A 57,671-nucleotide genomic window follows, 5' to 3' on the forward strand; every position below is an offset into this window, starting at 1 on the left:
GCTTAATACTATTAGTGCTGTGGTTCGACGTGATCCCACTAAAGCGCGAGAACTGATCCAACATCTATCTCAGTTCTTTCGCAGTAACCTAAAACAAAATATTGAGGCGGTGACACTCAATGATGAATTGGCTCATGTAAATGCTTACCTGACGATAGAAAAAGCCCGCTTTACTGACCGTTTAGAAGTGGCAATCGATATTGATTCAAGTTTATTGCAACGAAAACTGCCAACCTTTACTTTACAGCCATTAGTGGAGAATGCGATCAAACATGGCATCTCCAATCTACTTGAAGGTGGCGTAGTGCGCATCTACAGCCAACATGAAGAACAAGGCCAGCGCATTGTGGTGGAAGATAACGCTGGCAGTTATATCGAGCCCAATCAGGCACATGCTGGCCTAGGAATGCAAATTGTCGCCAAGCGACTGACCAATAAATTTGGCCACGTAAGCGACCTAAAAATTGATGTAAAAACTAACCAGTACACACGAATGAGCTTCCTCATTCCTAATGATGATCGTTAAGGATTAACCATGCTATCTGCACTTGTGATAGATGATGAATTGTTTGCTCGAGAAGAGTTGACAGAACTACTGGAAGAAACTGGAAAAATAAAGGTCATCGACCAAGCTAGCAATGCGATTGAAGGGCTGAAAAAAATCAATCAACTCAAACCGGATGTGGTTTTCCTCGATATTCAAATGCCGCAAGTGACGGGTATTGAACTGCTAGGAATGTTAGACCCTGACACCATGCCCTACGTAGTCTTTGTTACCGCGTACGATGAGTTCGCCATTCAAGCATTTGAAGATAACGCCTTCGATTATCTTCTTAAGCCGGTCGATATTCAACGATTGGAAAAAACCGTGCAGCGCCTGGTGAAATCAGGTCACCAAAGCCAACAACAAGTCAGCGCTATCGCACCACAAAACCTTGACCAAGTCCCCTGCATCGGCTTAAACCGCATTATGATCATTGCCACCCACGAGATTGAATTTGCTCATAGCGACATCAGTGGTGTACACGTACAAACACCACAACAATCCGCCACCAGCCAATTAACGCTTAAAGTTCTGGAAGAGAAGACGCCTTTGGTGCGCTGCCATCGCCAATACTTAGTTAACGTGAAAGCGATCAAAGAGATCAAATTACTCGAAAATGGACTGGCTGAAATATTAACGCATAGCCAACACCCCATCCCCGTAAGTCGACGCTACTTAAAGCCTCTTAAAGAGCGTTTAGGTTTTCATTAACCAGTAAAAAGACCATTGTGAGCAAAAAGATCATCATGATCCAAAAGCTTCCATATCTATCAGTTGTACGCGTATCTTGCGATCAAAAAGAGCCACATTGCGTGGCTCTTTTTATGACGACATTGTTCCGTTAGCACTCAAGCATGCGCTTCATCGCTTCAGAGGCTTGACGCCACTTTTCACTGCTTTGCAGTTCATTCAAAGAAAAACTCTGCTTCTTCATTAACCCCATCGCTTGCGGGGTTTCCATGATCGGCAAGTTATCCAATACTTCTATTTGTTGGTCGCGATTATTACACAACAATAGCATGTCACATCCCGCCACCAATGCTTGATGAGAGCGCTCAGCAGGCCCGCCCATAATGGCAGCCCCTTCCATATTAAGGTCGTCAGAGAAGACTATCCCTTTAAAGCCCAGTTGCTCACGCAGCACCTGTTTTAGCCAAAACGACGAACCACTCGCAGGCTGATCGTTATAGTTTGAGTAAATAACATGTGCTGGCATCATTGCATCGAGTGTGCCCGCTTCAATTTGCGCTTTAAAGATCGCCATATCCTTTTCAAGAATGCTATCGCGATCGTCGTACGGCGTTTCTAAATGTGAATCCGCCAGTACACCACCATGCCCAGGGAAATGCTTACCGGTCGTCGCCATACCAACAGCCTTCATACCACGCATAAATGCACTGCTGTAGCGCAAGATGCTATCAACATCATCGCCAAAAGCACGATCGCCAATCGCGCGACAATCGTGACCTTTATCCAACACAGGGGCAAAGCTTAAATCGATATCATGAGCAATCAATTCCGCCGCCATCAGCCAGCCACCCAATTCCGCCATTTGTTCGCCCTGAGCTTGCTCACCAAATAACTTCGCGGCAGGAATGCGAGAAAAACCTTCACGAAAACGCTGTACGCGCCCACCCTCTTGATCCACACCGATCAGAATTGGTCGTTTTGCCGCTTTACGGATGGCGGTATTGAGAGCCAACAACTGTTGATTGTCATGATAATTGCGAGAAAATAAAATCACGCCCCCAACCGTGGGGTGCTGCAAAATTTCTTTATCTTCTGCGGTTAACTCATACCCAGCTACATCCAGCCATAACGGACCCATAATTTCTCCTGATTGCGGTCGATTTTCGCTATGCTTTCGAGGTTATTCTGATTGTTCTCGGTTTACAATGGATATGTCACCCTATTGGTAAAAATTGGATATGAATACAAAACAACGCTTTATTGGTGTGATGTCAGGCACCAGCATGGACGGTGTCGACACCGCTCTAGTCGAAATCGAAGGCAACCAAATACAGTTGCTAGCGGCTCATGATTTTCCGATGCCCGAATCACTCAAACAACGGCTGTTGAATATTTGTATTGGTCAGCCAACCAGTTTGGCGGAAATTGGCGAACTCGACCACTTACTCGGCCATCTCTTCGCGGACGCGGTCAATGCGTTATTAACCCAAGCCAATTGTTCCGCCGATAGCATTACTGCCATCGGTAATCATGGCCAAACGGTCTACCACAGGCCAGAAGGTGATGCGCCATTTACCATGCAATTGGGCGACGCAAATATTATTGCGGTTAAAACGGGCATCGATACCGTTGCAGACTTTCGCCGTAAAGACATGGCGCTAGGAGGCCAAGGAGCACCACTCGTACCGGCATTTCATCAATGCCTATTCCAATCAACCGATTCAAGCGTGGTGGTATTAAACATCGGCGGTATCGCTAATATTTCCGTCTTGCGCCCAGACCAAGCGGTGATTGGTTACGATACTGGCCCGGGAAACATGCTAATGGATGCATGGACTCAAAAACATCGCGGGCATAAATACGATGATGGAGCCCAATTTGCGCGACAAGGTGTGGTCAATCAAACACTATTAAACGAATTACTCAGTGAAGCTTACTTTGCTCGCCAAGCACCAAAAAGCACGGGTAGAGAGCTATTTAACTTACCTTGGTTGGAACAAAAGCTGATTGGCCATCAACTGCCTGAGCAGGATGTACAGCGCACTTTGTGTGAATATACCGCGGTTACCATCGCCAACGATGTCGCTCGCTATACCTTAGGTGAACATCCAGAACTTTTAGTATGTGGCGGCGGAGTTCGCAATCCACTACTGATGCAACGCTTGGCAGAGCTACTACCTAATTGGGCTGTAGGTTCAACCCAAGATAAAGGTGTCGACAGTGACAACATGGAAGCCATTGCCTTCGCATGGCTTGCGCAGCGACGCATGCATAATTTGCCGAGTAACCTACCAGAGGTGACCGGAGCAAGTAGTTTGGCGTCACTGGGAGTGCTCTACTACGCCTAAAACTCTATGGTGACAAATACGCAAAAGGCTTGGATAACCAAGCCTTTTTACATCCACCTAGCTAAACATTAGTAGCTATTTTGGTGTTCACTCCAGCCTCGTTGCCACTCCATACGAAACTGCTGTGCATCCTCTGAACCTTCGCACACACCTTCATAATATTGGCCCGACAAGCCAATTTGATACGCAAAGTCAGGATTGCAGTATTCTTCCACACCGCTTAGATACCCTTGGTCATAATCGGCTTGATTCGCTTGACCGAGTTTCGCCAGATCCGAATAAGAGCGTTGAGTATTACCACTCACGCCATCTTGATAACCGACCTGATACCAATCACCCGATTGTACCAGTTGCTCAACAGAACTTGCACACCCAGCCAAAAGGGTAAGCATTGCCACTACTACAAGCTTTCTCATTGTTTTTCCTTGTTGTTCTTACCTACCTCTAGTGTAACCACTAAACACCATGATTGACCACTTACGGTAAATAAGTGGCGAAAAATAAAACCACTTAATAGCAGCAAACACCACTTAACTCACTATACGACCACTCAACTTAAAAGCGAATGTTTCTCGCCTTAAGGACGATTATTATCGACCATGAATCCAATACACAAGGACAGAAATTATGTTGTGGTTTTTAACCTGTGTCGCTGCACTGATTGGCGGTTACTTTATTTACGGCGCTTTCGTTGAGAAAATTTTTGGTATCAACGAGAAGCGTAAAACTCCTGCGCACACCAAAACTGATGGCGTTGACTACGTACCAATGTCGACACCAAAAGTGTATCTCGTTCAATTGCTCAATATTGCAGGCGTTGGTCCTATTTTCGGTCCAATCATGGGCGCACTCTATGGTCCGGCCGCAATGCTATGGATTGTCATCGGTTGTATCTTTGCCGGTGCCGTACATGATTACTTCTCAGGTATGCTTTCGATCCGCAACGATGGTGCTTCTGTCCCAACAATTACAGGTCGTTACCTAGGCAATGGCGCCAAACATTTTATGAACATTTTTGCCATTGTACTGCTGCTTCTTGTCGGTGTTGTGTTTGTTTCTGCTCCTGCAGGAATGATCACTAACCTTATCAACGAGCAAACCAGCCTTGATGTCAGCATGACGACCATGGTAGTGATTATTTTTGCTTACTACATTCTTGCGACGATCGTTCCAGTAGATAAAATCATTGGCCGCTTCTACCCACTATTTGGCGCGCTACTGATCTTTATGTCGGTGGGTCTTATCAGCGCGGTAGCATTCTCGAGCGAGCATCATATTTTGGGCGGCTTTGAGGTGAGTGATATGTTCACCAACTTGAACCCGAATGACATGCCGATTTGGCCTGCTCTGTTTATCACCATCGCTTGTGGTGCTATTTCAGGCTTCCACGCCACTCAGTCACCACTGATGGCACGTTGTATGGAAAATGAAAAGAATGGTCGCTTTGTTTTCTATGGCGCGATGATCGGCGAAGGTATCATTGCTCTAATTTGGTGTGCGATTGCGCTTTCGTTCTTCGGTTCACTAGAAGCACTGCAAGAAGCAGTTGCGAACGGTGGCCCAGGTAACGTGGTTTACAGCGCATCATTTGGTCTTCTAGGCGTATTTGGTGGCATCATCGCTTTCCTAGGCGTGGTTATTCTACCAATCACATCAGGTGATACTGCATTCCGTTCAAGCCGCTTAATCTTGGCTGAATACTTCAACATGGAACAGAAAACCTTGCGTAACCGACTATTGATGGCCGTTCCCCTATTTGTCATCGGTGGTGTATTAACGCAAGTAGACTTCGGTATCATTTGGCGTTACTTCGGCTTTGCCAACCAAGCGACAGCAGTAATGATGCTTTGGACCGCTTCTGCGTACCTATTGCGTCATAACAAGCTGCATTGGATCACAACCATTCCAGCGGTATTCATGACTGCGGTATGTGTCACCTTTATTCTCAACAATAGCACCTTAGGTTTTGGCCTACCGATGCAAGTATCGACCATCTCTGGCGTTATCTTTGCACTCGCAGCGATGGCATATGTGATTAAAATCTCTAAAGGTAAAGGCGATACAGACTTGGTTAATGGTGAGGAAACCGCAGAACAAACTGCGACACCAGTCGAAAGCAAAACGGCTTAACGCTAAGTAATATTTAATAATAACGACACTTGGCTTATCGATAAAAAAAGGCTCCCTCGGGAGCCTTTTTATTGTCTGTTATCTATCAGCATTCAACGGATGAACACTAATCAATTTGTTTAATTTGCAGCTCTTTTGGCACTTCAAAAAACATATTTTCTTCGCGGCCAAGCACCTCTTCAACTGAACGTGTACCAACTAATTCTTTGATACGCTCAAGGATCTTGTTAACCAACTCTTCAGGTGCAGAAGCACCCGCGGTCACACCGACTTTTTTCTTGCCATCAAACCATGCGCTATCAATATCTTCCGGACAATCGGTAAGATAACCTGGCGTACCTAATTTTTCGGCTAACTCTTTCAAGCGAGTTGAATTGGATGAATTTTTCGAGCCCACTACTATCACCACATCCACATCACCGGCCATTTCACGCACCGCATCTTGGCGGTTTTGTGTTGCGTAGCAAATATCATCTTTACGTGGCCCTTGGATCTCAGGGAACACGCGACGCAGCTCGTTGATCACATCGGCAGTTTCATCGACTGATAACGTTGTTTGGCTGACATAGTGCAACTCACTTGGGTCTTTCACCAAGCTCAACAGCCTTTCTACATCTTGTGGCGTTTCAACTAAGTACATGCCGCCTTCGAAGCTTGAATACTGCCCCATAGTGCCTTCCACTTCAGGATGACCTGCGTGACCAATCAGCACCACTTCCATATGCTTGCGACTGGCTCGAGCCACTTCCATATGGACCTTGGTAACCAAAGGACATGTCGCATCAAACACCGTTAATGCGCGCTCTTTCGCTTCTTGACGCACAGCTTGGGAGACACCATGAGCGGAAAAAATAACGATATTGTCATCAGGTACTTCACTGAGCTCTTCCACAAAGATCGCACCACGCTGTTTTAAGCCTTCCACCACAAAGCGATTATGGACCACTTCATGTCGGACATAGATTGGTGGCTGATAAAGTTCTAATGCGCGCTCTACGATGCTAATAGCACGATCAACACCAGCACAAAAACCACGTGGGTTGGCTAACAGGATTTTCATTTCATTGCTCATGGAATTGTTATCTTCTTGGGGCGTTATTCTACTGACAAAATTTCGACTTCAAAAGTCACATCTTGTCCTACTAAAGGGTGATTAAAGTCAACCGTGACCGAATCGCCGGCAATCTCAGTAATAATACCGGGGATCTCCATGCCATCACGACCGCTAAACGCCATAATCGTACCCACTTCAACTTCCGCATTACCGACAAATTTTGCGCGATCCATATAATGAATGTTATCTGGATTTGGCATACCAAAAGCATCAGCAGCGGGTAAATCTATTGCTTTTTTATCGCCGGTTTGTAAGCCAAATAGGCACTGCTCAAAATTCTCACTTAAGCTGCCATCACCAATCACTAACTTAGCGGGTTTACCCATACTATAAGTGCTGTCAGCAACAGAACCGTCTTTCATTTTTATCGTGAAATGCAGCGTTACTGCGGATTGTTGAGCGATTGTTATCACGTTACTGCTTCCTTGTCGTTATTATTATCTTGAGATAATCAATTTCACCAGTTCAATATGGCGAGATCACTGACGGTATGGTTTCAACTCGCCTTGCTTCCTCACCGCGCAATCAGTGCGCTAAAGAGACCAGTACAGAGTCAATCACACCACAACTTAAGCTATCAAGGTATATTAAAAAGCGCTGTCGAATCAACAGACAGCGCTTAGGGTTATTCAAATATTTTGCGATTTAAGCTTTAACTTCTTCTTTCTTACGAAAACCATCAAGAATAATCATCGCCGCGCCAATACAAATCGTACTATCGGCTAAATTAAACGCAGGCCAGTGGTAATCACCCCAGAAGAAATCAAGATAATCGACGACAAACCCATGCACGATACGATCGAAAACATTACCGACCGCCCCGCCAATGATCATGGCATACGCGATGTTATTCCACTTTTCTTTCGCTGGCAGTTTGCTCATCCAATAAGTCAGCATCGCGGTCACAACAAAAGCAATCGCGGTAAAGAACCAGCGCTGCCAACCGGCTTGATCGCTTAAAAAGCTAAAGGCGGCACCATAGTTGTGTACATAGAGAAAATTAAAGAAAGGCAGAACCTCAACTCGATTTGCCCAGCCATAACCCATGTTGTCCATAACAAATAGCTTGATGGCAATGTCCGCGACAAAAATCACCACGGCAAGCCAAAGCCAACGTACACCTGATTGTTTCAGAGAAAAGTTACTCATTTTCTTTTCAATCTCACTTCACTTACCGCTAAAGACTCATTCGGTAAAGTACTTGATAAAAATAACCCCAGTAGATACTGGGGCTATAAATTTTTAATAAAGTTCAATCGCTAAAGCGAGATTAAGCAAACTTACGAACTTCGCCTTCACCATCGACGTTGGTTACACAACGACCACACACCGTTTCGTGTCCAGCAATTGTGCCTACGTCCGCAGTGTGGTGCCAACAACGGTCACACTTCTCGCCTTCTGAAGCCGCAACTTCTACCCACAGACCTTCAATATCCGTTGGCTTAGCCGCATCAGTTTTCTCTGCTAGAGGTTTAACTGCCGCTTTTGACGTTAGCAATACGAAACGTAGTTCGTCTTCAAGTTTATTGATCTTCGCAGCCAGTGCTTCATCAGCAAATAGAGTGATCTCAGCTTGTAGTGCGCCACCAATCACTTTCTCGCTACGTGCCGCTTCTAGAAGCTTGTTCACGCCGCCACGAACCGCTTGGATTTCTGTCCAGAATTCGTTGTTCAGCTCTTCGTTTTCAGCTAGACCAAATAGACCATCGAACCATTCGCCAGTGAAGACGAACTTATCGCGTTGACCTGGCATTTCGTTCCAGATTTCATCTGCAGTGAACGACATGATAGGCGCCATCCAACGAACCAGAGCTTCTACGATGTAGTAAAGCGCAGTTTGACAGCTACGTTGAGCGTGGCCACCACGTTTTGCGGTGTACTGACGGTCTTTAATTACGTCTAGGTAGAATGAACCCATTTCGATTGAACAGAATTGCATTAGACGCTGAGTTACACCATGTGTGTTGTACTCTTCGTATGCTTTCACAATCTCTTCTTGAGCAGCCAGTGCACGACCTACCGCCCAACGATCCAATGCGACCATTTCTTCAGCTGGTACTAAATCAGTTTCTGGGTTGAAACCGTTTAAGTTTGCTAGGAAGAAACGCGCCGTGTTACGGATACGACGGTACGCATCTGCAGAACGTTTTAGGATTTCATCTGAAACTGCAACTTCACCGGTGTAGTCCGTTGAAGCAACCCATAGACGAAGAATATCCGCGCCTAGTTTGTTGGTTACATCTTTTGGAGCCACAACGTTACCGATAGATTTAGACATCTTACGGCCGTGACCATCAACCACGAAACCATGCGTCAGTACTTGTTTGTACGGCGCTACGTCTTTCATCGCGATAGATGAGATCAATGAAGATTGGAACCAACCACGGTGTTGGTCAGAACCTTCAAGGTACAAATCCGCACTATGACCGTTGAATTCTTCACGCGCATCAACAACAGAGTAGTGAGTCACACCTGAGTCAAACCATACGTCTAGCGTATCAAGCACTTTCTCGTAGTTTGCAGCATCTTCAGCACCCATCAACTCAGCAGCATCAACATCCCACCAAGCTTGAATGCCTTTCTCTTCAACTAGTTTTGCTACTTTCTCAATTAGCTCTAGTGAATTAGGGTGCAGTTCCGCCGTTTCTTTGTGAACGAATAGCGCAATTGGCACGCCCCAAGTGCGTTGACGAGAGATACACCATTCAGGACGACCTTCAATCATACCTTCAATGCGACCTTGGCCCCATTCAGGCATCCACTGAACACCTTTGATTGACTCTAGTGCTTTTGCACGTAGGCCAGCTTGATCCATTGAGATGAACCACTGTGGTGTTGCACGGAAGATGATTGGAGTCTTATGACGCCAGCAGTGTGGGTAGCTGTGCTCGTAAGCGTGGTGATGCAGTAACGCGCCTTTTTCTTTAAGCACTTCAAGCACTGAATCGTTCGCTTTGAAAACGTGTTGACCAGCAAATAGCGGAGTATCTGGCAGGTAAACGCCGTTTGAACCTACAGGGTTCGCTACTTCTAGACCGTACTTTTGACCAACCACGAAGTCTTCTTGACCGTGGCCAGGTGCAGTGTGAACCACACCAGTACCTGATTCCGTTGTTACGTGATCGCCAAGGATCGCCGGAACAGTGAAGTCATAGAATGGGTGGTTGAATTGTAGCAGCTCTAGATCCGCACCTTTAACAAAGCCAAGGTTGTGGAAATGCTCAATACCAGCACGATCCATTGCATCTTTCGCCAGCTCAGAAGCCACGATGATACGTTGCGCAGGCTGTTCGCCATTCGCTTCAACTTGAATCAATGCATATTCTAGGTCGTCACGTAGACATACTGCGCAGTTTGCTGGCAGAGTCCATGGTGTGGTTGTCCAGATAACGATTGAAAGCTCGCCTTCACCAGCGTGACCATCAGCAAGTGCAAACTTAGCCAATACCGCAGCTTCATCCGTCGCTGCAAATTTCACGTCGATAGATGGTGACACTTTATCTTTGTATTCAACTTCTGCTTCAGCCAGAGCTGAACCACAGTCTGTACACCAGTGGACAGGTTTGAAACCTTTCAATAGGTGGCCTTTATCGGCAATCTTACCTAGTGCGCGGATGATGTTAGCTTCAGTAACAAAATCCATAGTGCGGTACGGTTTGTCCCACTCGCCCATGATACCAAGACGTTTGAAGCTCTCTTTTTGACCTTCAACTTGACCCGCTGCGTATTCGCGACATTTTTCACGGAATTCTGCTGCCGTTACTTTTTGGCCTGGCTTGCCGACTTTTTTCTCTACCATCAATTCGATTGGTAGGCCGTGACAGTCCCAACCTGGAACGTACGGAGCGTCAAAACCCGAAAGCGTTTTGGATTTAATAATAATGTCTTTAAGAATCTTGTTTAGCGCATGGCCAATGTGAATATCACCGTTGGCGTATGGAGGGCCATCGTGTAATACGAAAGATTTTTTGCCTTTCTTCGCTTTACGGATTTCACCGTAAAGATCTTCTTTATACCAACGCTCAAGCATTTCTGGCTCACGATTGGCCAGATTACCGCGCATTGGGAACCCTGTATCTGGTAGGTTCAGGGTATCTTTATACTCACTCATCGATTCTTAATTCCGTTGTATTGGGCGAAAGTTAGACATTATGGTTAACGGTGGAATAAACCGATTAACGCTTAAACTGACGCAGCCACACCCTTGCTGCCTCAGCATCCAATTCAATTTGCTGTTTTAAAGCATCGAATGATTCAAATTTATGCTCATCACGAAGCTTTTGCAAAAGTACTATTTCTAGTTGCTTGCCATATAAATTGGCCTGGAAGTCAAATAAGTGTACTTCCAGTTGTTGACGAACGCCATTGACCGTCGGTCTTTGACCAATGTTCGCCACCCCTCCTATCACTTGTTCACCAAGCCCTAGCGCCTGTACTACATACACACCTGAGACTGGTGATACACAGCGTTTTAGAGGGATATTTGCCGTAGGAAAACCTATGGTTCTCCCAAGCTTGCGACCGTGTGAAACACGACCACTAATACTATAATCACGCCCTAACATATGCGCCACAGCGGGTAAATCATCTTGCGCAAGAGCATTACGAATTGCGGTGCTGCTAACACGTAGCTGCTGCAAACAAAAACTTTGCGTACTCACGACTTCAAAGCCGTAACGTTTTCCGGCTTGTTGTAACATCGCAAAGTCACCTTTGCGGCCACGGCCAAAACAAAAATCATCACCAATAACGAGAAACTTAACACCCAATCGCTTGACCAACAAGTCGGTAATAAACTCATCCGCCGTTAAGCTGGCGAAATAAGTGTTAAAACTGACACAGAGCAAACGATCAATCTTTAACTTGCTCAGCTGAACAAATTTGTCTCTCAATCGAGTTAAACGCGCCGGTGCTTTATCTTTGGCAAACAACTCCAAAGGCTGAGGTTCAAACGTCATCACCATGGAAGGCAAATTCAACGCCTTGGCTTGCTGGGATACTTGTTCAAGTACCGCCTGATGACCAAGATGAACGCCATCAAAGTTTCCGATGGTAAGCACACACCCTTGATGGTGTGGCTGGATATTGTGAATGCCTCGAATCAATTCCATTGGAAGTTGCTTACTGCCTTTTCAATTTGCACGACGTGAAACCGACGGATTATATACTAATCCTGATACCCAAGTAACCTCAACATGCTTCGTTCAGCGAGAATAACTTGCTTTGCAGCCAAGGCGGCGACTTGTCACTCTCGTGGTTCTAAAGCAAAAGTCGCCAACCTTGTATGCAAGACCACTCCGAAGACTAATCTGTCACCGCTTTAAGATCTTTAAGACGCACGCCTAACACCAGCAGACTAACAAGATAAACGCCCGCTCCGAGGCCAATCAAAAGTGATAGAGCCATCACGCGTTCGACAAAACTCCACGCAAGCCAAACATTGATCTCTTCCAATTGCCACATAATCGCCGCCACCATAGCACCACCAGCAATCACTAAGCGCGCGATAAATAGTAAGGTTCTCTTACTCATCTGGTAGACACCTTGTAGGTGCAAGCCTCTATATAGCAGCGCCATATTGACCAAAGCAGAGAGCGCTGTCGCCATCGCCAGTCCTACATAACCATAGAAATAAGCAAAAATAGCGTTGAACACCATGTTGGTTGTCATCGCGATAATGCCGTACTTCACTGGTGTTTTCGTGTCTTGGCGCGAGTAATAGCCCGGCGCAAGAACCTTGATCAACATAAAGTTCAACAAACCTGACGCATAGGCAAAGAGTGACAGTGAGGCTTGCTGAACGTCATGAGGGGAAAACTCACCGCGCATAAACAGTACCATTAACATCGGTTTCGCCAGCACCATTAAACCCAGCATGGCAGGCAAACCTAGCAAGATAACCATTCGCACGCCCCAATCCATGGTACTGGCAAAGCCTTCACTGTGCGCATCAACGTGCTTGCGAGATAGAGCAGGCAAGATAACGGTGGCAATCGCAATCCCGAACAAACCTAAAGGAAATTCAAGTAAACGATCTGAATAATAAAGCCAGCTGATGGAACCCGTTTGCAGAAAACTGGCAATAAAGGTATCGAGCAGCAAGTTAATTTGGCTAACAGACACACCGAATAACGCAGGGATCATCAGAGTGCGAATTTTTACTACCCCAGGATCACGCCAGCCCCATTGCGGTTTTACCATCACTCCCGCTTTGATCAGGAATGGTATTTGAAAAAGAAATTGCACCAAGCCGCCAAGAAAGACGCCAATCGCTAAACCAATTTCAGGCTGTGACATCTGCGGCGCAATAAACCACGCCGAGAAAATAATCATCACATTGAGAAAAACAGGGGTAAAAGAGGAGACGGCAAATTTTCCGAGAGTATTGAGTATCGCTCCGGAAAGCGCAACAAAGGTGATAAACCATAAATAAGGGAAGGTAATTTTGAGCATAAAGCTCGCCAACTCAAATTTTTCTGCCGCAGGACCACCATTAAGCCAATCTAAAAACCAGCCAAAACCAAACAGTGCCGTTACCACACCTGAACCTAAGACGCCCAGTAAGGTAACAATAGAAACAATAACCCCCAACGTCCCCGCCGCACGAGCAATCAATTGGCGCGTCTTATCCATGTCTCCTTGAGCGTAGTTTTCCGTTAGTACCGGGACAAAGGCTTGTGAAAAAGCCCCTTCAGCAAACAAGCGACGTAAAAAGTTCGGGATTTTATTGGCAAAGAAAAAAACATCCGCGCTGGCGCCCGCGCCCATTAAATTGGCAACAACCACATCACGGACTAAACCAAGCACACGAGAAATTAAAGTCATCGCGCTGACGATCATGCCAGACTTGAGTAGACGTTTACTCACAAACACCTCAAAAATATGCAATACTTGCTTAATCTGACCGAATAGATGAAGGAAAGTCGGATTCAAGGCAGATAAGTATTAGCATTGAAAAAAAAATACTGATAGAATCCCCGCCATCTTAACCGTGATGACCCGTTGAATCCAAAACTTGTTTTGGCCCAGACTGGTTTTTGCACAAATCAATTGACATTTCGGCGCAAATAAGGGATATTCCCTGCCCTTAAATTGTCACCGAACTAAAGTTTTTGGGAGTTAGACCCTTGGCAAATAGTAAATCTGCTAAGAAGCGCGCTATCCAAGCTGAGAAACGTCGCCAGCACAACGCTAGCCGTCGTTCTATGATGCGCACTTACATGAAGAAAACTGTTGCTGCTATCGAAGCAGGCGACAAAGAAGCTGCAACTGCTGCATTTGCATCAGTTACACCAATCCTAGACCGCATGGCGACTAAAGGCCTTATTCATAAGAATAAAGCTGCTCGTCACAAGTCTCGTTTTGTTGCTGCGATCAAAGCTCTTTAATTAGAACTCTGATTCCCAGTAAAGAAAAACCGGCTCACGCCGGTTTTTTTATATCTAAAATTTGCCCATTGGGACTATTTCAGCGATCCCCTCCTCAAGGGCTGCAATAAATATTATGCAACAGCTCTATCATGGCCTTCACTTCTTTACTGCTTAACGTGTAATAAACGGTTTGCGCCTCTTTACGAGTATTCACTAAGCCATCACGACGCAACCAAGCCAAATGCTGAGAGAGTGCGGATTGGCTCAATGCTAATTTATTGCATAACTCACCAACCGACATTTCCTGATTATGCAACAAGCAGAGGATCTGTAGACGCCGTTCGTTCGCCATGGCTTTTAACAACACGACCGCTTGGGTAGAGTTTTTTTCCATCTCTTGCACATTCATCAGGTACTACTCCTTGGAACAGCAAAACTTCTCACAAGAGGTTTTGAGTAAATTGGGCAAAATTATCAATTAGATGTCTCAATGATGTTAATCGATTTAGTTTGGCGAGTAAAAGCGATCAATTAAATAGAGTGCTAAAATTCGCATCACATACATTTTTTACCGCAGGATGCTGGATCATTCTCTCAGCAAATATGACGTAGTACTCTTCTTTTAACTCATCGATATGCCCAATCAACTGCAATGCAATGTCATCACCCACTTCATTCATATATAAAGAAGGGGCAAGAAAAATCACATCTTTATGATATCGAGCAAAAGCTTTCATCAATGCCACATCATCAAACTCCCCCAACACATTCGGCTGAATACCTTGACGATCAAACCATTCAATTACTTTGCGCCCCATCGCTGTACGACTGCCGGGGATCAAAAGCTTACGTTGCTCTAAAATCGCTGGAAAGGAAACATTGTCGACATTACCTGAACAAAAAAAGCTCATACGGCTTTCACCTAGCTTTTTACTAAAAAGTCCAGGACTTTGCCCCGAATCGACAGGGCAATCGGACAAAATCATATCCAATTTGTGCTGCGCCAATTGTTCTAACAGCATTTCATGGGTCGATTCAAAGCAGCGTAAATGAATACTGTTGTCACTCGGGACAGTAGTCATCAAAATTTTACTGACTAAGCGCTTCGACAACGCATCAGCCACGCCGACATCGAACAATAGATTTGAACGTTGACTGTAATTGACAATATCCAGCATCTCATAGCTAAGGCCATACATGCGATCGGCATATTTAAACACTAGCTGTCCAAGTTCAGTCGGTTCAACACTGCGGCCATTACGTTTCGTCAACTTGCCATCCAAACGCTCTTCGAGTGCTTTTATTTGCCCAGTGACGGTTTGTGGCGTGAGAAAGAGCGCATCCGCAGCTTTAGTCACAGAGCCTTGCTTGCAGACCATCCAGAAATAGTACAAATGATTGTAATTTAGGTGAGACATAGTGAGAATTCTTCATCCAACGGTAACGACTAGTTTATAACAAAGCGCTTAGATGACAATGATAACTCGGCAAAACCGAGATATTTACCCTTTAATACATGTTTTTACCGAAATGAATTTGTCATTTATTACAGCGAGCAGTCATAAAAGATCAGAAAAAATGACCAAACACTGACTTTTCTGACATTTTTGTGATTGAATTCAACTAAACAGGCAGGCAATTAAATTCCCTTTAATTCAATAACTTAAATTAAATATAAAACCATTCATACAGACATATTTGCTTACTAAAGGAAAAAAAAACAACGGTTACATCCAACTGTAATATTACTGAAATATTTCCTCCTTACTATCGCCCTCAGATTCAACTTACAGACCAAATCAAACAGTTTACGGTCCAACGGAGAAAAAAATTATGAACCAAGCTACTACTACAGCAGCACCAATCTCGAGCACTGCTCGCTGGTTACGCTGGGCTAACTTGGCATTCATGTTGTACTTACTACTGCTAGCAGTATCAATGGTAGGTACAGGTTTTAAATGGTCAGTCGGTGATCAAGCGAGAGTTCTTTTTGAATTTGCCTCGCACCCGGTCGCTGGCTTAATGATTGGTCTAGTTGCAACTGCACTTATTCAATCATCAAGTACCGTTACTTCTATTATCGTCGGCCTTGTCGCTGGTGGTTTACCTGTAGAGACAGCAATCCCGATGGTCATGGGTGCCAACATTGGTACGACTGTGACAAACACTCTTGTGTCTCTTGGCCACATGCGTTGTAAAGAAGAATTTAAACGTGCATTTGCTAGTGCAACGATTCACGACTTCTTTAACCTGCTTGCGGTAGCTATTTTCTTACCACTTGAGATGATGTTCGGTATTCTGGATAAGATTTCTCATTGGTTAGTATCACCATTGCTAGCGACTGGTGATATGAGCATGGGCGGTTTTGACTTTATCAAGCCAATCACAAAACCGGTGATCAGCGCTATCCAAGGCCCTCTAGGCTCATTTGGTAACACGGTTGGCGGTGTACTGCTGATTGTTCTAGGTATCGCGACTATCTTCGTAGCTATCACTGTAATGGGTAAGCTAATGAAAGGCCTAATGGTTGGCCGCGCTCGTGATATCTTGAAGAACGCAATTGGTCGTGGCCCTATCCACGGTATCGTTTCAGGTTCAATCGTAACGGTTCTTGTGCAATCTTCTTCTACAACAACTAGCCTAATGGTTCCACTTGTTGGTACTGGCGTGTTGAAAGTTCGTGATGTTTACCCGTTCACTCTTGGTGCGAACATCGGTACGTGTATTACAGCGCTACTTGCAGCAACAGCAGTATCTGGTGAGTTCGCCGTATTCGCTCTGCAAATCGCTCTAGTACACCTAGTGTTCAACCTGCTGGCTACAGTATTCATCTTTGGTAACCCGTTCCTACGTGAGATTCCAGTGAAGTGTGCTGAGTTCCTTGCGGAAATGGCAATCAAAAACAAAGCAGTTGTTGCAGCATACTTACTATTCGTATTCATCGTGCTGCCAGGTGCAATCCTAGCGCTGACTGTATAATAAAACGAACAACACCTTTGCTTGCTAAGCCCTCGACGAAAGTCGGGGGCTTTTTTGTTCTTTGAAGAAAAAAGAATCGAGAGCGCTGCGCTTTGAGAGGCTAGAAGAGAGTCGAGAATCTAGAGATGAGAATCGAGAAAAAAGAAGGAACGCTTCGCTGCGATAAGCGAGAAGCGAGAGACTGAAAAGAGCGTCAGGATCTAGAATCGGGAAAGGCAACTGGATCGGTAATTGGTGGCTTTATCATCTCCAACACACCAAGGGCTAGACGCCCTATCATGTGCTAACGAACTGTAGGGAATGCTACCAGTACACTTAATCGTGGTAAAAAATCGGCTACCTATATCAAGAGATGCAGCCAAGTTAATAATCTGTCGTTTGATTTCGTTCTACAAACCAATGGTAATCCCCGTCATCATTCTCAAATGACACTGTCGAGTCCCCATCCCGATTCCCAACTCTCTACCTCTCGACTATCCAATTCTCGCTTCTCAATTCTGCTCCCCCCTTCTGCAAGGCAAAAAAAAGACTGACACTCGGTCAGTCTTCTCTCTTATCGCTCTTGGGGGTTAAACCGAGAACGGGAATTTAATTGCTTCGTGTGACTCGTAGCCTTCGACCCAAAAATCATCCAAAGTTACCCATGTTTCTAGGTCTTCCAGTGACTTAATTTCTGGGTTGATGTGGAAGGTCGCGGGCGCAAGTGGTTCACGCTTTAGCTGCACATCACGCATCAGCTCTAACTGATCTTCGTAGATATGCGCGTTAACAATCTTGTGGTAAGCGACACCCGCTTTCTTGCCGGTGATTTGCGCCATGATCGCGAGGAAGACGTAAACCTGAACCATATTGAAGTTCAAGCCAAGAGGTACATCACATGAACGCTGCGTACTGTTTAGATACAGGGTATCGCCAAGCAGTGAAAAATGGTGGCTGTACATACAAGGACGCAAGCAACCCATGTGGAACTCACCCGGATTATAGAAATTAAGAATTTCACCACGGTCATCCACACCGCGCGTTAGATCATCAACGATTTTACGCAATTGGTCGATATGGCCACCATCTGGCTTCGCCCACGCACGGCCTTGAACACCATATACGCGGCCCATATCATCTTCACCTTTGCGGTATGCGTTATTGATCCAAGCATCGTTTAAGTTGGCATTGGCATCCCATGTTTTGGTGCCTAGCTTACGAAAATCTTCTGCATTGTCGTAGCCACGAATGTAGCCAAGTAGCTCTGCGACCGCTGATTTCCAAAAGCTCTTACGCGTCGTTACTAGCGGGAATTGGTTGTTAGCCACATCGTAGGTCAAATCGGCATTAATCACCGTAAGGCAGCGCTTACCGGTACGTTCGTTTGCAACCCACTCACCATGGTCAACAATTCGCTGACAGAGATCTAAATACTGTTTCACACCAATTCCTTACTTCGCTTTTTGTTGGGGTAATTCGTCTTTGTAGTAGCCACGCTTGTATGCCCATACCATCATCGAAATACCAATAATGATCATCGGCGATGATAGGATTTGTCCCATCGAGATAAATCCACCAAACAAGCCTAGCTGCGCATCGGGCTCACGTACATATTCGACTAAGAAACGGAATGTACCATAACCGGCTAAGAAGAGACCTGATACAGATCCAAGTGGACGTGGCTTTTTAATAAACCAGTTCAAAATAAAGAACAGCACGATCCCTTCTAGTGCCATCTCATATAACTGAGAAGGATGGCGTGGCAGAGGGCCACCATTCGGGAAGACAATTGCCCAAGGCACATCAGTCACTCGACCCCAAAGCTCACTGTTCATGAAGTTACCCATGCGTCCCATGCCTAAACCAAATGGCACTAATGGCGCAATAAAATCAGCCACACCAAAGAACGTACGGCCATTTTTACGTGCATACCAGAACATTGCGGTAATCACGCCAAGTAAGCCGCCATGGAATGACATACCACCGGTCCACACTTTGAATAGGTAAAGTGGGTCTTGCAGAAATAAATCAAAATTATAAAACAGCACGTAGCCAATACGGCCACCAATCACCACGCCCAAGAAGCCAGCAAACAGCAAATCAGACACTTGTTCACGCGTCCAACCACTACCAGGCTTATCCGCACGACGATTCGCTAACCATAAAGCAAAAGCAAAACCGATCAGGTACATCAAGCCGTACCAACGAATAGAAAGTGGGCCGATGGAAACTAAAACAGGATCGATATTAGGAAATTCAAAGTATCCCTGAGACATAAACAGATAACTCTTGTAATGATTGATTTAGATGAGATTACGTTATAGCAGCATAGTTCCCGCTACAAACATCAAAAATAGTGCAAAGATTTTTTTCAGTACTGTTGTTGGCAGTGAAGTGGCCAATTTAGCTCCAACACGCGTAGTCAACATTGACGTTGAAGCAATCGCAGCCAATGCTGGCAAATAGACATAACCCACGCTGTACTGCGGTAAGTTTTCTGCGCTATAGCCATTGAGGATAAAGCCTATCATGCCTGAGATGGCAAGAACACAGCCGCACACAGAGGAAGATCCAACAGCTTTACGCATTTCAACGCCATGACGATTAAGAAATGGGACAGATAATGAGCCGCCACCTATTCCTGCCAAGCTGGAAACAAGGCCAATACCAGAGCCATACAGCGTGGTTAAACTACTGGATGGCATCTTTCTTTGAGTAGTGCTTTTCATCGTTAGAAGCATCTGTAGCGCCAAGCAAAGCACAATGACACCAAACACCTTAGGTAAATAGTGTGAGGGAATCCACTCAGCGATATTTGCGCCAATAAAACCGCCAACAACCACCCCAGGCATTAGCCATTTAATGACAAACATATCGACATTACCCAGCTTTAAATGATTTAAAGCCGACGATCCGGAAGTAACAATGATTGTTGCGAGGGAGGTTGCCAGTGCAATATTCATTGTAATCGCCGCATCAATCCCCGCTTGCGGCAATAAAATTAACAGTGCAGGTACGACAATTAAGCCACCACCGATACCAAGTAAACCCGCCATCACACCGACAAATGATCCGAGCAATAGCATTAGGATCAGCAATTCTACATTCACTTGGAGCCCTTATTTATTACCGGCGCGGATAAAGCCGGAGAAGCCTTTCTGCTCAAAGAAGTTTTCCATCATAGTATAAATATCTTTACCATATGGCTGCATCAAGGCTTTGTCAGCTAACTGTTTTAATTCTTCTATTTGAGTATGACGCAGCAGATACTTCACTTTAGCAACGTTGGAAGTATTCATGCTTAAACTGCGGTAGCCTAATCCCACCATCAGTAACGCCCCAATCGGGTCACCGGCCAACTCGCCACAAATACACACTGGCAGCTTCAGTTGACCACACGTGTGATGAATATGATTCAACGCCATGATCACCGCTGGGTGCATCGATTCATACACATCTGATACACGTGAATTATTCCGATCCACCGCAAGAAGATATTGGGTTAAATCGTTGGTTCCCACCGACACAAAATCAACTTTATCGGCAATTAATGGCAGCAAGTAAAGCATCGATGGCACTTCAATCATGATGCCAATGCTTGGCCTTACGATCCGTTCATCAAGCGTCGATAGCTCTTGAAATGCCTGTTCAATAAACACAATCGCGTCATCGAGTTCTTGAGCTCCAGACACCATCGGCAGCAAAATACTCAAATTTTGAGTATCAGCGCTAGCCTTCATCATGGCACGAATTTGCATCAAAAAGATATCCGGGTGATCAAGGGTAAAACGAATACCACGCCAGCCTAAAAATGGATTATCTTCTTCAATCGGCAAATAAGGCAACGCTTTATCACCACCAATATCAAGTGTACGCATCACGACTCGTTTATCGGGATAGGTACTTAATACAGTTTGATATTGTTGGGTTTGTTCTTCTTCTGATGGAAAACGATGTTGCAGCAGAAAACTGATTTCAGTTCGATACAGCCCCACGCCATCAACACCTTGATTGACCGCAATATTGGCATCGGCGCTTAAACCAGCATTGAGCAAAATTTCGATACGCTCGCCATCGGCGGTGGCAGCCGCTTCCTCAATACGTTGATTAACCACGTTGGCTAATTCACGCTCTTCATTGGCCAGTGCACGATATTCTTTGAGTAGCTGTCGACTTGGTGAAACTAAAATTTTCCCGCTGTAGCCGTCAACAATCCCTTTTTTACCATTAATACTATCAAGGTTGAGATTAACACCCATTACCGCTGGAATACCCAAAGCGCGCGATAGGATCGCCGCATGAGAGTTAGCCGCGCCCTCTAACGATATTACTGCTAATAACTTATCTTTCGGGATCGACGCTATCAGTGAAGCGGTCAGTTCGCGCACCACCAAAATAACCGGTTGTTCAAAGTAATATTGCTCTTGCTCAGCATTGTGGAGGAAAAATAACAAACGCTGACCAAGCTCACGCACATCTTGCGCGCGCTCTTTCAAATAACCATCGCTCATTCGAGCAAAGCGGTTCGAGTACGTTTCCACCACTTGTCGTACAGCCCAATCGGCGCGATCGCCTTCTTGAATTTGCGCTTTGAGATCACGACGCAACATCGGATCATTGAGCAAGTGAGTGAACAAATCAAAAATAGCTAAGGTTTCTTTATTGATTTCGTTATCGAGCTTTTTGCGCATGCGGCGAAAATCACTCAATGCCTCTTCAATCGCCAACATGAGCCTCTCTTGTTCTCGCTCAATATCAAGCGTCGAAGCAGGACGCACGTCACTTAACTGTGGTTGGGAGTCATCCCACCAGAAAGAGCCTATCGCAACACCAGACGAGGCGGGAATCCCCTTAATCGCCTGTTGTTTTTTCTCTAACCGCCACTGGCCTTGAGTTTGTGCATGAGCAATGATCACAGCTAGCTGCGCCGCTAGCGTAACCAGGAAGGACTCTTCCATTTCGTCAAATTGGCGAGGCGCTTTTTGCTGAACAACCAACACTCCCAGAACTTGCTTACGATAGATGATCGGTGTGCCAAGAAAGCTCTGGTAGACCTTTTCGCCCAGCTGAGAAAAGTATTTGTAATTGGGGTGTTTCGACGCTTCAGCAAGGTTTAATGGCTCGGCACTGCGTTTGACCAGCCCAACTAAACCTTCTTTAAAATGGATGTGTATTTTGTTGCCTTTGAAACGCAAACCTTGAGTTGCCATCAACTCAAGGCGCTGCATTTCTTCATTGGCAAGGTAGATGGTGCAACACTCGGTATTCATCGCGAGACACGTTTGTTGAACCAATAGCTGCAACGCGCTATGCACGTTTTCTACTTTGGAAACTTGTTCAACTATGTCCCTTAGTTGAGAAAGCATCGCTACCCTCTTCGCGGTTTACGCTTACCTTTTGCTCGACGTTCTTTAAACGGCATAGCCATGGAAGCAAACTCTTTCATCGCACGACGATAAACATCGCGTTTAAAAGAGACGACTTGACGTACTGGGTACCAATAACTCACCCAACGCCAACCATCAAACTCAGGGGAATTGCCACGTTGCATGTTGATTTTTGATTCATCACAATCCAAACGTAGCAGAAACCATTTCTGTTTTTGGCCGATACAAACAGGCTTTGAATCCCACCGAACCAATCGTTTGGGTAACTTATATCTTAACCAATGACGACTAGTTGCAACGATTTTTACGTCTTGCTTGGTGAGACCAACCTCTTCATACAATTCACGATACATGGCTTGCTCTGGATTCTCACCATCATCGATTCCCCCTTGGGGAAATTGCCATGAGTGTTGTCCGTATCGTTTAGCCCAGAAGACCTGACCATGGTTGTTACAGATTACAATTCCCACATTTAAGCGGTAACCATCGCCATCTATCACTGGCCAACCTCAAATAAAATCTTTAATTACAGCAATTTTTCCACATATCCCCAAGCGGAGCAAACTTACTAGTGTGACTAACTCAGAAATTATCACCGAATATCGCTAAACTGGATAACTAATCATCAGATATGCGGTTATTCACACATTAGTGAGACATAGCCCACATTTATTCACCTTTTCTGTGTATAACTATGTGAAAAAGCAATCAACAAGTGGAAAGCTCAAAAACACACTTAGTTTGCGCAACAATAAACATCAAATAACACCTGAAACTTAACCAATAAAAACAACAAGTTAAACCAAAAGTAAGAATCCAAACGGCTATTAAAAATCAAGCGGTTAATATTAAATTACAGATCGGTCAAAGATCAACCAGCAGGGTGTTTATCCACACATGAGTGAAAAAGAAATCCAATACCCTTGGAAAATCAAGCGTTATATCCGCATAAAAACCTGTTAATTCATACATGTGTCACTAAGATCAATAATTTTTGTCATTTGCTTGTGGATAAGCGATGAATGATGATCTTTTCAGCAAGTCGACGAGATTGGCAGCAAGTCGCTATTTTTTTAGATCTCGCTACAATATCTCTAACTCAATCTCGATATGACACGATGAAGCCAGAACCAAAATCCGAACAAGAGCTGCTAACACGAGCACGTGACATTGCAGGACTCACTTTTGCCGAGCTCGCCCACGAAGCGAATATTCCAATCCCCGCCGATCTTCGCCGAGATAAAGGCTGGGTCGGACAGCTACTGGAATGGCATTTAGGAGCCACAGCGGGCAGTAAACCACAACAAGATTTTGAATCGCTCGGCATCGAACTCAAAACAATCCCGATTGGCTATCATGGTAAACCATTAGAAACCACGTTTGTCTGCGTCGCACCGTTAACAGGTGTCCATGGATTAACGTGGCAACAAAGTCATGTTCGCAATAAGCTATCACGCGTACTGTGGGTGCCCGTTGAAGGAGAACGTGAAATCCCACTGGCTGAACGTCGCGTTGGCTCACCTTTAATTTGGTCACCAAGCCAAGAAGAAGAGTTGCAACTGCAAACCGACTGGGAGGAGTTAATGGAATTGATCGTGTTAGGTCAAGTGGAAAAAATCACCGCGAAACATGGTGAAGTATTGCAGCTCCGCCCAAAAGCGGCCAACAGCAGAGCGCTCACTGATGCCTATGGTGCCAGTGGCAAAGCCATCAAAACCCTACCTCGTGGATTTTATTTACGCACCCAGTTTACCGCTAAAATTCTCAGTAATTACTACGCCTAAAGCCATACTTCGCCGATAACAGTGCCAGTTAGTCACGACGCTTAATGCGTCATTAATGACATTTCAATATCGTGATACATAGGACCATCGCTGGCACCAAATTCATCGTAAGCATTATGTAAGCGTAAATAAGCGCGTTCGACGCCTAACCGCAATAACTCATCTTTTACTTGATCCAAAGACTCGAAATGAATCGGTTCATTATCAATCATGACGGGTTCAACCTTATGCTTATACTCAACCGCAAGTAGATAGCACGAGAGATCAGAACAACTGATGACAAACACTTTCGGTGGCTGATAACTTGCTTGATGAAAACCATGAATCCACTTATCTAATTGCTTACGATGCATAACGCCCCCTACGGTATTGATTAACGGCAGTGAGTACACTTTTGCAGCTTCGCTCTCTTCCGTGAAATAAACACTCCCTTAACAAGTATAGAAACAGAATTGTCATTTTGTGCTTTAGCTCTTTGGAACGACATAAAAGCTGACTTATATTGACCTAGAGGGCTGAGTGTCTCCACTTACCCAGACTAACGACTGTCATAAAAAACCGTCATTTAAGACAAGGAAGGCTCATGATCTATCACAAACTGCCGCATTCTAATTTGGAAATCAGCAAGATTTGCTTAGGTACGATGACATTCGGCGAGCAAAACAGCCAAGCGGACGCCTTTAACCAGCTTGATTACGCGTTTGAACGAGGCGTCAATTTTATTGATACCGCTGAGATGTATCCGGTACCACCCAAAGAAAAAACCCAAGGGGCGACCGAACAATGCATTGGCAATTGGCTGGAAAAATCAGGCAAGCGTGAAAAAGTGGTGATTGCCACTAAAGTCGCCGGGCCACGCAATGTGCCCTATATTCGTGATGATATGAAGTTAGACCGACGTCATATTCATCAAGCCATTGACGATAGCCTGACACGATTAAAAACCGATTATGTCGACTTGTACCAACTGCACTGGCCACAGCGTCAAACCAATACGTTTGGCCAACTTAATTACCCTTATCCAAACGAGCAACAAGAAGTCAGTTTAATCGAAACCTTAGAAGCTCTTGCCGAATTGGTTCGCGATGGAAAAGTGCGTTATATCGGTGTTTCCAATGAAACACCGTGGGGTGTGATGAACCTACTTAAGTTGGCAGAAAAACATGACCTACCAAGAATCGTTTCAATTCAAAATCCCTACAACCTCTTAAATCGTAGTTTTGAAGTTGGCTTGGCAGAGATAAGCCATCTAGAAGGGGTCGAACTATTGGCTTATTCACCACTCGCCTTTGGTTGTTTAAGTGGAAAATATCTCAATGGTCAACGGCCTGAAGGTGCTCGTTGTTCTGTGTTTGAACGCTTTGTTCGTTACTTTACGCCACAAGGCATTGCCGCAACTCAAGCGTACGTTGAACTTGCCCACGATCTCGGATTAGCTCCTGCGCAAATGGCTCTAGCGTTTGTCAACCAGCGTCCATTTGTTGCCGCTAACATCATAGGGGCGACAACAATGGAACAGCTGAAAATGAATATTGATAGTGTTTCTATCACGTTAAGTGATGCGATACTTACGGACATTCAAGCAATTGGGACCACTTACTCCAATCCTTGCCCTTAATGAAATCTGGGGTGAACCAAGCTTATAGGCTCACCCCTTTCATTACGTCGTTATTCGAGCAGTTAAGACTCGACGAAGGTGACGGATTCGGCGCTCGGCCGTAATTTGTGGCGCTTCGCTTCGGCCGATTGGGCGACCATCAAGGTCTAGGCCTATATCGCGCAATAGGTGCTCGTTATGCCAAGGAATATCATAGGCACTGCGACGTACTTTACGTTTCCATGCTCGATCTTCACGACGTAAATCGGCCTTCACGAGCACGGTGGCAAGTTTTAGATAAATTGAATGACTCATGGTTTTTCTCCAGTTTTTCGATTTTGCTGGGAAAAAGGCCACAAATTAAAAATAGAAAATTTGACTATTTAATCAGCTGCCTTGTTTCCACAGCCAATTAATATTGGTGTACGGATTATTGTTTTGCGTGTTTCGATTTTCGATCGCAACAAATGCTGGCCATAGTTGAGAAACCATTCAGTTTCCCCATGGGATCGATAAAGGCGCAAACGGTTTGAATGACAGTGAACTGTTTCATTGTGCGCCTCCTAGCAAAGTAATAATCCAATATATTTTGAGGGTATGAGCTTAAAGCTCATGGTTAAATTTTATGCAGATAAGAATAATATTCAACCACCAATTGTTAAAAAAATGAAAAACAATTTTTTAACCTAAAATTAAGTCCTCAGATGGGAAAAGAATAAGATATTTCTCTTGGAAATAACTCTCGTTCCACAGATTTGTTTTGTACATAAAAAAACCAGCTCTAATGAACTGGCTTTATTTTCAGTTAGTTAACTAGACGCCGTTTAGTAAAAACCACTCAAATGGAGTCACGACTGATCCTAGTAGACCGTGTCAATGACAACCCCTTTCTCAACTAGCCATTCAACATGGTCACCACTATTGAGCATGACAGCAACATCGATAGGCTGTTCAGGATCAAAAGCAAATTGCCAAACAAAAGAGATTTCCCACTGATTTTCACTGTGACTGCGCAATTCAAGCAAATCACCATCAATCAGCCATGTCTCTTCACCCTGACGCAGTGAAATACTCTCTACATCAAGATCCGCTGGTAAAGAACTGCTGGTCTCAAGGACGAGTGCGCCATGTAATGCTTGTTCTTGCATTTCACCAATGGTTGGCATTTTATTGAGCCAAAGGTTACTTTCTAATTGAATCTTAGCCTGATTAAAAACGATTTGATTATCTTGATCCCAACCAACTTGTGGTGCGGAGCAGCCTGCTAGCAATGCAAGACCTAACGAGATTGCGGCTATTCTTTTCATTTTTTCACCTTCATTTTGTTGATGACCACAGCGATGATTTTGGCGTCAATTGACTAAGCGATCAGCGCTCGTTCAACCACTGCTTGAGTATTTGAATGTCATTCTGATACTCGTTCTTTATTTCTTCAACCCAATCATCAATATTTTGCCACCATGTAGGGTGTTCAGGAGACTGTGCTTTTTGCGCCACTTTTTGAATATGTTTCAAACCAATAGAGCCCGCAGCCCCTTTAATTTTATGCGCTTCAGAAACAATGCCGTCTTGATCTTTTGCCGTCATATTAGAATCGAGTAATTCAATATAGTCGGGCATCATCTCTTCAAACATCGCGACACTATCAAACACCGGCTTGGTCCCTACAATGCCAATATAAGAATCAAGCATATCGAGATCCAACAAACGCTGATAGACGCCATCATTGACTGGTGACTTTTCGATGACCGGCTTCGGTAATGGCGCTTGGTCTTCAAATTCAGGGGTCATCATCGCGATCACATCTTGTACCGCAGAAACTGAGAGAGGCTTGCTGATCGCCTCATCCATACCTTTCTCATAATATTCTTCTTTATTTTTCAGAACATTCGCAGTGAGAGCCACCAGCGGAGGCACGATATCATAATGATCACGATAGTAAGCTGCGACATCAAAACCGGTCATATCCGGCAACTGAATATCCAGAAAAACTAAGTCATATAACTTAGGATCAAAAGTATCGATCGCTTCTTGTCCCGTCATAGCAACGGTCACACTATGCCCCATACTCTCTAACAATGAACGAGCAACGGTAATGTTGAGTTCAATATCTTCGACCATAAAGATATTCAACTTATGCTGAGCTGGGAGCAAAGCCGGCACTTTAATTTCATCGCAGCTCGCTAATGGTACGCGAACAGTGACAGTAAAGGTGCTACCAAAGCCCTCTTCACTGCTGACCGCAATATCACCATCCATCTTTTTAATCAGCTGCTTAGATACCGCAAGTCCAATCCCGGTTCCCACCGCATGCAAATTGTCTTTACCTGATTTAACTTGATAATACATGGCAAAGATTTTAGACAATTCTTCCTCTGGAATACCCACGCCCGAGTCTTCGACTTCTAAGGTCAGTAAGGCAAATTGGTCATCGCAATCGGCGCTGACTGACAATACCACCCCACCTTCTTTGGTAAACTTCATCGCATTACTGATCAAGTTCCACAGCACTTGACGAAGACGAGTCGCATCCACATTGATCGCGACAGGTAAGTCGCTCAATCTTTCTAAATCGAAACGTAAGCCTTTCTGTTCAGCCATTAGCGCCGCAATACTTTCAAGTTCAACGATAAATTCGTCAAAATTAAGCGGAGCTGGGTAGAGCTCAAGTTTACGACGGTCAAACTTATCCATATCGATAATATCGTTAAAGATACTGCCCAACGTGACCGCACTGACGTTAATCGTCTGCATATGTTTACGTTGCACATCCGTCATTGGGGTATCGAGTAACATACGACTCAAACCGACAATGCCGTTTAGCGGCGTACGTAATTCATGGCTAATGGTGGAAATAAAAGTGGTTTTATCGCGACTGGCTTTCTCTAAAGACTCTTGATGGCGCTTGCGCTCAGTGATATCACGGCCAAAACCAACCAAACCAAGGTGGTGCCCCTCTCTGTTGTAGAATGGAACTTTACGCAGTTCGAAGTAATTTTTGTGCCCATCAGGGTATTCCAACCATTGCTCATAAGTAATGGCTTGGTTATTGGCAAATACCGCTTCATCGGTTTCTACAATGTGCTGCGCATCTTCCTTGCTATAGACATCCCATGGCGTCAAACCCACCAGCTGAGACTCTTTTTTCCCCGTGAGCTCTTCTAGGGCTCGGTTACAACCAGAGAACACCCCTTCGGCGTTACGGTAATAGATGAGATCGGGCGAAGCATCGATAAATGAGCGCAACAACGCCGTTCGTTCTGCCAATTCAACTTGGGTGCGCTCACGTTGATAAACCTCGTTCTCGAGATCTTTCATCGCTTCTTCACGCGCTTCTTCGGCTTTTTTCCGCTCTTCGATTTCTTGATTCAACTGCGTAATGTTGTGCTGAAGCTGGTTGTGTAATTCCTGATCTCGCGAACGCATATCTTTTAGTTTGGAAACCATTTTCGATAAACGCTGGCGTGACTCTTCCAATTGGTCGACAACCACAGAAAGAAAATAAACCGCCCAAGGGGTGATAATCAAACCAAAGAAAACCGAACGGACAATATCGATATCATCGACGTGACCACTCAGCACTAAGGTAATACCTACCTGAACAACGACAGCTAATGCGACTAGCGCTAAGGCCAGTAAAATAGAGAAACGCAAGATACCCAGTTTGACTAACAAATCGACATAATACTGGGCAAGGTTTTTGATGGTGTTCATTCAGCGCTCCGGCGACAATCTTAGTTAGATCTTACCTGTTTTGCCCGAAATCGGCTAAAGATTCCATGGGTTGGCTGAGCTTAATTTTCGGATGTGTGATGCACACAAGTTTGATTGCGGCCATTTGCTTTGGCTTGATAGAGTGCGCTATCGGCAAGCGCCACCATCGCCTCCGCGTCATCATAATTATGAGGCTTGAGTGAGATGACTCCAATGCTTACGGTAATGTGGGTTGTTACCCGTGAGCTTTGGTGAGGAATCGCCAACCTTGCTACTTCAGCGTGAATTCTCTCAGCCAGTAATTGAGCGCCATCAGCCATGGTGTTGGGCAGAATAAATCCAAACTCTTCACCACCGTAACGGGCAACACAATCGCTGGAGCGAGAAGCAACGCGACGGAAAGCTTGCGCGACAGCAATTAGCGCCTCATCGCCTTTTTGATGGCCGTAATGATCGTTGTATCCCTTGAAGTCATCAATATCACACATCATCACGGTTAAAGGTTGTTTCTCACGTACATGCAGATGCCACAAGGTATCTAATTGCTCATCAAAGCGACGGCGATTAGAGATCTGAGTTAAACCATCAATAAAACTCAAGCGCTCAAGTTCTTGGTTAGCCGCTTCGAGTTTTTGTTCTGCTAGGTATCGCTCAGAGACATCGCGAGCCATCACCAAGACCCCGTTGGTTCCGGAGGCTGGATCGCGGAATGGGGATTTCACCACATCATACCAAGTGATCTCACCATTACTGTGGATTACTTGATCAATGTAGCGCAGAGATACTCCTTCATTCAGTACCTTACGATCGCTATCAGATAAGCGTTCATAAACTTCATTTGGAATCACATCTTGTAAGCGTTTACCAATCAAATCATCGACATCCGAGATGCCCATGCCTTTAACAAACGGCTCATTGCAAGCTTGGTAAACCATATTTTCGTTGAAGATACCAATCGAATCAGGACTCGACTCCAAGATGTTTTGTAAAATCGTATCACGCTGCGCTAGGGCGACTTCAGTATCTTTGCGCCTTTCCATTTCATCACGCAGACTTTGCTGCATATTGTGCCAATCGGTCACATCGTGACTGATGCCAAGCATGCCTAACGGCTCACCTTGGGTCGACATTAATAAGCTTTGATGCGTTTCTAATAAACAGCTTCGCCCCTGAGGGTCAACCGTCCAACGGCGCGTGGAAGCACGCCCTTTCATCACACCTTCAATGGCACTATAGCCTTCTTCAGCACGCTCCGCCCAAAAGCGGTCAAAGGCGCGGTTACTCACTACAGAGTCATCTTGTTTTTTAATAAAGATCAGTTCAGACAAACTATCAAAGGCACTTTTCACCACAGACAACGACTGCATCTCAGCCAACACTTCCACCGTACTGGATTTGTACGGGGTGACATATAAGAGCCACACCGAACGGCCGCGATATCGCGTTTGTCGTCCGGTGACTTCCACTTTAATCGTTTTACTGGCAGAAACCGCCCAATCAATTTGATAGCCAGCAAAACCGCTACCAGAGAATTGTTGGATAAGATTGTTGATAAATGAGGAGGGTAAAACTTCGGGCAACAAAAAAGAACGACCAACACGACGCACTCCCAACACTTGCGTAGCAAAAGCGTTGGAGAGCAATAACGCCCCCGACTTGGCATCAACCAATAGCAAAGGTGTGGGTGCATCTTGAATCAGTTTTTTCAGCTGCTGATTAAAACGAAAATAGAGACAAGCAATCATCGCGAAGACCACAACCACGATCAGCACTTCAAATCCATGGAGATGAAATGCGTTAGGGAGTTGTGCAAGGGTCTGCTCTATCATAGTGCTCTATATTAGGTGATCAAATTGAACGCGCTAAAAGATACCAGTTTATGTGCACTTAGTCTCGGTTAATCAAGGCTTAACGTAGATGAAAGGTTGTTCTATCAATGAACCTTGAGCACCGTCGCGATTTAGTGCACGACCAATTTCAGTCATTGCCAACCAACGGTTTTCACACCATAGCGGTGAAAGCAATGTCGGACGACGAGCTGCTGATGAGACGCGATGATAGACCACTTCAGGCGGCGTCATACGGATCATTTCACTGGCAATCGATACGTACTCTTCTAATTCAGGCGCTTCCAAACGGCCTGCTCGCCACGCCTTCGCCATGGTACTGCCTTCAACGATATGCAAACCATGCAGCTTAATACCGTCTGTCCCCACCGCTAACACTTTCTCTAGCGTTTGCACATTGTCATCACGGGTTTCTTTTGGCAAGCCAACAATCAGATGGGTACACACTTTAATACCCAAAGCTCGGGCACGCTGAGTAATTTCGGCATAACATTCAAAATCATGACCGCGATTGATGTGTTTTAGTGTTTGGTTATTAGCGGTTTGTAAGCCAAGTTCAAGCCAGATTTCATAGCCTTGCTCAACATAGCCAGACAAAAGATCTAACACTGCATCGGGCACACAGTCAGGACGAGTTCCAACACAAAGACCCACGATATCGGCAGCCTTCAATGCCTCTTCATACATATTCCTGAGGACTTGAACTTCACCATAGGTACTGGTGTAGGCTTGAAAATAAGCGAGGTATTTTTTGGCGCGAACAATTTCACCCGCGCGATCAGTTAATTGCTCAACAATGCTTTTGACTTGCGTTTGCTCATCGACAAAAGAGGCAACATTGCAAAAGGTGCACCCTCCTCGACCAATCGTACCATCACGATTTGGGCAGCTAAATCCGCCATGAAGAGTAAGCTTATGGACTTTTTCACCATAGCGACGCTGAAGATCTTGGCCGATGGTATTAACTAATTCGTGTAATTGCATTCTTATTTAAATCGTAATGATTATCATTATATTTAGTGTAATTTGATTACACCTTTGAAACCTTTTTTTAGCACCTGAGATCTAACCACATTTATTATTTTGATCCCTATCACAAATCAATAAACATGCAAAAACACGTGCTTCACACTAGAAATTAGTCAAAAAACAAACATAAAATCTACTTATTATGCGAAAAAACTGCGCAACAGAGCGGAGTTTTGATTGATTTTTAGGCCTAGTAAATTGTAGGATACTTACAGGTTTTACTTGCTCGGCGTAAGCCAATTAAAAAACTAACTGCAAGAAAATCGGTGATAGACAGATCCCACCTATATAAATCACTACTTTAGTGATGCAGTAAAATGGATATCACCAAGGATTGTCTTTCTCGCAACATTTTTCCTGTGAGAAGAAGAAGGGAATCAAACTTGAACAACCTCGTTCAGGTGCGAATCAAATTATAAAAGGAAGTGACGTGCGATTAAGTTCGCTTAATCGAAGTGCGTCCAAATTAGATTGGAAGGATGTATCTATGGTAGATAGAGAGCAGAGCGCACGAGGTCTGTATACTCCTGAACTGGAGCACGACGCTTGTGGTATCGGTTTTGTCGCTCACCTAAAAAACCGTAAATCTCACGAAGTTGTTACTCAAGCTCTTGATATGCTGGCACGTATGGAACACCGTGGCGGCCAAGGCTGCGATCCATGCAGTGGCGATGGCGCAGGTATTCTACTTCAGAAGCCTCATGAATTTCTTTTAGAAGAAGCGGTCAAGCTTGGTATCAAGCTACCTTCTTTTGAAAAGTACGGTGTCGGTGTGGTTCTCTTCCCGAGAGATCAGCACAAGCGCGAGCAATGTCGTGACATTTTAGAGCGTAACGCTAAGCGTTTAGATCTCGAAGTGATTGGCTACCGTGTATTGCCTACCGACAACTCAATGATTGGTGCTGACCCTCTTAGCACTGAACCTCAATTTGAACACGTGTTTGTTACCGGTGGCCCAGGTGTGACACCTGAAGAGCTAGAACGTAAGCTTTACGTTTTACGTAACTACACCGTACGGGTTTGTTTAGAAAGCGTCTCGAACATTGGTGATGATTTTTACATCAACTCCATGTCGTACAAAACACTTGTCTATAAAGGCCAGTTAACCACCGAACAAGTACCGCAGTACTTCTTGGATTTACAAAATCCAACCATGGTAACGGCATTAGCGCTGGTTCACTCGCGCTTCTCAACCAACACCTTCCCTCGCTGGCGCCTAGCGCAGCCTTTCCGCTACATTGCCCACAACGGTGAAATCAACACTGTTCGCGGTAACTTGAACTGGATGAAGGCGCGTGAAGCGATCATCGAATCGGATCTGTTTACCCAAGCAGAAATCGACATGCTACTGCCTATCTGTCAGGAAGGCAGCTCAGATTCATCTAACTTTGATATGGCACTTGAGCTCCTAGTTCTTTCTGGTCGTAGCCTGCCACATGCCTTGATGATGATGATCCCTGAAGCATGGCAAGAAAACAAAAACATGGACCCAACTCGTCGTGCGTTCTATCAGTACCACGCCAACGTAATGGAACCATGGGATGGCCCTGCATCAGTGTGCTTCACTGATGGGGTACAAGTTGGTGCAACGCTTGACCGTAATGGTCTACGTCCTTCTCGCTACACAGTGACTAAAGATGATTTCCTTGTAATGGCATCTGAGTCTGGCGTGGTGGATATTGCACCTGAGAACGTCGAGTTCCGTGGTCGCCTGCAACCAGGTCGTATCTTCGTTGCTGACCTTGAACAAGGCCGTATCATTTCTGATGAAGAAGTGAAAGATGGCATTGCCTCATCGCAGCCTTATGAAAAATGGGTTGAAGAAAACCTACTCAGCCTGAAGAAACTGCCTGACGCGAGCAACGAATTTAGCCAACCATCACCAGAGAAATTGCTGCACAAGCAGCAATCGTTCGGTGTGAGCTCTGAAGAAGTAAATGAAATCATTCTGCCTCTTGCAAAAACAGGCTACGAGCCGCTTTCTGCAATGGGTGCCGACTGGCCTCTAGCCATTTTGTCGCACCAATCTCAGCACCTTTCTAACTACTTTAAGCAGTTGTTTGCTCAAGTAACCAACCCGCCAATCGACCCGATTCGTGAGCGTATGGTAATGTCTCTGAATACTTACCTAGGTAAAGATCAGAACCTACTTGCGGAAACTCCACAGCACTGTCAGAAAGTTGAGCTTGAGTCACCAGTCTTGTCTAACTCTGAGTTAGAGAAACTGCGCGCCATTGATAATGAGCACTTACAAGCAAAAACTCTTGATATCGTATTCCAAGCCAATGAAGACGAAGGCAAGCTTGAGCGCGCACTGAAACGTATTTGTCAGTACGCTGAAGATGCCGTTGTCGATGGTTACTCAATCATCTTGCTAACGGACCGAGCGGTTAACTCTAACCACGCCGCAATTCCTGCGATGCTGGCTGTCGGCGCGGTTCACCACCACCTGATCCGTAAAGGTTTACGTGCGAAGTGTGACATCGTGGTTGAAACCGGTGACGCACGCGAAACACATCACTTTGCAACACTGATTGGTTACGGCGCAAACGCAGTTAACCCATATCTTGTGATTGAAACCATTGTTGAACTGCAACGTACGAAGAAACTCGATCCAAGCATTTCAGCCAAAGAGTACTTCGCTAACTACCGCAAAGGGGTTAACGGCGGCCTGCTGAAAATCTTCTCGAAAATGGGTATTTCAACCCTACAGTCTTACCACGGCGCACAGATCTTTGAAGCACTTGGTATCAGTAAATCTGTGGTTGATAAGTACTTCACCGGTACAGTAACGCGTATTGAAGGTCTGACTATCGATGACATCGCCAAAGAAGTATTGGTTCGTCACCGCGTAGGTTACCCAATGCGTGAAATCCCAGTACAAGTTCTCGATGTCGGTGGCGTTTACCAGTGGAAACAGCGTGGTGAAAAACACCTGTTTAACCCTGAGACCATTTCACTACTGCAAGAATCGACGCGTAACAAAGACTACGCTCAATTTAAGCAATACGCGAAAGCGGTTGATGATCAAGGCGACAACGCAGCCACACTGCGTAGCCAACTGGATTTCATCAAAAATCCAGCCGGTTCAATTCCATTAGAAGAAGTAGAACCGATTGAGAACATCCTAAAACGCTTTGCAACTGGTGCAATGTCATTTGGTTCGATCTCTCATGAAGCTCACTCGACACTCGCAGTGGCAATGAACCGCATCGGCGCGAAGTCGAACTCTGGCGAAGGTGGTGAAGACCCGGTTCGTTTTGAGAAAAAAGATAACGGTGACTGGGAACGTTCAGCAATCAAACAGGTAGCATCGGGCCGTTTTGGCGTGACCTCTTACTACCTAACCAATGCCGATGAGCTGCAAATTAAAATGGCTCAAGGCGCGAAACCAGGCGAAGGTGGTCAGCTACCGGGTGATAAAGTCGACGATTGGATCGGTGCAACGCGTCACTCGACTCCAGGAGTTGGTCTTATTTCACCACCGCCACACCACGACATCTATTCGATCGAAGATTTGGCTCAGCTGATCTACGATCTGAAAAATGCAAACCGTGCTGGACGTGTCAACGTTAAGCTGGTTTCAGAGGCCGGTGTTGGCACGATTGCTTCGGGTGTTGCCAAAGCCAAAGCTGACGTAGTTCTCATTGCTGGTTTCGATGGCGGTACTGGTGCATCACCGATGTCATCAATTCGTCACACCGGTCTACCTTGGGAGCTGGGTCTAGCAGAAACGCACCAAACGCTACTGAAAAACGGCCTACGTAACCGTATCGTTGTTCAGTCAGATGGTCAGATGAAAACCCCTCGCGATCTTGCAGTAGCGACGCTACTGGGTGCTGAAGAATGGGGCGTAGCAACCGCAGCGCTTGTGGTTGAAGGCTGTATCATGATGCGTAAGTGTCATAAAAACACCTGCCCTGTTGGTATCGCAACTCAAAACAAAACCCTGCGTGAGCGCTTTGATGGCCGCGTAGAAGACGTCGTGACTTTCTTCCAATACATGGCTGAAGGTTTGCGTGAAGTGATGGCAGAGCTGGGTTTCCGCTCAATTGATGAGATGGTGGGTCAATCACAGAAACTCAAAGTTCGTGATGATATTGGCCACTGGAAATACAAAAACCTCGATCTATCGCCTGTGCTGCACATTGAGCCAGCGCGTGCAGAAGATGGTGTTTATAACCAGACCGAACAAAACCATAACCTAGAAAACGTCTTAGACCGTAAGTTGATTCAAGCAGCCATTCCTGCACTTGAAAAAGGTGAAGCGGTGACAGCTGAATTCCCAATCATTAACACTGACCGTTCAGCGGGTACTATGCTGTCGAATGAAATTTCGAAAGTGTATAAAGACCAAGGTCTACCACAACCGATGAAGGTTAAATTCTACGGTTCTGCTGGTCAGTCGTTTGGTGCTTTCCTGGCGAAAGGCGTCAAGTTTGAAGTTGAAGGCGATGCCAACGACTACTGGGGTAAAGGTCTCTCTGGCGGTACGTTAGTTCTGTACCCAGATGCAAAATCGACCATCGTCGCTGAAGATAACATCGTCGTAGGTAACGTTTGTTTCTACGGTGCAACCTCGGGTGAGTCATTCATTCGCGGTATGGCTGGCGAGCGTTTCTGTGTACGTAACTCAGGCGCGAAAGTCGTGGTTGAAGGCGTGGGTGACCACGGTTGTGAATACATGACTGGTGGTGCCGCGATCATCCTAGGTTCAACAGGTCGTAACTTCGCTGCGGGTATGAGTGGTGGTGTCGCGTACGTGTGGGACAAAGCCGGTGACTTTGAAACCAAGCTAAACCCAGAGCTGGTCGACTTAGACCCTATCGAGCAAGAAGATAAAGATCTTCTACTGGATATGCTGACTAAGCATGTCGAATTCACAGGAAGTGAAGTTGCTCAATCTTTCCTCAACAACTTTGAAGCAAGCCTAGCCTCTTTGGTTAAGGTCATGCCGCGTGATTACAAAGCGGTTCTTCAAAAGCGTAAAGCGGAAGCTGAGCAGGCACAAACGGAAGAAGTGGAGGCAGTATAATGGGTAAGCCTACTGGATTTTTAGAACATGGCCGTGAGCTTCCAAAGAAGCTTGATCCTTCAGTGCGAATTGAAGACAACAAAGAGTTCGTTCTTAACGAAGAGTTTGGTGACAAAATTAACACTCAAGCTTCTCGTTGTATGGACTGTGGCGTACCGTTTTGTCATAACGGCTGTCCTATCGGTAACATCATTCCTGAATTTAATGATGCGGTGTTCCGCGATAGCTGGGAAGAGGCTTGGAATATTCTAAGCTCGACCAACAATTTCCCTGAGTTTACCGGTCGTGTTTGTCCTGCGCCTTGTGAAAGCGCATGTGTTCTTGGTATCAACCAAGATCCAATCACTATCTGTAATATTGAAAAAACCATCGTTGAAACCGCCTACCGTGAAGGCTATGCCAAGCCGAAGAAACCTCGTGTTCGTACCGGTAAAACCGTTGCGATCATCGGTTCAGGCCCTGCAGGTCTTGCCGCTGCTGAACAGCTCAATAGCGCAGGTCATTGCGTGACCGTATTTGAGCGTGATGAAAAAGTGGGTGGTCTACTGCGTTTCGGTATCCCCGACTTCAAACTGGGTATGGACGTGATTGACCGTAAGATCAATCTTATGGCCGATGCGGGTATCGAATTCAAAGTCAATCAACACATCGGTGTTGATGTGAATGCACAGCAACTTCGCCAAGAATTTGATGTGGTTCTTTTGACGGGCGGTTCAACCGTTCCCCGCGACCTACCGGTTCCGGGACGTGAACTAAAAGGGGTGCATTTCGCGATGGACTTCCTTGGTCAAAACAACCGTCGTGCCAATGAAATGGATCTAAAGGGTGAAGAAATTCACGCTAAAGACAAGCATGTTGTGGTCATCGGTGGCGGCGATACAGGCTCTGACTGTGTCGGCACCTCAAACCGCCATAAAGCAGCGAGCGTTACTCAGGTAGAGATCATGCCGATCCCACCGGAAAAACGCCCTGCCAATATGCCTTGGCCACAATTCCCGATGATCATGAAGACCACCACTTCTCATGAAGAAGGGTGTGAACGTCATTGGAACATTCTGACCAAAGAGTTTATCGGCAACGATAAAGGCGAAGTGACTGGTCTACGTATTGCTGACATCGTATGGCAAGACGCAAAACCAGGTGAACGACCTGGTTTTGAAGAAGTGGCGAACACTGAACGTGTGATCCCTTGTGATATGGCTTTCCTTGCGATGGGCTTCTTACACCCAGAACCAACCGGTGTACTGGCACAGCTTGACGTTAAACTCGATGAGCGTGGCAATGTCGCAACAGAAGGCTTTGCAACCAGCCAGAAAGGTGTCTTTGCTGCCGGTGATATGCGCACAGGCCAATCTTTAGTCGTGCGTTGTATCAACGAAGGTCGCGAATGTGCGATTGCGATTGATAACCATCTAATGGGTAACTCGAACCTAGAAGCAAAAGCCAATTCACTGATGCTTTCTGCTTAATGTAATTCGGCGGGAGCTTACGCTCTCGCCAATCAGTTCCTTCAATCTATACCTTTGACCAGCCTTGCGCTGGTCTTTTTTATGACTGCGCTTTTCACCATTTAATTGATCGTTTTACCTCTATTTAGCGTACTCTGCTAAACTGAAATACTCATGAATTCAAAGACAAAAAACATGAAAAGAACCTTACTTCTATGCCTTAGTAGTTTTGTCATGGCGGGTTGTAGCCATGGAGGGACAGCAATGACCAATAAGATAAACCAAGTTTGTGGCGACAAACCTAACTGTGTATCCACTTTAGATCAGCGTGAAAAGTTCCACATAGCCCCTTATCCACTCAAGGCGAATGTTACCATTAACCAAATAGAACAAGCGGCTCTTAAGCTATCAGGCGCAAAAACCGCAGTAAGCGATGATAATTACCTACGCATTGAATGCACCAGCACGATTATGCGGTTTGTTGATGATTTGGAGTTACAGATTAAGGACGGTCAGTTGATCGTACGTTCAGAGTCACGCGTGGGTTATTCTGATTTTGGCGTCAATCGTAAGCGAGCAGAACAACTCAGAAACTATCTTAATGAAGCGGGTTTGCTTGGGGTAGAATAAGCGAGAAGCGAGAAGCGAGAAGCGAGAAGCGAGAAGCGAGAAGCGAGAAGCGAGAAGCGAGAAGCGAGAAGCGAGAAGCGAGAAGCGAGAAGCGAGAAGCGAGAAGATTTTAGCCGCATTACATTGTGCTGCAAAACAAAAAAGCCACGATATCCATCGTGGCTTTTGCATTGTTTTCACGGCGTCTTACTGATTACTCAGCTTCCGCTTGCTCTCGGAATACCACCAAACGTTTAGGGGCAACACGGCCTCTGTCGTCGATTTGCGCGACACCGATGAAGAGTTTTTCTTCACCACTGGTCATTCGCACGGTACCTTCAGCTGGTGCGCCAGAAACTTGAACTGGCATACCGTGTTGAACCAAATCGGTCAACTCAGCATTCATGTTCACTTCTGGTAGATCTTCCACAGCACTATCCATTGGCATTAACAATGGGTCAAGCAGCTCGCGAGGAGCAATCTCTTCACGATATGCTTGCTCAAGCAATTCATTTAGCTGCTCAAGAGTAACCATTTTCTCGTAAGGATACTTAGCAACCGCAGTACGACGAAGCATCGTCACATGTGCGCCACAGCCAAGTAATTCACCTAAGTCATCCACGATAGTGCGAATGTAAGTGCCTTTTGAGCAATGTACTTCCATCTCTACTTCATCACCTTCAAAGCGATGTAGCACGATTTCATATACAGTGATCTTGCGCGATTCACGCGGTACTTCAATGCCTGCTCGTGCATATTCATACAAAGGCTTACCTTGGTATTTTAGCGCCGAGAACATTGAAGGAACTTGATCAGATTGGCCACGAAATGTCTCAATGCAAGCTTCAAGCTTAGCCAAATCAACATCAATTGGGCGCGTTTCTACCACTTCACCGTCAGAGTCTGAGGTGTTAGTGCGCTCGCCTAGTTTGGCAATCACACGGTAGCGCTTATCTGAATCAAGTAAGAACTGTGAAAACTTGGTCGCTTCACCCAAGCAAATTGGCAGCATGCCAGTTGCAAGTGGATCTAGAGCGCCAGTATGACCGGCTTTTTCAGCAAAGTAGATACGTTTAACTTTTTGCAACGCATCGTTTGAAGAAATACCCGTTGGTTTATCCAGAAGGATAACGCCATCAATAGGACGACCTTTGCGACGGCGAGCCATTACTCTTCGTCCTCACGACCAGAATCTTTTTGCTTCTTCTTATCGTTACTGATCACTTCGCTTACAAGGTTAGACATGCGCATACCTTCAACCAAAGTGTTGTCGTAGTAGAAACGGATTTCTGGAGTTAGACGTAGACGAATACGCTTGCCAAGCATCATACGGATATGAACTTCATGCTCGCGTAGTGCCGCTAGACACGACTCAGGCGTTTGCTCACCTACACATAGGAAAGTAACGAATACTTTTGTGTACGCAAGGTCACGTGAGACTTCAACATCTGAGATGGTAACCATACCCAAACGAGAATCACGAACTTCGCGTTGTAGGATCATCGCCAATTCTTTTTGCAGCTGCTGTGAAACTCGCTGCGTGCGGCTAAATTCTTTTGCCATAAAATATTTCTCTTAAATAGAAAGAATGGGGGGATGGTTATCCCAGCCCCCCATGGTGTATTCAACAACCAATTACTAATTACCTTTCAAGGCATTAAGTAATTTTAGTCTATTAATCTAGTGTACGTTTGATTTCGATGATTTCGAATACTTCGATTTGGTCGCCTACGCGAACATCGTTGTAGTTCTTAACGCCGATACCACACTCGTAACCATTTTTAACTTCTTGAACGTCATCTTTAAAGCGACGAAGTGACTCTAGTTCACCTTCGTAGATTACAACGTTATCACGCAGTACGCGGATTGGGTTGTTACGCTTAATTAGACCTTCAGTAACCATACAACCAGCGATTGCGCCCAGTTTAGGTGACTTAAATACGTCACGAACTTCAGCAAGACCAATGATCTCTTGCTTGAATTCTGGAGCAAGCATACCGCTCATTGCTTGTTTAACTTCGTCAATCAATTGGTAAATGATTGAGTAGTAACGTAGATCAACGCTTGCAGATTCGATAGCACGACGCGCAGACGCATCAGCACGAACGTTAAAGCCAAGGATGATAGCGTTTGAAGCTTCAGCAAGTACTGCATCAGTTTCAGTAATACCACCAACACCAGAACCTACGATGTTTACTTTCACTTCGTCAGTAGACAGTTTCTGTAGTGAGTCAGCAATTGCTTCCACAGAACCTTGTACGTCCGCTTTCAGTACTACGTTTAGCTCAGCAACTTCACCAGCAGCCATGTTCGCGAACATGTTTTCTAGTTTCGATTTCTGCTGACGAGCAAGTTTCACTTCACGGAACTTACCAGCACGGTAGTTTGCAACTTCACGCGCTTTACGCTCGTCACGAACTACAGTCGCTTCGTCACCTGATGACGGCACACCTGAAAGACCTAGGATCTCTACAGGGATAGACGGACCAGCTGAAGTAATTTCTTTACCTAGCTCATCGCGCATTGCACGTACACGGCCGTACTCTTGACCACAAAGAACGATATCGCCTTTGTTTAGAGTACCAGACTGAACAAGAACCGTCGCAACTGGACCGCGGCCTTTATCTAGGCGAGATTCAACTACAACACCTGATGCCATGCCTTCAGCAACAGCAGTCAGTTCTAGTACTTCAGACTGAAGAAGGATCGCTTCTAGAAGACCATCAACGTTGGTACCTTCTTTTGCAGAGATGTGAACGAACATGTTCTCACCGCCCCATTCCTCAGGAATAACGTCATATTGAGCAAGCTCGTTCTTAACGTTATCTGGGTTTGCGCCTTCTTTATCGATCTTGTTCACTGCAACAATCAGAGGAACGCCAGCTGCTTTCGCGTGCTGAATCGCTTCTACTGTTTGTGGCATTACGCCATCGTCCGCTGCAACAACTAGTACAACGATATCCGTCGCTTGAGCACCACGAGCACGCATAGCAGTAAACGCCGCGTGTCCAGGAGTATCAAGGAACGTGATCATACCGTTGTCAGTTTCAACGTGGTAAGCACCGATATGCTGTGTGATACCGCCCGCTTCGCCAGATGCAACGTGAGTACGACGAATGTAGTCAAGTGTTGACGTTTTACCGTGGTCAACGTGACCCATGATAGTTACAACCGGAGCACGAGGAACTGCTTCTTCGCTGTTATCACGATCGCTTAGTTCCGCTTCTTCAAGTTCGTTCTCTTTACGTAGAACAACCTTGTGACCCATTTCTTCTGCTACAAGTTGTGCAGTTTCTTGGTCGATAACTTGGTTGATAGTCGCCATAGCGCCCATCTTCATCATCACTTTGATAACTTCAGTCGCTTTAACCGACATTTTGTTAGCAAGTTCAGATAGAACGATAGTTTCGCCAATTACAACGTCTGCTTTAGCAACCGCTGCAGTTTTATCAAATGCTTGAGTTAGCGCGCTTGATTTCGCTAATTTACCACGACCGCCGCGAGCACCACGAGCACCGCGAGCGTTGTTACGGCCACCGCGTTCTTGTGAATCACTCTTAGAAGACATCTTCTTCTGTTTGCGACGACGAGTAGAGGCACCTTCTTCTTTAAGATCTGCAGCATCTTCCGCTTCACGAGCGTAAGTTGATGTAGTTAGGTGGTAGTCAGCGTTCTCTAACTCTTTCTTTTTCTTTTCTTCTTCAGTCCAACGCTCGCCGTTTTCTTCAGCAAGTTTACGCGCTTCTTCAACAAGCTTAGCTGCTTCTTGTTCCGCTTTACGTTGAGCTTCTTCTTCCTGACGACGTTTTAGTTCATCAGCTTCTTTTTTAGCTTGCGTATTCACATCCGCATTTTTTGCATTCATGTCTTTCTTAGCCTTATCAGCTTGTACGCGTTGGGCCTTTTCTTCAACGTCACGTTTTGCATCCGCTTCTCGTTTCGCTTTCTCTTCGGCCTCGCGTTGTGCTTTCTCTGCAGCTTCGCGTTGTGCTAGTTCCTCAGCCTCACGCTTTGCTAGCTCTTCCGCTTCTCGCTTTGCAGCTTCTTCAGCTTCACGACTTGCTTGATCTTCAATAGAGCTGCGTTTTACGTAAGTGCGCTTTTTACGCACTTCAACTTGCACATCTTTACTCTTACCGCCACCAGCGTTAACACTTAGCGTGCTGCGTGTTTTACGCTGCAACGTCAAACGTGTTGGTGCTGACTCGCCCGATGTATCACCGTGTTCTTTTTTCAGATGACTAAGCAGCGTTTGCTTCTCGTCTTCTGAAATCGCATCGCTGCCTGATTTGTTAATTCCAGCATCAGCAAGTTGTTCAATCAAGCGGTCGACTGGCGTACCAATCTCTTCACCCAGAGTTTTAACTGTAAGTTGTGTCATTCCGCTACCTCCTTGCTGAAATTATGCTTCGTCTCCGAACCAACAAATATTACGTGCAGCCATGATTAGTTCACCAGCTCGCTCGTCAGTTAGTCCTTCAACACCTTCTAGATCGTCGATACCTTGGTCCGCTAGGTCTTCAAGTGTTGCAACACCCTTAGCAGCCAATTTGAATGCCATTTCACGCTCTAGACCTTCCAAGCCTAGTAGATCGTCAGCTGGCTCAAGACCATCAAAGGTCTCTTCTTTTGCTAGAGCAAGCGTGGTTAACGCTTCTTTAGCACGGTTGCGTAGCTCTTCGATGATTTCTTCGTTCAGACCATCAACGTCTAGTAGTTCGTTTACTGGTACGTAAGCGATTTCTTCTAGGCTAGAGAAACCTTCTTCAACAAGTAGTTGAGCAAAGTCTTCTTCAAGATCTAGGTACTTCATGAAGTTTTCGATCGACGCTTGAGATTCTTCAGCATGTTTCTTCTGTAGATCTGCAACCGTCATAACATTCAGTTCCCAACCGGTTAGTTGAGATGCTAGACGTACGTTCTGACCATTACGGCCGATCGCTTGTGCTAGGTTGTCCGCTTCAACAGCGATGTCCATTGAATGCGCATCTTCATCAACGATGATTGATGCTACGTCCGCAGGCGCCATTGCGTTGATAACGAATTGCGCTGGGTTATCATCCCAAAGCACGATATCAATACGCTCACCGCCAAGTTCGCCAGATACTGCTTGTACACGTGCACCACGCATACCAACACACGCACCAACAGGGTCGATACGACGGTCGTTTGTTTTCACAGCGATCTTAGCACGAGAACCTGGATCACGAGCTGCGCCTTTCAATTCGATGATTTCTTCAGCGATTTCTGGCACTTCTACGCGGAACAGTTCAGCTAGCATTTCTGGTTTAGAACGCGTAACGAACAGTTGGAAACCACGAGCTTCTGGCGCTACTTTATAAAGTAGACCACGAATACGGTCGCCTGGACGGAAGTTTTCACGTGGAAGTTGGTCATCACGTAGGATAACAGCTTCAGCGTTGTTGCCTAGGTCTAGAACGATGGTCTCACGGTTAACTTTCTTAACTGCGCCTGTTACTAGGTCGCCTTCGTTGTCGATGAACTGTTCAACGATTTGAGCGCGCTCAGCTTCACGTACTTTTTGTACGATAACTTGCTTCGCTGTTTGCGTCGTAATACGGTCAAACGTTACCGATTCAATTTCGTCTTCAATGAAGTCGCCTAATTGAACTGTTTCGTCATCGTATTGTGCAGCTTCTAGTGAAATCTCTTTTGTTGGGAATTCAACTTCCTCAACAACTAACCAACGACGGAAAGTTTCGAATTCGCCAGTTTTACGGTCAATAGCAACGCGAACGTCGATCTCAAGTTCACGTTTTTTCTTAGTAGAAGTAGCTAGAGCGATTTCTAGTGCTTCGAAAATACGCTCACGAGGAACACCTTTCTCGTTCGATACTGCCTCTGCTACCGCTAAAATTTCTTTACTCATTTTAATTAGCCTCTAAGCTTTAATTTTTAGGGACCTAAAATTTAGGGATCAGGTTAGCTTTGGAAATGTTGCTTAACGCAAACTGCTCTTCATTACCATCCACAGTAACAGAGACTGTCTCGCCATCAATGGATAGGATTTCACCTTTCCACTTACGACGGTTATTCGCAGCCATCTTCAAAACGATATTCACTTCATGACCAATAAATTGCTCATAGTGTGCCGCTTTGAATAGCGGTCTTTCTAAACCAGGAGATGAAACTTCAAGACTATAAGCCACTGAAATAGGGTCTTCTACGTCAAGTACAGCACTTACTTGGCGACTAACTTCTGCGCAATCATCTACAAAAATACCATTTTCATGGTCAATATAGATGCGTAGTGTTGAGTGCTCTCCTGCACGAATAAATTCTAATCCAACCAACTCGTAGCCTGACGCCTGTACTGGCGCCTCTAGCATTTCAGCTAATTGTCTTTCTAAACCAGTCATTTGAACCACTCCAGAAACAAAAAAAGGGCATAGAGCCCAATTTAAATTCCAAGCAAGATCTAAATCCAATTACAGGAATTTAGATAACAAAAAACCCCGAAAAAGTCGGGGTTTTTTATTGCTGGACCCTGATGAGTTAAACAGTCGTTGCTTAACTCGCAAAACAAAATACATTGTTTTGCACAAACTTGTCCTAATCAAAGGATTGGTTGCGGGGGCCGGATTTGAACCGACGACCTTCGGGTTATGAGCCCGACGAGCTACCAAGCTGCTCCACCCCGCGTCCGACTTGTTGAGTATTATACGCTCAACGAGTTTATTTACAAGTTTGTAAATCAATGGTGCCGAGAGAGGGACTCGAACCCTCACACCATAGGCACTAGCACCTCATGCTAGCGTGTCTACCAATTTCACCATCTCGGCATTAATCGCTTATTGCGGGATTTCTTCGCTCATTGGAGCTGGAACATCACTCGCTACGTCATCAGCTACCTGCTCAACAACTTGACCTTGTGTCGGGTCAATCCACTGAGATTCAGTTTTGTGTGTAGATAGATTACCTAACACTAAGCTGATAACAAAAAATACTGTTGCAAAAATTGCAGTCATTCGGGTTAAGAAATTACCTGAGCCGCTTGCGCCAAACACTGTGTTTGATGCGCCTGCACCGAATGAGGCTCCCATATCTGCGCCTTTACCTTGTTGAATCAACACTAGGCCGATTACACCAACCGCTGCCAACAGGTAAATCACAAGTAGAACTGAAAACATGTTGTCCACCTATGTTCCAAATTGTTAGGCCAGCGACGTTCGAAATAAAATCCCAGAACAAGGCTAGCGACCTCCTTACTGAAGGCCGAGCAATACTAGCGAAACACTCCAAGGCTGACAAGAGAAAATTGACAAAAAAGCATAAGTTTAGAATCAAACGGTTAAAAAACTAACAATCCTTATCTTCCCTACCGACTTCAAGCAAATAAAAAGGGGCCAATGCCCCTTTGTTATTCTATTTAGCTTACAAAGCGATCAAAAACTCGCTTTAACGGCTTCGGCAATTTTCAAGGCTGAGCTTTGTACTAATTCAGCGTCTTCACCTTCCACCATGACACGAATTAGCGGCTCTGTTCCTGACTTACGTAGCAGGACTCGACCTTTATCACCCAAGATCGCTTCAACTTGTACAACCGACTCTTTTACAGCGTCAGCTTCTAATGGATTGCTGTCTCCACTAAAACGAATGTTTTCTAGCACTTGCGGGTATAACGTCATACCTTGTGATAGTTCATTTAGATTCATTTCACTGCCAATAACTGACGCCAAAACTTGTAGCGCAGCAACAATCGCATCACCGGTTGTTACTTTATCAAGCAAGATAACGTGACCAGAGTTTTCTGCACCAATCTTCCAGCCTTTTTCCAGCAGTTTTTCCATCACATAGCGGTCACCGACAGCAGCGCGAACAAATGGAATCCCCAACTGTTTCAAGCCGTTTTCCATGCCGAGGTTGGTCATTAGCGTTCCAACCACACCACCTTTAAGTTCACCACGGCGTAAGGCATCACGTGCAATGATGTAAGCAATTTGATCGCCATCGACTTTATTGCCTAGGTGGTCAACCATAATGATGCGGTCGCCATCACCATCAAAGGCAAGCCCCAACGCCGCGCCTTCAGCAACCACTCGCTTTTGTAATGCACGAACATCGGTCGCGCCAACTTCATCGTTGATGTTGATACCGTTCGGCTCAACACCCATCGCGATAACTTCAGCGCCTAGCTCAGAAAAGACTGCAGGTGCAATGTGGTACGTCGCGCCATTAGCGCAATCAACAACGATTTTCAAACCAGCAAGGCTAAGCTCTGTAGGGAAAGTGCTCTTACAAAACTCAATGTAACGACCAGCAGCATCATTTAAACGCATTGCTTTGCCCAGCATCGCAGATTCAACACATTCAATGTCTTTATCCAACTCAGCTTCAATCGCCAATTCAACTTCGTCTGGCAATTTCATGCCTTCAGACGAAAAGAATTTGATGCCGTTATCGTAATATGGGTTGTGCGATGCTGAAATAACAATCCCCGCTTCTGCGCGAAAAGTTTGAGTCAAATAAGCAACCGCCGGTGTTGGCATCGGTCCGGTAAAGGTCGCTTGTAAGCCAGCCGCCGCTAGGCCAGCTTCTAGAGCCGATTCCAACATATAGCCAGAAATACGAGTATCTTTACCGATAATAACTTTTTTTGTGCCTTGTTTCGCAAGCACTCGACCAGCAGCCCAGCCAAGTTTAAGGACGAAATCAGGAGTAATAGGGTACTGCCCAACTTTGCCACGAACACCGTCGGTACCAAAATAACGTCTGTTGTTCGACATGAGGTTTCCTTTATTCTTATTGAATTTATTGGTTTTCTAAAGTAGCAGTCACAACTTTGATTGCATCAAGCGTTTGTTCAAAGTCGTGCACGCGAATAATTTGTGCGCCTTTCATTGCTGCGATAGTGGCGCAACTGACACTGGCAGCCACACACTCTGCAGGTGCTTTATCCAACAATTTAAACAACATTGATTTGCGCGACATCCCCGCCAATAGAGGCAGATTAAATTGATGAAACTGCTCCAAGCGAGCCAGCATCTGGTAATTATGCACTAAGGTTTTACCAAATCCAAAGCCAGGGTCAAGAATCAACTGTGCACGTTGAATACCGACCGCTTCGCAAGCTTCAATTCGCTCTTGGAGAAAGTCGCCGACTTCTTGCATCAGGTCATCATAATGCGGATTGGTCTGCATGCTGCGTGGCTGACCTTGCATATGCATCAGACAAATCGGTAATCCCGACTCCGCAGCAACCTCGAGCGCTCCCGGTTCACGTAATGAACGCACATCATTGATGATATCAACGCCGGCATCAATAGCTTGACGCATCACTTCCGCTTTACTGGTATCAATAGAGATCCACACATCATGTTTTGCACGAATCGCTTTGATCACAGGAATAACGCGGGCCAGCTCTTCTTCTAACATCACATCTGGCGCACCTGGACGCGTCGACTCTCCACCGATATCAATAATGGAAACACCGGCGGCAATCATTTTTTCAGCTTGGATTAGAGCACTGTCGAAAGCGTGATACTGACCACCATCAGAAAAAGAGTCTGGGGTGACATTGAGAATAGCCATGACATGAGGCTGGGATAGATCGAGGGTTTTGTTGTTGGCTGTAATTTTCATCATAAATACAAAAACCCCGAGTTTCCTCGGGGCTTAATTTTAAATACTCAATTATTCAGAGTCTTTTTTCTCTGTCGCTTCGCTTGAAGTGCTTTCTTGAGAAGTAGGCTGCTCATCAGTTGGTTCTGATTCTGCCGCTTTCTCTTCAGCTTCTGGCTTCGCTTGAGGTTTCTCATCTGTATTAGAAGGAGAATCTCCCCAACCAGCAGGTTCACGAATATCAGCTTTACGATTCATCAGATCTTCAATTTGGCCAGCATCAATAGTTTCATACTTAACCAATGCATCTTTCATCGTATGCATGATGTCCATGTTATCTTCTAGGATTTGACGTGCACGAGCGTAGTTACGGTCGATAATGATACGAACTTCATCATCAATTAACTTCGCTGTGTCTTCAGACATATGTTTAGTCTGAGTCACGCTACGGCCTAGGAATACTTCACCTTCATCTTCTGCGTATAGCAAAGGACCTAGTTTTTCAGAGAAGCCCCACTGAGTCACCATCTTACGAGCAATATCCGTTGCGCGTTCAATATCATTTGAAGCGCCCGTTGATACTTTATCTTTGCCGTAAATCAGCTCTTCAGCTAGACGACCACCATACAAGCTAGAAATCATCGACTCTAGGTGCTGACGGTTCATACTCACACGGTCTTGCTCTGGTAGGTACATAGTCACACCCAACGCACGACCACGTGGAATGATAGACACTTTGTACACTGGATCATGTTCAGGAACCAAGCGACCAACAATCGCGTGACCCGCTTCGTGGTACGCTGTTGATTCTTTGGTTTCTTCAGATAGAACCATTGAGCGGCGCTCTGCACCCATCATGATCTTATCTTTTGCCAGTTCAAACTCGACCATTGAAACGTTGCGTTTGTTACCACGCGCAGCAAATAGTGCCGCTTCGTTGACTAGGTTAGCAAGGTCTGCACCAGAGAAACCAGGGGTACCACGAGCTATCAATGATGGCTCCACGTCACCCGCTAGAGGTACTTTGCGCATGTGAACTTTAAGGATCTGCTCACGGCCACGTACATCTGGTAGTCCAACCACAACTTGGCGGTCAAAACGACCTGGACGAAGTAGTGCAGGGTCAAGTACGTCAGGACGGTTAGTCGCGGCGATAACGATAATACCTTCGTTACCTTCGAAACCATCCATCTCAACCAGCATTTGGTTTAGTGTTTGTTCACGTTCATCGTGACCACCACCAACACCCGCGCCACGCTGACGACCTACCGCATCGATTTCATCGATAAAGATGATACACGGCGCTGCTTTCTTCGCTTGTTCAAACATGTCACGTACACGAGATGCACCGACACCAACAAACATTTCAACAAAGTCTGAACCTGAAATAGTAAAGAACGGTACCTTAGCTTCACCCGCAATGGCTTTAGCCAATAGCGTTTTACCCGTACCCGGAGGGCCGACCATCAAAACACCTGTAGGGATCTTGCCGCCCAATTTCTGGAAACGACTCGGATCACGTAGGTAGTCAACCAACTCTTTTACATCTTCTTTCGCTTCATCACAGCCCGCAACGTCTGCAAAGGTCGTCTTGATTTGTTCTTCACTCATCATACGCGCTTTGCTCTTACCGAAGGACATTGCGCCTTTACCGCCGCCGCCTTGCATTTGACGCATGAAGAAAATCCATACACCAATCAGTAAGATCATTGGGAACCAAGAGATGAAAATAGTACCCAGTAAGCTTTGCTCTTCTGGTGGTGTACCTTGAACTTTCACATTTTGGTTAATTAAATCATCAAGAAGCTTCTGATCGTAAACTGGCATATAGGTCACATTCTTCGTCCCTACGCCACGACGAATGAAAGTAATTTCACCGTCTTTAAACGTTGCTTCCTGAATCTGGCCTTGGCCAACTTCCTGTACAAATGTAGTGTAATCTACCGCTTTGCCGCTGCTTTCATTTGGACCGAAGCTTTGGAAAACCGACATCAACACTACAGCGATAACAAGCCACAGAATTAAATTTTTTGCCATGTCACTCAAGGTGTAAGCCTCGCGATAACTAATTGTAATTAAAGGTAGGGTACTACAGTTCTTGGACTGTAGCTATAGTGTTAACGACCACTCAAATGAGCAAATAGTTAACCTTTGTAACCAGTGGCTACGATAAAGACTTCACGAGAGCGAGCTCGAGAAGAGTCCGGTTTTCTAATCTTTACGGTCTTAAACATATCACGTATATCCTTCACGTATTGATCGAATCCTTCGCCTTGGAAGACCTTTACAACAAAGCTACCATTTGTGGCTAGAACTTGTCGACACATATCCAATGCGAGTTCAACTAAATACATCGCTCTTGGCTGGTCAACGGAGTTATTCCCCGCAATGTTTGGTGCCATGTCTGACATTACCACATCCACCATTGATGGCTGGATTTTGTCTAAAAGTGCTTCCAGTACTGCATCGTCACGAAAGTCACCTTGTAGGAAGCTCACGCCCGCAATTGGATCCATAGGTAACAAGTCACAAGCAATAATTTGCCCTTCGTCACCTACTATCTTAGCAGCATATTGAGACCATCCACCGGGAGCTGCACCTAAATCGACGACAGTCATCCCATTTTTCAACAATTTATCTTTCGTTTGGATCTCTTCCATCTTGAAGTAGGCACGTGAACGGTAGCCTTTTTTACGGGCTTCATTTGCGTACTTATCATCAAAGTGTTCTTTCAACCAACGGCCAGAACTCGCCGAATGTTTCTGTTTACTCATTTTAATCCTAACAAGCTACAAAAAGGAGCTATTGTTGTAATAGGGTCAGCCTATTGCTCAATAAATTATAGTCTTCCGCAATAGATGGCGTTAAAATAGCTTTTTTCAACCCTTATTTTAAAGAAAATTGGCCGCGTAATGAACCTAAGCACCAAACAAAAGCAGCACCTAAAAGGCCTAGCACACAGCTTAAAACCAGTTGTGCTACTAGGCGCAAATGGACTAACGGAAGCTGTTCTAGCGGAAATTGAAATCGCGCTGAATCACCACGAACTGATCAAAGTGAAAATCGCTTCTGAAGATCGTGAAACGAAAAACCTAATCGTTGACGCTATCGTTCGTGAATCAGGCGCAGAAAAAGTACAAGTTATCGGTAAAACGCTTGTTCTTTTCCGTCAAACTGAAGAGCGCAAAATCGAACTTCCACGCAAGTAAGTTCTACTATAGCGCAATAAAAAAGGTCGCCATGGCGACCTTTTTGCTATCTAACACTTTTGTTAACTAAAACAAAAAATTAGATATATTCAACACGGTCGATTTCGAAATCACGCTCACCACCAGGGGTTGAGATCACAACTTCATCACCTTCCATCTTGCCGATAAGACCACGTGCGATAGGCGAGCTTACCGAAATACGGCCGCTCTTAATGTTCGCTTCGTCTTCACCAACGATCTGGTATGTTTTTTCTTCTTCGGTATCGCAATCAATTAGCGTTACGGTTGAACCAAAGATGATTTTGCCGCTGTTATCCATTTGAGTAACGTCGATAACTTGTGCAACAGACAACTTGTATTCAATATCACGAATTTGTGCTTCGCAGATGCCCTGCTCTTCACGTGCAGCATGATATTCAGCGTTCTCTTTTAGATCGCCCAATTCGCGAGCTTCAGCAATCGCGATAGAAATTTGGGGACGAAGCTTTAACAGTCGGTCTAGTTCTTGACGTAGCTGTTGTTCGCCACGTGCTGTCATTGGGACTTTTTCCATCATATACCTCTAGGCCAAAGCAAGCTTTGGACAAAATAAAAATACCCAGCCCACAAGAGCTAGGTAGTTAATACGCTTTTTCAATTTAGCTTAGTGTAAACAAACTTGTTGCTTAAATCATCTTAAATCCATTCGATAGTCCAGCCTTCTCACTTTAGGTCACATTTCTCAATCTAAAACATGCAACATCTCGCCTAGATAAAAATAAAAAAGCCTAAAAAAAAGCAAAAGCCGATGTTTTTTCGAGCGAACTCGAACTATTCACCAAGCCTTACACCTCAAGCGGTTAATCGATAAACCAGACAAATAGAACAGTGTTCACAATCCAAATTTATATCGTTTTACTAACGATTAGGGGAACTTTGGCGGTACAACTTGGTTCACGAAATGCAGCCCGCTAATACGTTGATTTGACTCAAATCAAATGCAAAGTGCTGCACAAGTATGAAATTGAAGTTAAACGGACAATGCGGCTTCATTTCTAAATAACAATGATTTATGGACAGAAATTAGGACTGATACGATGAACAAGACTCTGATTGCCCTAGCAGTATCAACTGCAGCATTAGCTACTGGCGCACACGCAGCAGAACTATACAACCAAGACGGTAACTCTATCGACATGGGCGGCCGTGCAGAAGCGCGCCTATCTCTAAAAGATGGCAAAGCTGAAGACAAAACTCGCGTCCGTCTAAACTTCCTAGGTAAAGCGCAAATCAATGACAGCCTATACGGTGTTGGTTTCTACGAAGGTGAGTTCACAACTTCTGACAATGGTGGCGCAACTGATAGCGACAGCAACGACCTAACTAACCGTTACGCATACGCTGGTCTAGGCGGCGCATTCGGTGAGATCACTTACGGTAAAAACGACGGCGCGCTAGGTGTAATCACAGACTTTACAGATATCATGGCTTACCACGGTAACTCTGCAGCAATGAAGATCAATGTTGCTGACCGTGCTGACAACATGCTGACTTACCAAGGCGAGTTCAACAATCTTGGCGTAAAAGCAAGCTACCGTTTTGCTGACCGTACAGAACTAAACTCGGCAGGCAGCATTGCACTGTCAGGTCAAGAAGTAGCTTCTTACGGCGATAACAATGCTGACGGTTACTCTCTATCAAGCATTTACGCAGTAGGCGAAACTGGTCTTGCTCTAGGTGCAGGCTACGCAAGCCAATACTCTGGTGCAGATGAGCAAAACGAGTACATGCTAGCAGCATCTTACGCAATCAATGATCTATACTTCGCAACGACTTTCACTGACGGTCAAGTTCAAGAGAAAGATGGCGACTACACGGGCTACGAATTCGCAGCAGCGTACACTATGGGCCAAACTGTATTTACATCGACTTACAACAATGCAGAAACTAACAAAGAAACTTCTGCAGACAACATTGCAATCGATGCTACTTATTACTTCCAACCTAACTTCCGCGGTTACGTTTCGTACAACTTCAACCTAATCAGCGCTGGCGATAAATTAGGTGAAGCAGGTACTAACGGTATTGCAACTAAAGCAGATGCAGAAGACGAACTAGCACTAGGTCTACGTTACGACTTCTAATAGCTGACTCTTAGTCACAAACATTAAACGCCTGCTCGCTTGCAGGCGTTTTTTTTATATACTCAACGTTCAACTCGTCCTATTAGCTAAGAACTCATTCTATGAACGTTTCACTGCGCACGACACTCGCCAGCTTTATCACGCTATTTTCGACCTTTTCACTGGCGTATGCCCCACTCGACTATTTACCGCAAGGCAGTCGAGTTTCAATCGCAATTGAACCGCTTAATAGCAACCAACCTTATTTGACTACCTCTAACCGCGAGCAGTTTTTTCCACCAGCCAGTACTCTCAAGATCGTAACCGCACTAGCCGCAAAACTGGCGCTAGGCGACGAGTTTCAATTTAAAACCCAATTAGAGTCTAACCAGCGTGATGTCGTGATTCGTTTTAGCGGCGATCCAACCCTCACCAGTCAAGACCTAAAACAGCTGTTAACGCTGGCGCGTCAACAAGGTATAACCACCATTCGCGGCGATATCTGGCTCGATAATAGTGCTTTTAATGGTTACGAGCGTGCAGTAGGTTGGCCATGGGATATTACCGGTGTTTGCTATAGCGCCCCATCATCAGCCATCACCTTGGATGAAAACTGCGTTCAAGCATCTATCTATGCCAACAAAGATGGTTCAACACGAGCCTATACGCCTGAACACTTCCCTATTTATCTGTCAACTACAGCGAAAACCATCTCTAAACAGCGCTACGAAGAGACACATTGCGATTTAGAGCTGCTGACTACACCAGAGAACCACTATCAGCTATCAGGCTGCCTGGTGGAACGGAGCAAGCCGCTACCACTCAAATTTGCGGTGCAAAATCCCACTTTATACACTCAGCGAACCGTGCATACGCTGTTGAATCAACTCAACATTAAGTTAACCGGTAATGTTCGTATTGGCGATCCTGAACTCAGTAATCTAAAACCAATAGCAACGCACTACTCGGCTAAACTGCCTGAACTACTCACTGTGATGCTGAGAAAATCAGACAACCTTATTGCTGACAATGTGACTAAAGCGATCGGCCAACACCACTTCAACTTACCGGGCAGCTACAACACCGGTACCGAAGCAATCAAACAAGTGATCAGTGAAAAAACCGGCATCAACATTGACCGCAACAAAATTGTCGATGGTTCTGGGTTATCACGCAACAATCGCTTTACCAGTGCCGATATGACGGCGTTGCTACGATATATTTGGCAGCATGATCAGCAATTAGGGTTAATTGCATTAATGCCGACCGCAGGGGAAAACGGCACCTTAAAATATCGTAGTAGCATGCGAAATGAGCCGATTAAAGGCCAATTGGTTGCCAAAAGTGGTTCGGTTTACGGTAGTTATAACATGGCGGGATTTGGTCTTAACCAGCAAGGTCAGCCAACGACTTTGTTTGTGCAGTATGTTGCCGATTACTTACCCACAAAAAAGGACAACGATACACCGACCGTTGCCCCTATCACGCAATTTGAACAGCTGTTTTACCAAGATGTGCTGAAATACAGTCAGGCGAGTCCTAAGAAGTAATTGACCACACTGAAATAGATCCACATACCGGATATATCAACAATTGAAGCTAACACTGGGCTCACCAAAACCGCGGGGGCCAGTTTGCAAGCTCGCGCCAATATTGGCAGCAAGCCACCCAATGTCGTCGATAGCGTCACCTGAATAAACAGCGCAACGGCAATTGCAACAGCAATGATCTGCAAATCAAATCCACCCGTACTGTCTGCAGGGCTAAATCCGATAATACGGCCAATCATCACCAATGAAATCGCCATCGCTAAGCACACAGCCACTCGGCTCTCTTTCCACAATACTTGTAACCATTGGCGTTTTTTAAGCTCACCAGTCGCTAAGGCGCGGATAACCAACGTTGCAGCTTGCGTTCCTGTATTACCGCCAGCTGCGGCGATCACCGGCATGTAAATCGCGAGCAAAACCAATTGACTCAAGGTGTCTTCATACTGAGCAATAATCAACCCAGAGACAATTCCCAGTAAAGCCAAAGCAATGATCCAGCCAATGCGCTGACGCACATGGCCAAATACCGAGGTAGCCAAATAACTCGCACAAGGCATTGCTTCAGAATAAAACAATCCAAGACGACTGGCGTAATGGCGAGCCAATTTGTCATGACCTTGAGCTTCCAACTGGCCAATGAGTTGCTGAACATAACCCAACGAGCAATGCTTTAGAATGGCGACCGCCTCTTCTATCGACATCACTTTAAGCAAATTCACTTGCTGTGCTTGTTCGTATTTTAAAAAAGCATTCCGTGCAGCACCGATCTCTTCAACCGAAAAGTGCGGGGCGTTTTCCAAATAGATGTTATTCATTACCGTCATGGCGAATCTCCCGATTGGCGAGGTAACGACCATCAAATACAAGCTATATCACGCCTCAAAACGAGCGAACTAAACCAACACACAAAGCGTGGCGAGCCATAGGCAAGCTGACCGATAAAGAACAGTCTGTATGCGGCGTAATGACCTTGTATTGAAATCTAAAGAAGTGGCAAAGAAGAAGAGAAAAAAGAAGCCCTACCCGATGGGTAGACGCATAGAAGCAATACCGATGGGGAAGATTAATTTTCGCCTTGATTCTTAGTCACCCTAAGACTGGGGGGATGGTCGGTATTGTTCATTAAAAACTCCAAATTCACTACCAAATCGGTAGCGCGGATATGATAACAAAATGCCCAGCAGATAAAAGCTCTACGGCGGTTTTTAAGCCAATAAAAAAGCGCCTATAAAGGCGCTTTATCAATCACAGCAGAACCATCATTATTTAATGGTGATTCGAGCAAATTTACGCTTACCAACTTGGAAAACATAAGTGCCAGTCGCTAACGTTAGCTTAGCATCCGTTACTTTTTCGCCATCCATTTTAGCTGCGCCTTGCTTAACCATGCGCATAGCGTCAGAAGTTGAAGCACATAGGCCCGCTTCTTTTAGCAAGTTCGCCACTGGCGTTTCTGCGTCAAATTCAAACTCCGGCATTTCGTCTGGAATTTGATTTTTAGCAAAACGGTTGATGAACTCTTGCTCTGCCGCGTCAGCATCCGCTTCCGAATGGAAACGAGCAATGATCTCTTTCGCTAACAGGATCTTCACATCACGTGGGTTTTTACCTTCCGCAATGTCCG

General features: G+C 45.3%; 49 protein-coding genes and 2 tRNA genes (1 of these 51 running past the window's edge). 14 read left to right on the plus strand and 37 right to left on the minus strand.

Annotation, left to right across the window (positions count from 1 at the left end):
* Together RH85_RS06835 and btsR are read left to right on the plus strand one after the other, a co-directional pair.
* A partial coding sequence (locus RH85_RS06835) for a sensor histidine kinase (RefSeq protein WP_006711477.1) occupies positions 1–526 on the plus strand: 526 nt, incomplete at its 5' end.
* Positions 527–535: 9 nt separating this feature from the next.
* The gene (btsR, locus tag RH85_RS06840) at positions 536–1,255 is read left to right on the plus strand and encodes a two-component system response regulator BtsR (RefSeq protein WP_006711478.1); all 720 of its coding nucleotides are present in this window, start codon (positions 536–538) and stop codon (positions 1,253–1,255) included.
* 130 nt (positions 1,256–1,385) lie between these two features.
* Here the strand turns inward: btsR and nagZ are convergent, their stop codons facing one another.
* Positions 1,386–2,372: a beta-N-acetylhexosaminidase gene (nagZ, locus tag RH85_RS06845; RefSeq protein WP_006711479.1), complete on the minus strand. Its 987-nt coding sequence runs from the start codon at positions 2,370–2,372 to the stop codon at positions 1,386–1,388.
* A 100-nt stretch (positions 2,373–2,472) separates the two neighbouring features.
* On the opposite strand from nagZ, the gene RH85_RS06850 reads away from it, so the two are divergent.
* The gene (locus tag RH85_RS06850; protein WP_006711481.1) at positions 2,473–3,582 is read left to right on the plus strand and encodes an anhydro-N-acetylmuramic acid kinase; all 1,110 of its coding nucleotides are present in this window, start codon (positions 2,473–2,475) and stop codon (positions 3,580–3,582) included.
* A gap of 68 nt (positions 3,583–3,650) precedes the next feature.
* Here the strand turns inward: RH85_RS06850 and RH85_RS06855 are convergent, their stop codons facing one another.
* The gene (locus RH85_RS06855; RefSeq protein ID WP_006711482.1) at positions 3,651–3,998 is read right to left on the minus strand and encodes a DUF2799 domain-containing protein; all 348 of its coding nucleotides are present in this window, start codon (positions 3,996–3,998) and stop codon (positions 3,651–3,653) included.
* A 211-nt stretch (positions 3,999–4,209) separates the two neighbouring features.
* Between RH85_RS06855 and RH85_RS06860 the strand changes: the two genes are divergently transcribed.
* Positions 4,210–5,712: a carbon starvation CstA family protein gene (locus RH85_RS06860; protein ID WP_006711483.1), complete on the plus strand. Its 1,503-nt coding sequence runs from the start codon at positions 4,210–4,212 to the stop codon at positions 5,710–5,712.
* Positions 5,713–5,818: 106 nt separating this feature from the next.
* Here the strand turns inward: RH85_RS06860 and ispH are convergent, their stop codons facing one another.
* The 6 genes from ispH to murJ all read right to left on the minus strand — a co-directional run bounded on the left by ispH (position 5,819) and on the right by murJ (position 13,693).
* Entirely contained in the window at positions 5,819–6,784 is a 966-nt protein-coding gene (ispH, locus tag RH85_RS06865; protein WP_006711484.1) for a 4-hydroxy-3-methylbut-2-enyl diphosphate reductase, read from the minus strand.
* A gap of 23 nt (positions 6,785–6,807) precedes the next feature.
* Positions 6,808–7,239: an FKBP-type peptidyl-prolyl cis-trans isomerase gene (gene fkpB / locus RH85_RS06870; protein WP_006711485.1), complete on the minus strand. Its 432-nt coding sequence runs from the start codon at positions 7,237–7,239 to the stop codon at positions 6,808–6,810.
* 232 nt (positions 7,240–7,471) lie between these two features.
* Positions 7,472–7,975: a signal peptidase II gene (gene lspA / locus RH85_RS06875; protein ID WP_006711486.1), complete on the minus strand. Its 504-nt coding sequence runs from the start codon at positions 7,973–7,975 to the stop codon at positions 7,472–7,474.
* A gap of 121 nt (positions 7,976–8,096) precedes the next feature.
* Positions 8,097–10,937: an isoleucine--tRNA ligase gene (gene ileS, locus RH85_RS06880; RefSeq protein ID WP_006711487.1), complete on the minus strand. Its 2,841-nt coding sequence runs from the start codon at positions 10,935–10,937 to the stop codon at positions 8,097–8,099.
* A gap of 64 nt (positions 10,938–11,001) precedes the next feature.
* On the minus strand, positions 11,002–11,937 hold the full coding sequence (ribF, locus tag RH85_RS06885) for a bifunctional riboflavin kinase/FAD synthetase (protein WP_006711488.1): 936 nt from the start codon (positions 11,935–11,937) through the stop codon (positions 11,002–11,004).
* A gap of 193 nt (positions 11,938–12,130) precedes the next feature.
* Positions 12,131–13,693 (minus strand): murein biosynthesis integral membrane protein MurJ, encoded by a 1,563-nt coding sequence (gene murJ, locus RH85_RS06890; RefSeq protein ID WP_039948791.1) that lies wholly within the window; start codon positions 13,691–13,693, stop codon positions 12,131–12,133.
* Positions 13,694–13,953: 260 nt separating this feature from the next.
* On the opposite strand from murJ, the gene rpsT reads away from it, so the two are divergent.
* Positions 13,954–14,214 (plus strand): 30S ribosomal protein S20, encoded by a 261-nt coding sequence (rpsT, locus tag RH85_RS06895; protein ID WP_005596135.1) that lies wholly within the window; start codon positions 13,954–13,956, stop codon positions 14,212–14,214.
* A gap of 94 nt (positions 14,215–14,308) precedes the next feature.
* Here the strand turns inward: rpsT and RH85_RS06900 are convergent, their stop codons facing one another.
* Positions 14,309–14,605, minus strand: coding sequence for an ArsR/SmtB family transcription factor (locus RH85_RS06900; protein WP_006711490.1), 297 nt, complete (start codon positions 14,603–14,605; stop codon positions 14,309–14,311).
* A gap of 118 nt (positions 14,606–14,723) precedes the next feature.
* On the minus strand, positions 14,724–15,614 hold the full coding sequence (gene nhaR, locus RH85_RS06905) for a transcriptional activator NhaR (protein WP_006711491.1): 891 nt from the start codon (positions 15,612–15,614) through the stop codon (positions 14,724–14,726).
* 415 nt (positions 15,615–16,029) lie between these two features.
* On the opposite strand from nhaR, the gene RH85_RS06910 reads away from it, so the two are divergent.
* On the plus strand, positions 16,030–17,175 hold the full coding sequence (locus RH85_RS06910; protein WP_006711492.1) for a Na/Pi symporter: 1,146 nt from the start codon (positions 16,030–16,032) through the stop codon (positions 17,173–17,175).
* A gap of 569 nt (positions 17,176–17,744) precedes the next feature.
* On the opposite strand, the gene RH85_RS06915 is transcribed toward RH85_RS06910, so the two are convergent.
* The 5 genes from RH85_RS06915 to rppH are packed head-to-tail and all read right to left on the minus strand — an operon-like array spanning position 17,745 to position 23,041.
* A complete protein-coding gene (locus tag RH85_RS06915) occupies positions 17,745–18,596 on the minus strand; it encodes a thymidylate synthase (RefSeq protein WP_006711493.1) in 852 nt (283 codons plus the stop codon).
* 9 nt (positions 18,597–18,605) lie between these two features.
* Complete coding sequence (gene lgt, locus RH85_RS06920) at positions 18,606–19,430, minus strand: prolipoprotein diacylglyceryl transferase (RefSeq protein WP_006711494.1); 825 nt, start codon at positions 19,428–19,430, stop codon at positions 18,606–18,608.
* 42 nt (positions 19,431–19,472) lie between these two features.
* On the minus strand, positions 19,473–20,240 hold the full coding sequence (locus RH85_RS06925) for a sulfite exporter TauE/SafE family protein (protein WP_006711495.1): 768 nt from the start codon (positions 20,238–20,240) through the stop codon (positions 19,473–19,475).
* A gap of 33 nt (positions 20,241–20,273) precedes the next feature.
* A complete protein-coding gene (gene ptsP / locus RH85_RS06930; protein ID WP_006711496.1) occupies positions 20,274–22,520 on the minus strand; it encodes a phosphoenolpyruvate--protein phosphotransferase in 2,247 nt (748 codons plus the stop codon).
* A 2-nt stretch (positions 22,521–22,522) separates the two neighbouring features.
* A complete protein-coding gene (rppH, locus tag RH85_RS06935) occupies positions 22,523–23,041 on the minus strand; it encodes an RNA pyrophosphohydrolase (protein WP_006711497.1) in 519 nt (172 codons plus the stop codon).
* A gap of 618 nt (positions 23,042–23,659) precedes the next feature.
* On the opposite strand from rppH, the gene mutH reads away from it, so the two are divergent.
* Positions 23,660–24,325, plus strand: coding sequence for a DNA mismatch repair endonuclease MutH (gene mutH / locus RH85_RS06940; protein WP_006711498.1), 666 nt, complete (start codon positions 23,660–23,662; stop codon positions 24,323–24,325).
* A gap of 41 nt (positions 24,326–24,366) precedes the next feature.
* Here mutH and RH85_RS06945 read toward each other — a convergent pair whose 3' ends face one another.
* Positions 24,367–24,678 (minus strand): DUF6482 family protein, encoded by a 312-nt coding sequence (locus tag RH85_RS06945; RefSeq protein ID WP_006711499.1) that lies wholly within the window; start codon positions 24,676–24,678, stop codon positions 24,367–24,369.
* 230 nt (positions 24,679–24,908) lie between these two features.
* Between RH85_RS06945 and RH85_RS06950 the strand changes: the two genes are divergently transcribed.
* Positions 24,909–25,943 carry an NADP(H)-dependent aldo-keto reductase gene (locus tag RH85_RS06950; RefSeq protein ID WP_006711500.1) on the plus strand — a complete coding sequence of 345 codons (1,035 nt, stop codon included), beginning with the start codon at positions 24,909–24,911 and terminating at the stop codon, positions 25,941–25,943.
* Positions 25,944–25,985: 42 nt separating this feature from the next.
* Here the strand turns inward: RH85_RS06950 and RH85_RS06955 are convergent, their stop codons facing one another.
* The 6 genes from RH85_RS06955 to mnmL form a co-directional block, all read right to left on the minus strand.
* Complete coding sequence (locus RH85_RS06955) at positions 25,986–26,237, minus strand: hypothetical protein (protein WP_006711502.1); 252 nt, start codon at positions 26,235–26,237, stop codon at positions 25,986–25,988.
* A gap of 115 nt (positions 26,238–26,352) precedes the next feature.
* Positions 26,353–26,475 (minus strand): hypothetical protein, encoded by a 123-nt coding sequence (locus RH85_RS23610; protein ID WP_277422396.1) that lies wholly within the window; start codon positions 26,473–26,475, stop codon positions 26,353–26,355.
* Positions 26,476–26,782: 307 nt separating this feature from the next.
* A complete protein-coding gene (locus RH85_RS06960; RefSeq protein WP_006711504.1) occupies positions 26,783–27,229 on the minus strand; it encodes a hypothetical protein in 447 nt (148 codons plus the stop codon).
* A 61-nt stretch (positions 27,230–27,290) separates the two neighbouring features.
* Positions 27,291–29,636 carry an aerobic respiration two-component sensor histidine kinase ArcB gene (gene arcB, locus RH85_RS06965; protein WP_006711505.1) on the minus strand — a complete coding sequence of 782 codons (2,346 nt, stop codon included), beginning with the start codon at positions 29,634–29,636 and terminating at the stop codon, positions 27,291–27,293.
* A gap of 80 nt (positions 29,637–29,716) precedes the next feature.
* Positions 29,717–31,465 (minus strand): GGDEF domain-containing protein, encoded by a 1,749-nt coding sequence (locus RH85_RS06970; protein WP_006711506.1) that lies wholly within the window; start codon positions 31,463–31,465, stop codon positions 29,717–29,719.
* Positions 31,466–31,537: 72 nt separating this feature from the next.
* Positions 31,538–32,467, minus strand: coding sequence for a tRNA modification radical SAM protein MnmL/YtqA (mnmL, locus tag RH85_RS06975; RefSeq protein ID WP_006711507.1), 930 nt, complete (start codon positions 32,465–32,467; stop codon positions 31,538–31,540).
* Between the two features lie 532 nt (positions 32,468–32,999).
* Here mnmL and gltB point away from each other — a divergent pair.
* The 3 genes from gltB (at position 33,000) to RH85_RS06990 (ending at position 39,625) form a co-directional block, all read left to right on the plus strand.
* Positions 33,000–37,547 (plus strand): glutamate synthase large subunit, encoded by a 4,548-nt coding sequence (gene gltB, locus RH85_RS06980; RefSeq protein ID WP_006711508.1) that lies wholly within the window; start codon positions 33,000–33,002, stop codon positions 37,545–37,547.
* A complete protein-coding gene (locus tag RH85_RS06985) occupies positions 37,547–39,016 on the plus strand; it encodes a glutamate synthase subunit beta (protein WP_006711509.1) in 1,470 nt (489 codons plus the stop codon). The genes gltB and RH85_RS06985 overlap by 1 nt, the downstream gene beginning before the upstream one ends.
* Before the next feature lie 174 nt (positions 39,017–39,190).
* A complete protein-coding gene (locus RH85_RS06990) occupies positions 39,191–39,625 on the plus strand; it encodes a DUF1499 domain-containing protein (RefSeq protein WP_006711510.1) in 435 nt (144 codons plus the stop codon).
* 193 nt (positions 39,626–39,818) lie between these two features.
* Here RH85_RS06990 and truB read toward each other — a convergent pair whose 3' ends face one another.
* The 12 genes from truB to rlmE form a co-directional block, all read right to left on the minus strand.
* Entirely contained in the window at positions 39,819–40,772 is a 954-nt protein-coding gene (truB, locus tag RH85_RS06995; protein ID WP_006711511.1) for a tRNA pseudouridine(55) synthase TruB, read from the minus strand.
* Positions 40,772–41,167, minus strand: a complete 396-nt coding sequence (gene rbfA / locus RH85_RS07000) for a 30S ribosome-binding factor RbfA (RefSeq protein WP_005593301.1) — start codon at positions 41,165–41,167, stop codon at positions 40,772–40,774. Before rbfA ends, truB begins: the two co-directional genes overlap by 1 nt.
* A 112-nt stretch (positions 41,168–41,279) precedes the next feature.
* Entirely contained in the window at positions 41,280–43,985 is a 2,706-nt protein-coding gene (gene infB, locus RH85_RS07005; protein ID WP_006711512.1) for a translation initiation factor IF-2, read from the minus strand.
* 21 nt (positions 43,986–44,006) lie between these two features.
* Positions 44,007–45,494, minus strand: coding sequence for a transcription termination factor NusA (nusA, locus tag RH85_RS07010; protein ID WP_006711513.1), 1,488 nt, complete (start codon positions 45,492–45,494; stop codon positions 44,007–44,009).
* Between the two features lie 34 nt (positions 45,495–45,528).
* Entirely contained in the window at positions 45,529–45,984 is a 456-nt protein-coding gene (gene rimP, locus RH85_RS07015; RefSeq protein WP_006711514.1) for a ribosome maturation factor RimP, read from the minus strand.
* 206 nt (positions 45,985–46,190) lie between these two features.
* A tRNA-Met gene (locus tag RH85_RS07020) sits at positions 46,191–46,267 on the minus strand.
* Positions 46,268–46,323: 56 nt separating this feature from the next.
* Positions 46,324–46,407: transfer RNA gene (locus RH85_RS07025), tRNA-Leu, on the minus strand.
* Positions 46,408–46,416: 9 nt separating this feature from the next.
* On the minus strand, positions 46,417–46,755 hold the full coding sequence (gene secG / locus RH85_RS07030; RefSeq protein ID WP_006711515.1) for a preprotein translocase subunit SecG: 339 nt from the start codon (positions 46,753–46,755) through the stop codon (positions 46,417–46,419).
* 255 nt (positions 46,756–47,010) lie between these two features.
* Entirely contained in the window at positions 47,011–48,351 is a 1,341-nt protein-coding gene (gene glmM / locus RH85_RS07035; RefSeq protein WP_006711517.1) for a phosphoglucosamine mutase, read from the minus strand.
* 25 nt (positions 48,352–48,376) lie between these two features.
* On the minus strand, positions 48,377–49,207 hold the full coding sequence (folP, locus tag RH85_RS07040) for a dihydropteroate synthase (RefSeq protein ID WP_039948798.1): 831 nt from the start codon (positions 49,205–49,207) through the stop codon (positions 48,377–48,379).
* 51 nt (positions 49,208–49,258) lie between these two features.
* Positions 49,259–51,223 carry an ATP-dependent zinc metalloprotease FtsH gene (gene ftsH, locus RH85_RS07045; protein ID WP_006711519.1) on the minus strand — a complete coding sequence of 655 codons (1,965 nt, stop codon included), beginning with the start codon at positions 51,221–51,223 and terminating at the stop codon, positions 49,259–49,261.
* Positions 51,224–51,330: 107 nt separating this feature from the next.
* Positions 51,331–51,960, minus strand: coding sequence for a 23S rRNA (uridine(2552)-2'-O)-methyltransferase RlmE (gene rlmE, locus RH85_RS07050; RefSeq protein ID WP_005593311.1), 630 nt, complete (start codon positions 51,958–51,960; stop codon positions 51,331–51,333).
* A 138-nt stretch (positions 51,961–52,098) separates the two neighbouring features.
* Here rlmE and yhbY point away from each other — a divergent pair, with 138 nt between their 5' ends.
* Positions 52,099–52,395: a ribosome assembly RNA-binding protein YhbY gene (yhbY, locus tag RH85_RS07055; RefSeq protein ID WP_006711520.1), complete on the plus strand. Its 297-nt coding sequence runs from the start codon at positions 52,099–52,101 to the stop codon at positions 52,393–52,395.
* Positions 52,396–52,474: 79 nt separating this feature from the next.
* Here yhbY and greA read toward each other — a convergent pair whose 3' ends face one another.
* Entirely contained in the window at positions 52,475–52,948 is a 474-nt protein-coding gene (gene greA / locus RH85_RS07060; protein ID WP_006711521.1) for a transcription elongation factor GreA, read from the minus strand.
* A gap of 523 nt (positions 52,949–53,471) precedes the next feature.
* Between greA and RH85_RS07065 the strand changes: the two genes are divergently transcribed.
* Together RH85_RS07065 and dacB are read left to right on the plus strand one after the other, a co-directional pair.
* Positions 53,472–54,518, plus strand: a complete 1,047-nt coding sequence (locus tag RH85_RS07065) for a porin (protein WP_006711522.1) — start codon at positions 53,472–53,474, stop codon at positions 54,516–54,518.
* A gap of 101 nt (positions 54,519–54,619) precedes the next feature.
* On the plus strand, positions 54,620–56,047 hold the full coding sequence (gene dacB, locus RH85_RS07070) for a serine-type D-Ala-D-Ala carboxypeptidase (protein WP_006711523.1): 1,428 nt from the start codon (positions 54,620–54,622) through the stop codon (positions 56,045–56,047).
* Here dacB and RH85_RS07075 read toward each other — a convergent pair.
* Both RH85_RS07075 and tyrS read right to left on the minus strand, forming a co-directional pair.
* Entirely contained in the window at positions 56,026–56,871 is an 846-nt protein-coding gene (locus tag RH85_RS07075; RefSeq protein WP_006711524.1) for a magnesium transporter, read from the minus strand. The two genes, dacB and RH85_RS07075, sit on opposite strands and share 22 nt — an antisense overlap.
* A 438-nt stretch (positions 56,872–57,309) precedes the next feature.
* Positions 57,310–57,671, minus strand: the end of a protein-coding gene (tyrS, locus tag RH85_RS07080) for a tyrosine--tRNA ligase (RefSeq protein WP_006711526.1). 826 nt of this gene lie beyond the right edge of the window; 362 of the gene's 1,188 nt are visible here — the last part of the coding sequence; its start codon lies off the right edge, out of view — the gene reads right to left on this strand; it ends in the stop codon at positions 57,310–57,312.

It is taken from the genome of Vibrio ichthyoenteri ATCC 700023 (assembly GCF_000222605.1).
Lineage (GTDB): Bacteria > Pseudomonadota > Gammaproteobacteria > Enterobacterales > Vibrionaceae > Vibrio > Vibrio ichthyoenteri.

Coding starts and splice junctions, on each gene's coding strand:
- btsR (WP_006711478.1), top strand. CDS start 536: ATGCTATCTGCACTTGTGATAGATGATGAATTGTTTGCTCGAGAAGAG.
- nagZ (WP_006711479.1), bottom strand. CDS start 2,372: ATGGGTCCGTTATGGCTGGATGTAGCTGGGTATGAGTTAACCGCAGAA.
- RH85_RS06850 (WP_006711481.1), top strand. CDS start 2,473: ATGAATACAAAACAACGCTTTATTGGTGTGATGTCAGGCACCAGCATG.
- RH85_RS06855 (WP_006711482.1), bottom strand. CDS start 3,998: ATGAGAAAGCTTGTAGTAGTGGCAATGCTTACCCTTTTGGCTGGGTGT.
- RH85_RS06860 (WP_006711483.1), top strand. CDS start 4,210: ATGTTGTGGTTTTTAACCTGTGTCGCTGCACTGATTGGCGGTTACTTT.
- ispH (WP_006711484.1), bottom strand. CDS start 6,784: ATGAGCAATGAAATGAAAATCCTGTTAGCCAACCCACGTGGTTTTTGT.
- lspA (WP_006711486.1), bottom strand. CDS start 7,975: ATGAGTAACTTTTCTCTGAAACAATCAGGTGTACGTTGGCTTTGGCTT.
- ileS (WP_006711487.1), bottom strand. CDS start 10,937: ATGAGTGAGTATAAAGATACCCTGAACCTACCAGATACAGGGTTCCCA.
- ribF (WP_006711488.1), bottom strand. CDS start 11,937: ATGGAATTGATTCGAGGCATTCACAATATCCAGCCACACCATCAAGGG.
- RH85_RS06900 (WP_006711490.1), bottom strand. CDS start 14,605: ATGAATGTGCAAGAGATGGAAAAAAACTCTACCCAAGCGGTCGTGTTG.
- nhaR (WP_006711491.1), bottom strand. CDS start 15,614: ATGTCTCACCTAAATTACAATCATTTGTACTATTTCTGGATGGTCTGC.
- RH85_RS06910 (WP_006711492.1), top strand. CDS start 16,030: ATGAACCAAGCTACTACTACAGCAGCACCAATCTCGAGCACTGCTCGC.
- lgt (WP_006711494.1), bottom strand. CDS start 19,430: ATGTCTCAGGGATACTTTGAATTTCCTAATATCGATCCTGTTTTAGTT.
- RH85_RS06925 (WP_006711495.1), bottom strand. CDS start 20,240: ATGCTATTGCTCGGATCATTTGTCGGTGTGATGGCGGGTTTACTTGGT.
- ptsP (WP_006711496.1), bottom strand. CDS start 22,520: ATGCTTTCTCAACTAAGGGACATAGTTGAACAAGTTTCCAAAGTAGAA.
- mutH (WP_006711498.1), top strand. CDS start 23,660: ATGAAGCCAGAACCAAAATCCGAACAAGAGCTGCTAACACGAGCACGT.
- RH85_RS06945 (WP_006711499.1), bottom strand. CDS start 24,678: ATGCATCGTAAGCAATTAGATAAGTGGATTCATGGTTTTCATCAAGCA.
- RH85_RS06950 (WP_006711500.1), top strand. CDS start 24,909: ATGATCTATCACAAACTGCCGCATTCTAATTTGGAAATCAGCAAGATT.
- RH85_RS06955 (WP_006711502.1), bottom strand. CDS start 26,237: ATGAGTCATTCAATTTATCTAAAACTTGCCACCGTGCTCGTGAAGGCC.
- RH85_RS23610 (WP_277422396.1), bottom strand. CDS start 26,475: ATGAAACAGTTCACTGTCATTCAAACCGTTTGCGCCTTTATCGATCCC.
- RH85_RS06960 (WP_006711504.1), bottom strand. CDS start 27,229: ATGAAAAGAATAGCCGCAATCTCGTTAGGTCTTGCATTGCTAGCAGGC.
- arcB (WP_006711505.1), bottom strand. CDS start 29,636: ATGAACACCATCAAAAACCTTGCCCAGTATTATGTCGATTTGTTAGTC.
- RH85_RS06970 (WP_006711506.1), bottom strand. CDS start 31,465: ATGATAGAGCAGACCCTTGCACAACTCCCTAACGCATTTCATCTCCAT.
- mnmL (WP_006711507.1), bottom strand. CDS start 32,467: ATGCAATTACACGAATTAGTTAATACCATCGGCCAAGATCTTCAGCGT.
- gltB (WP_006711508.1), top strand. CDS start 33,000: ATGGTAGATAGAGAGCAGAGCGCACGAGGTCTGTATACTCCTGAACTG.
- RH85_RS06985 (WP_006711509.1), top strand. CDS start 37,547: ATGGGTAAGCCTACTGGATTTTTAGAACATGGCCGTGAGCTTCCAAAG.
- RH85_RS06990 (WP_006711510.1), top strand. CDS start 39,191: ATGAAAAGAACCTTACTTCTATGCCTTAGTAGTTTTGTCATGGCGGGT.
- truB (WP_006711511.1), bottom strand. CDS start 40,772: ATGGCTCGCCGTCGCAAAGGTCGTCCTATTGATGGCGTTATCCTTCTG.
- rbfA (WP_005593301.1), bottom strand. CDS start 41,167: ATGGCAAAAGAATTTAGCCGCACGCAGCGAGTTTCACAGCAGCTGCAA.
- infB (WP_006711512.1), bottom strand. CDS start 43,985: ATGACACAACTTACAGTTAAAACTCTGGGTGAAGAGATTGGTACGCCA.
- nusA (WP_006711513.1), bottom strand. CDS start 45,494: ATGAGTAAAGAAATTTTAGCGGTAGCAGAGGCAGTATCGAACGAGAAA.
- rimP (WP_006711514.1), bottom strand. CDS start 45,984: ATGACTGGTTTAGAAAGACAATTAGCTGAAATGCTAGAGGCGCCAGTA.
- secG (WP_006711515.1), bottom strand. CDS start 46,755: ATGTTTTCAGTTCTACTTGTGATTTACCTGTTGGCAGCGGTTGGTGTA.
- glmM (WP_006711517.1), bottom strand. CDS start 48,351: ATGTCGAACAACAGACGTTATTTTGGTACCGACGGTGTTCGTGGCAAA.
- folP (WP_039948798.1), bottom strand. CDS start 49,207: ATGAAAATTACAGCCAACAACAAAACCCTCGATCTATCCCAGCCTCAT.
- ftsH (WP_006711519.1), bottom strand. CDS start 51,223: ATGGCAAAAAATTTAATTCTGTGGCTTGTTATCGCTGTAGTGTTGATG.
- rlmE (WP_005593311.1), bottom strand. CDS start 51,960: ATGAGTAAACAGAAACATTCGGCGAGTTCTGGCCGTTGGTTGAAAGAA.
- yhbY (WP_006711520.1), top strand. CDS start 52,099: ATGAACCTAAGCACCAAACAAAAGCAGCACCTAAAAGGCCTAGCACAC.
- greA (WP_006711521.1), bottom strand. CDS start 52,948: ATGGAAAAAGTCCCAATGACAGCACGTGGCGAACAACAGCTACGTCAA.
- RH85_RS07065 (WP_006711522.1), top strand. CDS start 53,472: ATGAACAAGACTCTGATTGCCCTAGCAGTATCAACTGCAGCATTAGCT.
- dacB (WP_006711523.1), top strand. CDS start 54,620: ATGAACGTTTCACTGCGCACGACACTCGCCAGCTTTATCACGCTATTT.
- RH85_RS07075 (WP_006711524.1), bottom strand. CDS start 56,871: ATGACGGTAATGAATAACATCTATTTGGAAAACGCCCCGCACTTTTCG.